Here is a 57671-nt window from a genome sequence, read left to right on the forward strand (position 1 = left end):
CGCTCCAGCAGATCCTCCAGGAAGCGCCTGGCGTCCTGACCCGATTGAATCACCTTGTCCACCGCCGAGAAGGCCTTGGCAGGGTCAATCTCACTAAATGCGTCAATGACCTCGCTCATCAGCTGGTCGTGGGTGAAACCAAGCAGGTTTACTGCGCGCTGATAGGAAATCTCTTTGGAGTCACTGCCTGCAATCAATTGATCCAGCAGGCTCAGCGCATCGCGAACCGAGCCGCCTGAGGCACGAACGACCAAAGGCATCACGCCACCCTCAGCCGAGTAGCCCTCGGTTTCCAGCAGTGAGGTGAGGTATTCGAGGAGTTCGCCCGGCGGAACCAATCGAAACGGGTAGTGATGGGTTCTTGAGCGAATTGTGCCAATCACCTTGTCTGGCTCTGTGGTAGCGAAAATGAACTTAACGTGGGCCGGTGGCTCTTCAACGATCTTTAGCAGAGCGTTGAAGCCTTGGGTGGTAACCATGTGTGCTTCGTCCAGGATGAAGATTTTGTATCGGTCTCGGGCTGGCGCAAAAATAGCCCGCTCTCGCAAGTCACGGGCATCGTCAACACCGTTGTGACTTGCTGCATCAATCTCGACGACATCGAGTGAGCCCGAGCCACCTCGAGCAAGATCAACACACGATGGGCACTTGCCGCACGGGGTGTCGGTTGGCCCCTCGGCACAGTTGAGGCAGCGCGCCAAAATGCGAGCCGAGGTGGTTTTTCCACAACCTCTCGGACCGGAAAAGAGATAGGCGTGGTTTACCCGATCGGCGCGGAGGGCTGACATCAGCGGCTCAACTACCTGGGTTTGACCAATCAGCTCGGAAAAGGATTCCGGGCGATATCTGCGGTAGAGGGCGGTACTCACGCAGTTAGCCTAATTGCTCGCCCAGACTTTATTTACAAGCTGTGGAGGGTTATTTCTTTAGGTTGTATGAGGGCATGGATTTGAGAATCTGCTCCTGCTTTTTCCACTCCGGGAACATCAGTCCGGCAGGACAGTAGTTCATCACCGCTGTCCCAATCATGAACAGTCCCAACGGCAACCAAGCAAGACTCCAGCCCATCCCAACCAAGGCGATTGTGACTAGGAGTGCACCCATACCACCGCGCAGCAGTCGTCCCCAGGGGCCCGACATGAAACTGATCATTTTCCGATTAGCGGGGGTAAGTTTTATTTATTCTCCTCAGTCCAATAAATAGAAACTCAAACCACTGAGACTGCTTCCCGGAAATAAAGGGACCCCCCGTGCACCCGCCAGAGCTCAGGTACCCTTGCTACCTCTCGGTCCTGGGGGATTAGCCAAGATGACGCCACACGGGGAGTCGCACAGAAGTCTATTCGTTCCAGAAATGAAACTAAACCCTGGCGAGAAGCCAATCCAGGAGGTCCGATACCGCTTGATCCCTCACAGTGTCATTTAGCAGCTCGTGGTAGGCGCCCTCATAAAGCTTCAGATCTTTATCAACTGAAGCAATCTCCTCGGCCAACCGGACGCTGGCGCGGTGATCGGTCGAGGTGTCGGCGGTGCCGTGCATGATCAGAGTAGGCACCTTCCAATTTCCAGTGTTTCCCCACACCTCATCTGAAACCTCAATCACACTCTTTGCAACCAGGTTCTTAGCTTTACCTTGGAAAAACATCGGGTCTTTGGCGGCCGCATCGACCACGGCCTGAACGCGACTGAGTGCTTCCAGCCCTGGCCTTGGAAGCGGCATCGGGGCATTTGGCAAGAGCTTGCCCAGAGCTTGGGATAACGCACGCTCCCAACCCTGCGAGGGCAAGTGAAGGGCAGAGCTGCCAATCACAGCAGCCGCAACGTTGGCGGCATTGCGATTTAAACTTCCCGCGGTAATCAAACCTCCCAGGGAGTGACCGTAGAGGACTGTCGGGAGGTTGTTGGCAACTAAGATTTCTCGTGCTTTGAGGTGCAGCCAAACTGCGACCTGCAAATCAATCAGGCCCCGCTCCCCTGCGCTTTTGCCGTGACCGGGAAGGTCAAAGGCATAAACATCGATATCGAGCTCATTGAGTCTTGGGATAAGGCTGCTGTACTGCTCGACGTAGCGCTCGGAATACTCACCAAGCCCATGCTGCAGCAGGAGTTGAGCACGCGGGCTCGCCACGGTCCAAGAGAATGTTGCGATGTCTGGGGCCAGGGAAATCTCAGCCCTGTTGAATTTGCTCATGCCTCAACACTAGAACTAGGAACTGTGGATTCTGGGAAATCTTGGCTGTGGTTTTAGGCCACCTCTGGATACCTCGAACCGTCTCCGAAGTTGCCGTAGAGCGGACCGTCTCCCTCTGTGACAGATTGGACCAAAAGGTCGCCTCCCACAAAAGCGCCCCGCCAGCTAGCTCCTCGCCCGCCAAAGATTTCCGCCTTGTCACCGCGGGAACGGGGCTTGTTGACTCCAAACTTAAAGGCCTGAGACTCCTCTTTAACCCTGGCGGCGAAGGCAGCGTCATCGCTCGCAACTGAGCTAACCAAGTTTCCATTTGAGACGTTCATGGCTGAGATCAACTCAGCTTCAGTGTCCACCAGAACGATTGAATCAAGCGGACCAAATGGCTCAGAGTGGTGGATGGACCAGGCCTTGGGAGGATCCAGTACGGTCATGGGTGCCACATATGCAGATTGGTCTTGGCCCTCCAAGAACCTACCGCTGGAAAGCGAGCTCCTATAGAGAGGTATCCCACCTCGATCGACAGCCTCATCAAATGCCTGTCGCAGCTCAGCCGCTTTCTTGGCAGATATAACCGGTCCAAAGTGCAGATCGGGGTAGTCATCAGTTTCGTTTTCCACCGCAAGCGGATGTCCGAATTTCAAAGAACCCAGGACTGACTGGTACATCTGCAAGAACTCAGGGAAGAGCCTTCGCTGCACCACGTACCGCGGGTATGCGGTGCAGCGCTGTTTGGCATACTCAAACCCCTTGGTCAGGTGGGCCGCAAGCTCATCCCAGTTGCTGTAGTTCCAGACACCCCAGGAGTTCAGCCCCTCCTGCTCCAAAATGTGACGCTTAGCCAGCGACTTCAGTGAGCTGGCTGCGGCTCTTCCATTGTTCCGGCCACCCACGAACGCCAATGCGCCCAGTTCCGGCGAACTCACCAGGGCGGGCGCAAGTTCCGATCCAGAACCTGAGACCAAAGTAACCGGCAACCCCGCCCTGGCCATAAGTGCGTGGGCCAGGGTTAGGGAGTGAAACCCACCCTGGGTTGGGGTCTTGGCTATCACAGCGTTACCAGCCAGCAACTGCACCAACTCCGCATGCACCAGCACACTCAGCGGGTAGTTCCAGCTCGCAATGTTAGAGACCGGACCGGGGAGCGGTGTACGCCCGGTCATCTGGCGGTCGATTTCACCGAGGTACCACTGCACACCTTCAATCGCTCGATCAACATCCGCACAGGCCAGCTTCCAAGGCTTTCCGATTTCCCAAATAATCAACTGAGCCAGCAAATCCCTGTGCTCACTCAGCAGCTCCAAGGCCTTTGAGACTCTAATCTTGCGCTCCTCGAGCGAAGTCTTGGACCACTGGGCATCCTGCTTCACCGACTGATGAACAGCATCCTGCACCTGCTGCAGGTTCAACATGGCCGGGCCAACAATTTGAGAACCGTCAATCGGGCTGAAGTGAGAGATCGATCTTCCAGCCGAAGACCATTCACCGTCAATCAGATTTCTGGGGGAATGTTCCCCGAAGGCCTCGGGGGCAGCAATTCTTGCCTTGGCATAGATTGAGGCGAAGTCAGTGTCTTTTTTCAGGGTCAGCTTCATTGATTAGAAAACACTTCGCGCTCCAAAGCACTTCCTGTCAAAGATTACGGATTGGAAACAGTTGAACTCGCAAATAAGAGCAACACATTCAGGACGTTGCGGTTCCGCAAATTTCCCGTTCGGCACCGAGCGCTCAATTGGGCTAAGCTGTCCCACGGAGAATTCGCCTAGTGGCCTATGGCGCACGCTTGGAAAGCGTGTTGGGTGCAAGCCCTCGGGGGTTCGAATCCCCCATTCTCCGCCAAATCCGGACTCAGTCCCACGACCGTGAATCTATTGGTCACGCAGATCAAGCCCGAATCCCCCAAACAGACATAGCTTTTAGAAAGTGATGTCTGTTTGGGGGATTTAGTTTTAGCCGATCGCTGGGGGCTTAGGCGTGCAGCTTGGCTAACTTGTCGACTCGATGTCCAATCCAGAACTCGTCTTCAGTCACGACTGTCGGGGTGCTCTGCGAACCAAGCCTTGCTAACTCTTCTAGAGCGGATGGAGACTTTGTAATGTCTACATCGGTGAACTCAACGCTATTTCTGGTCAGGTATGCCTTGGTGTCCTCGCAAGCGTGGCAGCCAGGCTGTGAATAGACCTTGATCATTGTTTTCTCCTTTGGTAGTTTGCGGGTTAGAAGTTCAAAATGGTGTAGCCGGCAGATACAAACTTTCTAACCGAAGCTTCGCCTTCAAAGTCGGTTAGTAGCGGATAGCCCGCGTCTACGATGGCGTCCTTGACGCTGTGCGAAGTGGAGCAAAAAGAGCATGCTCCCTCAACGCTTGACTTGATTGCCTGAAGAATTGGGTTGAGCTTGCTGGAAGGGTCGCTTACAGCGGCTAAGGTTTCAACACCCGATCCGTCAAAAACAACTGCAACTTCGTCGCCAGCCTTGACAAATTCCAGGGCGGTTTTTAGACCGCGGTAGGCACGGGACAAGTCTCCGGTAATTGGCTCATAAATGAAGACTGCGACTTTATTGGACAAGAAAACTCCTTAGAATTCAGTAGGTAGACAGATTTGTCTAGTTTTACTATACAGACCTGTCTGGTATTGTCAAGTCATGTCTGCAAGAGAAAAGATCCTAGATACCGCCACTGAGTTGTTCTACAGGCGCGGGGTGAACTCCACCGGAATCGACCTGATCATCGCCGAGGCGGGCATCGCCAAGGCGAGTCTTTATAACAACTTCGCTAGCAAAGAAGAACTCGTTGCGAAGTATCTAGAGCGAATCCGACTTGAGTTTGAATCAAGCCTCGCCCGGGCTATTGAAGATCAGGGAATGATGCTGGCTATCCCATTTGATTTACTAGAGAAGTCAGTAATCAACGGTGAGTTCTTCGGTTGCCCTTTCACTAACGCTCTGACCGAGCTGCCTTCCAGCGAATGGGTTCGAGTGGAAGTGACGAAGTATCGCAAGGCAGTTGAGAGCTACTTTTCCAAAGTGGCTCCTAAAGGAGTTGTTCCGCAGCTAATGCTGGTTTACGACGGTGCCTTCACTAGCTGCAAGCTGAACCCGAGTCGCTCTCAGGTTGCAACTGCAAGAAAGCTCGCTCAACAGCTAGTGGACATTGCCGCCGGCGGAGAATCCCAAACCAATTTTCAACAGAAGGGTAGATCCAATCCATGAACAAAAGCCAATCCAAGTTTCTTACAGTTTTCACACTGGGGCTAACCACTCTGCTACTAGTATCCTGTGCGGCTGCTGGACCTGTTGCTACAAACAACGAGCCTGATAACTCAATGTCTGAGACACCAAGTGCTGCAGAAACAATCAATGAATCAGCTGGGGATTTCATTTCCTACGAAAGCTTTGTCACCTCCGGAGATAAATACTCAGATTCAAAGGTTGTTCTGTTTTTCAATGCGGTCTGGTGCTCAACTTGTCAGCAAGCCAGAGAGAACATAGAGGCAAGCCTTGGCGAGATACCGCAGGATTTGGCAATAGTCGTGGTGGATTTTGATGATTCCATCGAACTCAGAAAGAAGTACGGCGTGACCGTCCAGCACACTTTTATAGAGATAGACAGTTCCGGAGAACCCTTGGGCAAGTGGTCAGGTAGCGTGACTGTTGATCAAATTGTGGCGCAGCTCTCCTGATGCTAATTCTTGGCGCATTGATTGCGGGGGTACTGACAACCCTGGCTCCGTGTGTTTTGCCTCTGCTGCCAATTATTGTCGGGGGATCGCTGGGTAAACCATCCGTCGAGGCGAGAAGGCGCGCCTACCTAATTACGGCATCACTTGGTGCATCAGTCATCTTGTTCACTCTTTTACTTAGGGCAACCACTGCCTTGATGGATATCCCGCCAACCGCTTGGCAGTGGCTCAGTGGAGTAATTCTTATTGCCCTTGGAGCTGTGTCAGTTTTCCCGAAAGTATGGGATAAAGCCTCAGCCAGACTTTCGCTTCAAACCAATAGCAATAAGCAGTTCGTAGCAGCTCGTGAAAGAGGCGGAACCCTTGGGGCTATCCTCACCGGTAGTGCTCTGGGTCCGGTGTTTAGCTCCTGCTCCCCTCTATATCTCTATGTGATTGTCACCGTGCTTCCGGCTTCTTTCGGAGAGGGGATGGTTTTGCTTGTTGCCTACGCGATTGGACTCTGCGGGACACTTCTAGTCATCTCCCTACTCGGACAAAAAGTAATGGGTAAAGCACGCTGGCTAGCGAACCCGGATGGCAACTTCAAGAAAGTTCTCGGGGTAATTTTCATCCTTGTTGGAATCGCAGTGATTCTTGGGCTTGACAAGGATCTACAGTTTTGGTTCATCCAATACTCGCCGATTCGCCTTTGGGAGCTAGACAAGGGATTTGTTCCTGTCGGATAGAGCCCACCCCTACCCTGCCTCTTGAAAATGCGATTATCCGTGAGTCCTGATGGCGTAGAAAGATGGCGTAGAAAGTGATTTGGCACACCCTAACCCAGTATTCAGGCGGGCAAGAGAGCGGTAGTACGAATCCTTCATTCTCCGGCATTTCATCATTTGCCGTGCACGTGCCGCTATCCCGCTATCTCACCAATCAAAATTGAGACACCTAATACAACTAGCCAGAGCGACCACGCGACATAGACGAACGGGGTTATTGCTCCTGCTAGCGACCAACCGTCGGGTTCGTTTTTTCCCACGAATTCAAAGGAACAGAGCACTAGAAGCAGGCCAATAAGAACACCTGCGATGCCGGATGCCAGATACCAACCGAAATGCGTTTCAGAATTCAAAGTAATCAATGCTCCACCCAATGTGGCAGTCCAGATACCCGTGAACAGATAGCCAAGGTGTTCACCCACTGCGACGCCGAGGTATCGATTGAACGACTGGAAGATCAGGTCGATCGTCTGAAGCTTCTGATCGTCTGCATTCTCAGCCTCACGTGCCAGATGAGGCACCATGAACGGCCACCTAACGAGGCCTAAGAACTGAGTGAGAGATGCCAATAGCCCCAAGGAGGCAATCAGTGCGATAAGCCAAGTTTCAATTTCGAGGATGAATGCCACCAACACCGCAACTAATCCAAACAGCAAGGCTGACATCGCGAATAGCCACCAGGTTTTGACTAGGCGAGATCCGCCAGCACGGAATATTGCAAGCACAATTTCAGTCGGCTGTCTAAGAATTTCGGGATACTCAAACTGCTTTGCTAGTGATGCGAAAGTCCAGTTGAAGAGTATTGGGACGAATATTAGAAGGAGACCTACAACCAAGGTCAACATCAGGATTTTTCCTTTCTAGCCAAGAGTCGATTAACAAAAAATGCCATTGCGGAAGTTGCCACGATTGCGCCCGTTGAGCCAAAGATGGCATAGTTCGCATCAGCATCCACAATCACATTTGCACTGATGAACCATGCTCCACCCCAGGCAACACTCACGATTCCAGACCACATGAGATTCACTCGAAGAGGATTGCGTTGACTCGACGATTGGGCAAAACCAACGATCGACCCCGTAATTAGCCCCCAGATGGTTAGGTCTACGATCGTCGTTGAAAAATTGATTAGCGCCCAGGCAATTGGACTGGCAATCATGAGAGCAAGAGCTGTGGTCCAAACCCAATCAAAGGTCAGGCGCAATGGTCTTAGCGCCCACCACTGGGCAACTCCAAGCAAAGCCCCTACGTTTGCCCCAGAGACCGCAGCGGCGAGAGGGTCCCTAATTGGCCCGAATGCAAGTGTGGCTAGCAGACCTCCGAGTGGGAAGGCTAGGAATGTCGGTACCCAGCGAAACAGTAATTGAGTGAAGCTCATGAACAACCTTTTTATAGTGTACAATGTAAACTATGGCATCAACTAAGGAATTGCAAGTGCCAAAACGAAGGGCAAGAAATTCTCTTTCCGAGGAGCTGATTCTCGACACGGCCCTAAGGATTGTGGCGGAAGGTCAAACTCTTTCTATTCGTTTCGTTGCAGATAAATTGAACTGTTCCCCTATGGCTCTTTACAGACACTTTCCAAACAAACAGAGCCTGGTTCTGGCGCTTATTGATCGAGTCATGGAAGAAATGCCACTGAATCCCGTGGGTGAAACCTGGGAAGAACGAGTGTTATCTTGGGCATCTAGCCACCTGCAAACACTTCAGGCGAATCCGTGGGCAATATCCTTGCTAATGGAGAATCCAGACCCGGGACGCAATGTTCGCATGACTGGAGAGACTCTCCTCCGAGAACTGGGTGCAAGCAAACAACCTGAGGAGCGAGTAATAGCGACCTTCAGTGCAATACTTGCGCTCAACTACGGATGGGCTGGCTTCACTTCTAACGCTAGAACTTCAGCTAGAAGAACGAAATCTATAGTGAGCCTCGGCTCGCGCAATCCCAGCGCACAAGAGCTGCCAGTCACCGCACGCTACTGGACACAGATTACAAAAGTTGGTACAAGGGAACAGCACCTGGTTGCCGTTAGCTTGCTAATCTCGGGATTAGTGGTTAATGAATAACCTAAGTAGGTGCCTTCGAATCCCCCATTCTCCGCCAGCAACTCCCTTGATTTAGAGCCTTAGAAAGCCCTTCTGAGAGGGAGTTTTTGTTGGGTTGTGCCAGTGTTTGTGCAATTCGATGGAACTGTAAACCGCAATCGTTTTGGTTCCCAGAATCCAACCCGGGCTAATTCTCTCCAACCCTTACGACCCCAGTCTCATATGCTTCGATTACCAGCTGGTAGCGATCGTGGATATCCAACTTAATCATCAAATTCGATATGTGTGTTTTGACCGTGTGAGGGGAAATGAACAGGGCTTGTGCTATTTCATCATTACTCCTCCCAAGTCCCACCAGTCGCAGTATTTCAACCTCCCGCTGTGTCAAGTCATCAAGCCGATCTCCAACGGCTGAACTGTCCAAGTTTGGAATATTGCTCACGACCATCGAAATGAGTCTTCTGATGGATCCGGGTGAAAGCAGGTTGTCCCCGGCTGCAACCTTACGTATGGCATCCGCGATTTCTTTCCCGTCGCTGGCCTTGCTGAGAAAGCCGCTGGCCCCTGCCTTTAGGGACTTGAAAATGTACTCATCTTCCTCGAAAGTGGTGAGGATCAAGACTTTGGATTCTCCAAGACTCTTTTGAGCAAGCTGCTCGGTTGCCCAAATGCCGTCTCCGTTGGGCATCCTTATGTCCATCAAAATGACGTCTGGCCTAATCCTTTCGGCGACCTCCAGGGCTTTGGCTCCACTCTCGGCTTGCCCTATGACCTGAATGTCTGGCTCGAGGTCAAGAATGGACGCAAGCGCACTTCTCAGCAGTGGCTGGTCGTCAACTATCAGTACCTTAATCAATTTCGAGCCTCCGACCGGGTAGGCAAAACAGCGGAAAGTTCAAAAACTTGCTTTTGATTAGGTTCTGCGCTCAGACTACCGCCAACCAACTGCACCCTCTCTCGGAGGCCGACTAGCCCGAAGCCGGATTGAAGCATCGGGTCGCTCTCCTTCTTGACCACGTTGGTCATTTTGACTCGAAGCTGGTGATCGAGGTTTGTAATTGTCAGGTTAACTCGCCCATCCGCCGAATGCTTAGCGGCATTGGTTAGCCCCTCCTGAACGACCCGAAACGCGACCTTATCAATCTCGACGGGCAAATTATCTAGTCTCCCCAGTTGTTCAAAATTAACCGCCACTTGGGATTTCTCGTATTTACCGATGAGGCTAGAAAGCTCTTTCAGAGACTCAACGAAGTTCGTTTCTCCCCTGTGCCGAAGGGCCTTCATCAGATCAGCAATTTGCTCTAAAACCTGCTTGGCAGCCTGTCGGATAACAGACAGTGACTCGGCTGCTTGACTTGGATTTTGAATTGCTGCTCGCTCTGCCAATTCGGCCTGGAGTCTTATGACTGCAATCTCATGAGCTATCGTGTCGTGCAGGTCTCGTGCGATTTTTAGTCGCTCCTCTGCAACCGTTCGTTCAATCTGAGAAATGCGGTTTTGTTCAATTTGAAGCAAACGCGCTTGGGTTTCCATGAGAAGCTGTTGCCTCGATCGCGTTGCTTTGCCGGCTGCAAACGCAATTGCGGGTAGCGAAATAAATGCGATCGAGTAGGGATCATATAGGTCTACACCGTTGATTAAAGCAAAGGCTGAAAACAACACGACCGCTGCACCAGCAACCAGTGCCCAGCCGGTCTTTGTTTTCAGCTTGAGGGCAATTTGAAAAATAACAATTGAAACAGGCAGACCTAGAACTGGGCCATTGACCCCCAGGTTCATAAGAATCAACGTCTGAACAACCAAGACCGCAAGAACAGCCACTGGAAATCTATTCCGAAAAACCAAAACGACACTGGCTACCAAAGTCGTAACTATCAGCTCTGTTGTGACTTCCCACTGACCTCGACCTCTAAAGGGCGCAACGATTCCGAAAATCAGCAGCGCCAGAATTCCAAGCTCGGTCAAGGTCCGCTTTGAAAGCGAGTTTAGGTTCACGCTCCTATTGTTCACCTTCAAAACCTAAGACGCCTACCTCAGCTGTCTCATTCAAATATCCCCCAGCTGGAGTAGGGAAAATCGCCCGGTGCTCCGAGCCTGGCGCAAGAGGTGCTGCCCAAGAATGTCATTAGGCCACATACGCGAATTTCAGGGAGTAAGTGTGAACGCATTTTTCAAGTTCCAAACCGGTAAATGGACAGCACCGCTAACCGTCTTGATCGGAGCCGCGTTAGCGCTGATTGCGTTTGGCCCCCTTGCAGTTGAAGAGGACAACTCCTTTCCGTCCTCTGGCCTACCCGAGTCTGCCGAGTCCGTTCAGGCCGAAGAGATTCGCCAGCAACTCCCTCAATCCGGTGGCTCCCTAGCCTTAGTTGTCTACAGCTCTGATGAAGAGTTGACCTCTGAGCAGCTCAGCTGGATTCAGGGCACCCCAAACCCTCAAACCAAAACCATGGTTGGAGGGGCAAACGAGAAATTCCTAGCCTTCTCTAATCTAGAAATCCAGGGCCAGGTCGTAGTTCCCCCAGCCGAGATCAGCGAGGACGGTAAGGCGGCCCTGATATCCATCCCGCTGGATGCGGCGGAAGAGTTCCGCGAAACCACGGAGCGCATTGAATCCATGCGAGAACTCGCACCTCAGGGAATGCCGGAGGGATTGGAAGTTCACGTCACAGGACCGGAAGCTTTCAACAAAGACCTCGGCTCCATTTTTGAAGGTGCGAATGACACATTGATTACAACTACTGCGATTGTGGTTGCACTTCTTCTATTGATCACCTACCGCTCCCCGGTCCTTTGGATCATTCCCCTGGTAATTGTGGGAGTTGCGGATGGCGCGGGCGGGAATCTAGCCCGACAAGTAGCCGCAGCATTTGGCTACACTCCGGATGCATCCGTAGTCGGAATTCTGTCCGTCTTAGTTTTCGGTGCCGGAACAAACTATGCCCTACTCCTGATTTCCCGCTACCGCGAGGAGCTTCTTCTCCACGAGGACAGACGTGAAGCAATGAGAGCAGCAGTCCGAGGTGCGGGACCTGCAATTCTGGCCTCTGGCTCTACAGTTGCCGTTGCTGTTGGGCTTTTGATGCTGGCGGAACTTGAGGGTCGCCAAGTTCTCGGCCTAGTTTCCGCCGTGGGGATTGTCGTTGCCATGTTTGCAGGTCTGGTTATACTTCCGGCTGCCCTGGTAATGTTCCCGAGGCAAATTTTCTGGCCACTGATTCCAAAATTTGGCGCCGCCAACCCCTTCGAGAAGTCAATTTGGAGCAAGTTGGGCACCCAGGTATCAAAGCGCCCGGTAGCCATTTCCGCGATCGGAATCATTCTGCTCGGAACCTTGGCTAGCGGAGGCTTAGGAATCAAGACCGGCCTGAGCGCAACCGAAGTCTTCATGGAGAAGCCCGAGGCCGTTGTTGGCCAGGAGGTTCTCGCAGAGTCATTCTCTGCGGGTGCGGCTAACCCTACCCAGGTCATCGTTTCAACCTCGATTGTTGACTCCGCCACAGACGTTATTGCAGGCGTGGAAGGCGTTGACGAGATAACCAATGCGGGAGGTACTGCTGAGTACACCCAGCTGGACGTGGTTATAGATGCAGAACCAGAGTCCAATGCTGCCTACGACATCATTCGAGAACTTAGAGCCGCGCTCGATGGACTTAGTAATGAAGCAACAGCGCTGGTAGGTGGACAAGATGCCACCAGCATGGATAGTTCCGATGCTACGGCGCGCGATCAGGCCCTGCTGGTGCCGTTGATTCTTATGGCGGTGTTCCTGATTTTGATTCTCCTGCTGAGATCCTTGCTAACTCCAGTTCTGCTGCTGCTGGCGGTCGTGGGATCCTTTTTCTCTGCCGTGGGGGCCAGCTGGCTGGTATTCCAATACATCCTCGGGTTCCCCGCGTTGGAGCTCTCGGTATTCGTTATTGCGTTCTTGTTCTTGGTGGCCCTTGGCGTGGACTACAGCATCTTCCTCGTGACCAGGGCACAGGAAGAGGCGGTTGAGTTTGGAACCCGAGAGGGAATGCGTCGGGCATTGGGGGCGACCGGTGGGGTTATCACCTCAGCGGGAATCTTGCTCGCCGCAGTGTTCTCGGTTCTTGGAGTGCTGCCGCTGGTCTCGCTGGCCCAGATTGGAATCATCGTGTGTATCGGTGTGCTGCTTGACACCCTGCTGGTTCGCACGGTGCTTGTCCCAGCGATGGCATTCAAGCTTGGAGCAAAATTCTGGTGGCCAAGGAAGGAATTCGCTGACTAGGCATCGGTCCCAGATTTCTCAGCAATCAACCATAGGAGCGAACCAGAGATGGCTGCACGGATTATCGTCGCACTGGGTGCGCTTATCACCGCCGGTGGGATGCTGTTACCGATCCTCACGATCCCACTTGTGGGCCCGATCACCCTCTTCACCAACGGTCAACTAGCGGGCTACCTAGCTTTGGCCGTTACGTTTGTAACTCTCTTCACAGGAGCCAGTCGCTATGTACGATTCGCCTGGATTCCAGCCGTGCTAAGTGCCATAGTCCTAGGATTCTTCGGTCTGCAGGCAAGCAACCGTGCCAACGAAGCCATGGCGACCTTCAGGGAAAATTTAGAGAATTCTCCCTTTGGAGCGCTTGCGGGGGACTTCGTAGGCACAGTCGAATTTGACGAGGGCTGGGTTGTAATGGCTGTAGGCATAGTCATTTCTGCCGCTGGTTCGCTAGCTGCCAAGCGGCCCGCACCGCAGGACTGAAGGTTCCGCATCCCGAGGTTAAGACTCAACGAACTGTGCGGGCTGAGACTAGATTTCCAGCTGATCTCATAAGACTATTGAACTATGTCCAGTGAAGCCCTGACGACCCAAGAGGCCGTTTTGGCTTTGGGTCGCTTAACGTATGGCCCCACAGTGGAAACGCTAAAGCAGCTCACTGGGAAAAATCTCAGTCTTTGGCTCTCGGGTGAGCTGTCCGAAGTCAAACCTGAACAGCATCCTCTACTCAATGGCAAAACCGCATTTCTTACCCAGCGACTAAATTTGCAGCAAACGTTCCAGCATCCTAATTTCCGCCGCCAAACTCAGAACATCTCTGAGGAAGCAGCCGCCTTCACCACGATCAAGCGCTTTTACTCGACTAATCAGGTTCTGGAAACGTTGGTCGAGTTTATGTCTGACTATGTGCCGGTCCCCCTCTACAGTCCCGCTGACTGGGCAAGAGCTGACTACGACAAAGTGATTCGAAACAATGTCCTGGGCACATACCCGAAACTTTTGGCCCAACTCTCGCTTCACCCGGCGATGCTTTATTTTCTAAACGGACAGACCAACACAGCGGTTCAGCCGAACGAGAATTTCGGTCGAGAGCTGCTCGAGTTATTTTCCATCACACCCGAAGCGGGATACTCCGAAAAAGATGTCCTGAACGTTGCTCGGATGATGTCGGGGATAAGTTTCAGCCTGATTGATTTTCAGACCAGGGCCACGCCGAGCGAGCACTTCTTCGGTCGAATTTCCGTTCAGGGGTTCACTCACGCTAACGCTCGAACCTCAGACTCCAAAGTGATCTTAGGCAGAGCTCAGCAAATGATAAATCATTTGGCGAAACAGCCGGCAACGGCTGAGGCATTCAGCATTCGAATGGCCAGACGTTATCTAAATGATGACCCAAGCCCCGACCTGATTCAGGCAATGAAGTCAACCTACATAAAGACCTCGGGCAGCATTCCCGGGGTCTTAACCACCTTGGTCGCTCACCCTGATTTCCTCGCGACCCCGACTGTGAAGGTAAAGCGACCAGCAGAGCACCTCGCCTCAACTGTTAGAGCGTTGGGGCTCGAGATATCGGAAAACCTCCTTGAGGACAAATTCGAAAATGGTGTTCTGGTCATTGATGCGCTGAAACTGGTGCTGGCAATTCTGAACCAACAGGGGCACCTCCCCTTCGACTGGGACACCCCTGACGGATTCCCAGAACATGCTTCCGCCTGGTCGACTTTTGGAGGTCAGATTCAGCGCTGGAACATGTCCACCAAACTGTCCCAGCACAACCTGAAGAACATCTTCTCTGAGCCAGATTTGGACCGGGAGATCCTCGGGTACAGCACCATGGATGACTTGGTGACCCGCGTATCGCGGCGGCTGCTCTCTTCCCCTCTCAGGGCCTTCGACCAGAAAGAAATAGTTGGCCTGCTAACCAAAAACTTAAATAAGCAATTGCCCGATCAGCAGCTTCGTGAGCGCATGTCCCGGATGGCGTTCGCCCTTGTTATGGCGACGGAAGAATGGAACCTGAGATGACCACCCTTCACGGTTGCGAAGAATTCAGAACCCTTACGAAAGAGCTGGATAGACGAAGTTTCATCAAGAGCGTTATGGCCGTTGGCGGTGGATTGGTAATCACTGCCGACCCTGGTATGACCTATTCATTGGCTGCTCAGGGCGATGCGGCTGGGCTGGTCATAACAGTGACCATGCGTGGCGGGATGGATGGCCTCATGGCTGTTCCGCTTTTGGGTTCCAGCCTCCTGAGCAGCTATCGACCCCAAACATCGCTGAACGACTCAGAGCAACACAGCCTTGACGGCACCTTCGGCCTTCACAAGAACCTGGGCGGCTTCAAGGAGCTCTTTGACGCAAAGGAACTAGCGGTAATCCACGCTGTTGGAACGCCGTTAGGAACCAGATCCCACTTCGATGACCAGCGAGCTGTCGAATTTGCAGCCTACGAATCAGGTCCTACTCAAGAGGGATGGCAAACCAGATTTCTCAAGGCTGCTGGCCACACTGAAATTCTCTCGGGTTTTTCTGGATCGCGAATTCTCCCCACGGCATTTAGCGGCTCACACCAGTCGGTGGCCTTCCAGGCGGTTTCAGACATCCAACTGACAGCAGTGGGGCGGTCTAAGCAGGAATACGTGAATCTGCTGGAAAAACTTCATGAGGGTAGACGTTCGGTTTGGTCCTCGAGTGCAAGAACATCCATCGAAGCATCAACCAGGCTGTCGAACCTAAGTGAGCAAAGTTCGGTTTCCTACCCAAACGACGCCTTTAGCGCCAGACTCAAGTTATTGGCGGCTTTGCTGCGATCTGGGACCCCCATCAAGACAGCAAACATCGAATTCCAGGGTGATCTTGACGTTCATGACGATGCGGGTATTCGAGATGGTGTGATGGCAGACAACTTCAAGCGTCTGAATGATGGAATCATGGCCTTCCGAAAAGACATCGGGGATTTTTGGAGTCGAACAGCGTTGGTAACGGTGACGGAATTTGGCCGCCGGCTGTCTGAAAACGCATCTGCGGGCCTTGACCATGGATGGGCCAGCGCAATGTTTGTGATGGGCGGCAATGTTCGAGGCGGACAAGTGATAGCAAAGTGGCCAGGAATTGAGTCTTCGGACCTTGTAAATGGTGACCTCAGGGTTACCACCGACTACCGAGATGTTCTGGCGAGTGTCCTGCGAGGGGCGGGAGGAATGTCAACGGAAGGCCTCAGGGCAGTGTTCCCGAATTTCTCAGCTAGCGCCCTAAACCTCTTCAAAGGGTAACTTCGGCTTCAGTCAGCTTGGTTAGACAAGCCCATGCGACCAGTTTCGACGGGCAGCGAGCTCTGTGGATAATTCGGTCAAGAGACCCCGAACGTCATCTCCGGTAGTTTCCCAAGAACACATCCAGCGAACCTGGCCGGTCTGCTGATTCCAAACGAAGAAGAATTGGACGTGACATCCCCTGCATTCCGCAGAAGTACAACAGGTAGGGGCTGTTCGAATCCCCCATTCTCCGCCAGTTCGCCACCTAGTGACGAACAGCACTAGCGCTTCAAGCGCTTTTCGGCATTGTTGAGTTTTGAAACAACCGGTTTGAGTTGGAACGCTTTGCCTAAACCAAAATTTGGCATGTCGACATAGATGTTTTCTTGCAATTTTGGACCTGACAAATAGGTCTCATGCCAGATGCCAACAGCCGAGGACTCTTGAATCTTTGTATTGAACTGCTTCCAGGCTGGCAAGTGCTCTGAATTTGAGGCCTTGGCATATTGCATAAGCTTTTCCGGACTCTCCCAATACTGCAAAAGAATCACGGTTCTTGAGAACCACATTTGATATGACAGAAACCCTAGGTCTCGATTGATGTGAAGTTCCCTGAGCATCTTGGGCATCGCATTGAAAACGGGAAGCCACTTATGAATCGCCCAAAGTTTATTGATTCGCATTCCGATCAGAAAAACAACGAATTCCGTATCAGGCTGGGCCGTAAACCTGCCATTGTTGACCTTGGCCATTTCTAACTTCCTTCCAGTTATGTGCCCAGATAAGCATCGTGCATTAGCTTCAAATCGATCTTTCTCATCTTCAGCATCGCCTGAGTAGCTCGCTGAGAACCGGCGAGATCTGGGCCGTTTAGGTAGTTAAGCATCTGGGGTGAGGTGACCTGCCAAGAAACTCCAAACTTGTCCTTGAGCCAGCCGCATTGACTCTCTTGCCCACCGTCTGCGGTCAGCAAGTCCCAGTATTTGTCAATCTCAGCCTGGTCGCTGCAAGGAATTTGGAATGAGGTGGCCTCGGTGTGGGGAAATTGGGGACCACCATTGAGGGCAATGAATGGTTTGCCGAAGATCTTGAAATTCACGACAACTTCTTCACCCTTTTTGTTGCCTGGGGTGTCCAATGGAGCAAGCCAGTTATCCTCGAGCGAACTCTTGGGAAAGATGCTGGTGTAGAAAACTGCGGCCTCCCGAGCATTGCCATTGAACCAAAGACAAGTAATCAGATCCATGCTCTGACTATAGCCTCCGAGGTTCGAATCCCCCATTCTCCGCCACTTCAATCTGAAGCCCAAAGGGCTCGAGTGCAAACCCCATAGTGTTGCACTTAATAGATAGGTGTTACACTCTCACTATGCCAACCACACGACCTCGCCACATGATCACCGAGACCAATCAGGTTGCGGGGGCAATTTCGAATGCTGCGGAGATTTGGCCAGAACTTGCCTCAGATCGAAGCGCGCTGTTGAGGAAGATCATCGAGGTTGGGATTCAAGAGATTGACTCCAAGGTTTCTCGAGCGAGGGCAAAACGCCTGCAGAACATCGGCAGCGTCGCAGGCGGACTTAGCGGAGTCTGGCCAAAGAATTGGCGAGAAGATCTTGGTTCTGAATGGCCGGCATAGCGATCTTTGACGCCTCTGCGCTCATTGCTCTCTTTTCCGAAAGTGACACTCACCACGCCTGGGCCCTTGAGGCCTTCAGGCAGACGGTGGAATACGACTACCAAATATCTGCCTTGACCCTGGCTGAAGTCTTAGTTCACCCAACCAAACTCGGAGTTGAAAAAAGGGTCATGGATAACATCCAAAGTCTTGGGATGGCAGTCATGCCTCTGCCTTCAGAATCGGCCGCTCCGTTGGCGAAGCTCAGAGTGCAATCGGGCCTAAAGATGCCTGATGTTGTGGTTTTGAACCAGGCCCTTGCGGTCGGAGCTTCGATCGTCACGGCGGACCAAACTCTCGCGAGCTGCTCGAAAAGCATGGCAATTGAAGTCTTCGCTCCTATGCCAAACACAAAAGATTGATCAACATAGGTCGGGGAAAGAGACCTATCTAGAGCCCCAGCTCTCCAGCCAGAGCAGCCAACAGGCCCCGAACATCGTCCTCTGTGGTGTCCCAGGAGCACATCCAGCGAACCTGTCCGGTCTGCTGATTCCAAACGTAAAAGCGATATTTCTGCTGGAGCGCCAGGGTGATCTCCTCCGGCAGGGTCGGGAAAACCGCATTTGCCTCCGCAGGGTTATCAACGCTGACCAAATTGCTCTTTTGTGCTAGATCCACTACCCCCTGGTAAAGCAGCTGTGCCATGCGGTTGGCATGCTGACCATTGCTGATGGCTAGCCCTGCACCATTTTCAAAAAGCGCCACCAGCTGTGCAGACATAAAGCGCATCTTCGAGGCAAGCTGCATTGAGGTTTTGCGAAGGTAGGGCATGGCATCGGCGAGCGCCGAGCCAATTTCTGAGGAAGAGTCGGTAACGATGACCGCCTCCGCGGCCATAGCGCCGATCTTGGTTCCGCCTAGGGAGACTAAATCAACCCCGGCATCGGTGGTGAAGGTCCGGAAGGACTCCCCCAACGCCGCCGCGGCATTTGAGATGCGGGCTCCGTCTAGGTGAAGTAGCAACCCGTTCTCGTGGGCGAAGTCAGCCAGCTGGCGAATTTCCTCAACCTGATAGAGGGTTCCCATCTCGGTGGTCTGGGTGATGCTGATTACGCCGGGTTGAGCGCGGTGGACCACACCCATGTCAAATATTTGGCTTTTGGCCTGCTCCACGGTCAGCTTTCCGTCGTCAGATGGCACGGTCCAAAGTTTCAAGCCGGCCATCTTCTCTGGAGCACCCCCCTCATCAACGTGAATGTGAGCACTTGAAGCGCAAATCACACTCTCCCAACGGTTGGTGGCAGCCTGCAGGGCCACAACATTCGCACCGGTGCCGTTGAAGATTGGGAACCCGACGGAGTTTTCTCCGAAAAGCTCCTTCACCACCTCATCAAAGCGAGCGGAAACCGAATCCTCGCCGTAGGCAACCTCGTGACCGTGGTTTACCTTGACTATTGCGTCCATGACTCTGGGGTGAACGCCGGCGTAGTTATCGCTGGCAAAGCCTCTTGGGTTGCTGTCCAATTAGTTCTCCTTGGGGATTTGAGCCTGGCGGCTTTCGAAGGCGGTCGAGAGAATCACACTCGTTCTTGTGGAGACATTCGCCTCGAAGCGAATTCTGGCTAGCAGGTTTTCAAGATCTGCGGGCTCAGAGACGGCCACCTTGATTATGTAGGACTCGGTCCCCGCTACCGACCAGCAGCTCTCTATCTCACCGATTGGACGAATCCGCTCAACCACATCATCTGGCCGAGCTGGGTCAATCGGAGTAAGCGAAACCAGAGCGTGCAGCGACAGCCCTACCGAGCGCTGATCAATTTGAGCCCGGTACCCGGTTATGACGCCTTTGGCCTCTAAGCGCTTGATGCGCTGATGCACAGTTGAGGCGGGAGTTTCTAGGGCAGCTGCAAGCTCACTGATAGGTGCGCTGGAGTCCTCTGAGAGAAGTTCAACTAGGCGCTGATCAAGAGATTCCATGGCCAAAAGTATCCCACCCGCTAGGCGGTGATTCCCCTGGTGGATGCAATCACATCGGAGAGTTTTCGATTTAGGGTCTCATAAAACACGTTTAGCGGAAATTCATCATCCAGCACGAGATTCACCAGTGACTTCAGCTCGGCATCGGCCGGAAGAGCGTCAAACCCCTTAGCCCAGTTCGAACCTGGATGCGGTGGGACCAGCCCGGAGACAAACTCATAGGCTGCGATCCACTGGTTCATACGCGAGCGATTGATTCCCTCGTGGTACAGGTTCTCAACCTGCTCGCAAAGGTTGACGATTTCTTGAGTTACCCTGTCCCAATCAAAAGTCAGTCGGTTGTCAGTCCAGTGCAAAGCTCCGGTTTTGTGCAGGTGAGCGAAGATAATTTGACCACCGAGTCCGTCGTAATTTCTAACCCGATCCCCGGTGATCGGAAAGCGGAAGAGGCGATCGAACAAAATGGCATACTGCATGTATTTCGCCAGCCGGTCACCCTGCTCCTGCAGCACCAGAGATTCCCGGAAGGTCGATAGGTCGCAGCGAAGTTCCTCAAGGGCATACATCCAAAATGGCATGCGCTGTTTGATCATGAACGGGTCAAAAGGCAGGTCTCCCCTTGAGTGGGTTCGATCGTGAATCAAATCCCAGAGCACAAAGGTCTCCTGCGCGAGCAGCTGATCGCTGATCAACCGCTCCGCATCAGCGGGAAGTGGTAGATGCAGCAACTGCTTGGCTGACTGGCAAACTCGGCGGAATCGCGCGGCTTCCCGGTCGCAGAATATTCCTCCCCAGAAGTACGTCGACACTTCGCGCACCGCAACTGTCTCGGGGAAAAACACCGCCGAATTCGTGTCGTACCCCTTGGTGAAAGCCACAAATTCAATCGGTATGAAAGCGGGGTTGTTGTACTTGACTTCCTTTTCTGCCAGCCAATCTGGCCAAAAGGTTCGAGTGATTACCGCCTCGAGATTGCGGTTTGGATTCCCGTTTTGCGTGTACATGGCGAATACCGCAAGGTGCTCAATTTGGTGCTGTCGCCTCAGATCTGGGCGAAAGTGCTCGAGCGATTGGAAAAAGTCTGGGACCGAATAACCGGAGTCGGCCCAGGCCCGCAAATCACGTTCCAGTGCCACGAAGTAGTCTGACTGGTGCGGGAATCTCGGGGCCAAAGCCTTGATAGCTGCCATCAACTCTTCCAGCCGCTGGTCTACCTCAGCCTTGGAGATGAGGCTCAAATCGATTGAACCGTCCTTTTGCTGCACTGGGCGAAATTTCTCCACGGTGATTGCGAGATTTTGCCATGCTGGGTCGCCGCTTGCCCAGTTGGCAGGGCTATCGGCGAGGGCGTTGGCAGCCACTTTTGCATTTGACAACCAACCCGCCAGGTTCAGCCAAAGCTGGGCATTGTCGCAATCCTCAATCGAATCATCCCCAAAAAGATCGGAATCAGCCAGCACCACCACCCGACCAAGTCCGAAGGACACCGCGACACCGAGCGGAGCATTGGCTGGAAGAGCGCTTTCGCTTGAGCGCATGAAAACTTCACCCGCGGCCATTGGTTCGAGAGCTAAGGTTCCGGCTCGGTAAAGGCAAACCGACTCAACGCGAAAACCAAAATCAGAAATGGTGTTTTTAGAGAATTGACCCAGCACCCAGGTCGGAACCTCGGAGTAGCAGTTTTCGGGATCCTGGACGGTAGCGTTTTGGATACTGATGCCAAATCTCATCGCAAGCTCAGCAAGATTGTTGCCGTACTTGGGCTGTTCGGTCTCGGCCAGAATTAGAAGTGAACCGCCAGAGCGAACAAAATCCTCAATGGCCGAAAGTTCCGCCTGGCTGAGCTTCTCTGAACCAGCGCCGATGGTCCTTTCCCACTCCGCTGAGGAGCAGTGGGGAATTACCAAGACATCGGTATGGCTCAAGACTTGCGGGCTGAACTCACCCGATTCAAAAAGTGAAACATCAAACTCTGCCGACTGAGCCAATTGCGCCATTTTGGCGTAGCTGGCGTCAGATGGATTCGCCGGGTTCATGGCCTTGGCTAGTTCGGGATTGACGGCCCAAGCCTGGTTGTGAGCCTGATCGATGAGAATTCTTGATGAGTTCTGCACTGTGTCGTCCAATCCAAAATAAATTTCTTTATTTTGATTAGATTACGAGTTATTTATGAGTAATTGCGTGTTAGCTCATAATTTTTCATAACTTACGACTTTGGTAGCTCGGCCTTGCGCTCCAGCGAGCTCCCCTCAACATCGACGTTCGGCAGGATTTTGTCCAGCCACTTTGGAATCCACCAGGCCTTGTCACCAACCAGAGACATAATTGCCGGCACCAGAATCAACCGAACCAGGAAGGCGTCAACCAAAACGCCGAAGGCCAAGCCAAAACCAATTGGGCGGACCAGCGTCAGGTGGTTGAAGGCAAAGCCCCCAAAGACCGTGATCATGATCAGTGCCGCCGCAATTACGACCGATCTGGAGAGGTGAACGCCGAAGTTGATTGCATCAATCGGTGATTTTCCGTGAACATAGGCTTCGCGGATTCCAGAAGCCAAAAACAGCTGATAGTCCATCGCAAGACCAAACAGGATTCCGATCAGAATCGTAGGCAAGAAGTTCAGGATTGGTCCGGGGCTGTGAACACCGAAGAGTGCTCCTAACCAACCCCACTGATAAACCGCAACCACGGCACCGAAGGTTGCAAAGACAGTCAGCAGGAATCCTGCAGTTGCCAAAAGCGGAACCAGAATTGAGCGGAACACCAGAATCAAAAGCAGCAGTGACAGCAGCAGCACGGTACCCAAGTAGAGCGGCAGCGCTTCCGAGAGTTTGTCCGAGATGTCGATGTTGGTGGCGGTAATGCCGGTAACACCCAGCTCGCCATCAAACTCGGAACGAATCTCCTCCGAGAGGCCTCGAACATCGAAGATCAATTCCTCAGTCTCAAGGGTTGCCGGACCAGTAACCGGAACAATCTGGAATAGGAATGTCTTGCTGTCATCCGATACGGCAGCCGGAAGAACTGCAGAGACATTTTCCAGAGCAAAGAACCTTTCGGCCAAATCTGCCTGCAGCTGGGCCTGATCGTCTTCAGAAACCGCCGAAGGCAAAGTAACAACGGCAGAAACCTGGCCATTGGCGCCAGCACCGAAGTTTTCGCTGACTAGCGTGTAGGCGCGGTAGGTGGTGGAGTCGGTAGGTTCAGAACCACCGTCGGGCAACCCCAAGCGCATCTCACCGGCTGGAATTGCCAGCACTGCCAATAGCGCACCGACACCCAACACAGCCAAGACCGGGTGCTTGGTTGCTAGCACTGGGCGGAGGGCATTCTTCGGTTCCGAAGCAGCCTCACGCTCAGCCTGTGAGGCCAATGACTTCCGCTCCTTGGAGCTCAGCACCCGAAGCCCAACAACTGACAACAGCGCCGGGGTGAAAGTCAGGGCAATCAAAACAGCCAGGGCGATGGCCAGAGCACCCATGGTTCCCATGAGACCCAAGAAACCGATACCGGTCAGGTTCAGAGCCGCCAGGGCAATGATTACGGTGAGACCCGCGAAGGTCACAGCATTGCCGGAGGTGCCGGTGGCAAGACCAATTGACTCACGGATCTCCATACCGGTTCTAAGTTGCTTGCGGTGCCGGTTGATCAAGAACAGGCTGTAGTCGATTCCAACCGCAAGCCCCAGCATCACACCCAGAATTGGAGTGGTAGAGGTCATTTCAATTGTCCCGGAGAGCGCCATCGTGATGGAGGCAGAGATGCCCACTCCGAGAATCGCTGAAAGCACTGGGAGTCCAGCCGCAATCAGCGTCCCGAGCATCACGAACAGCACAATTGCAGCGGTCACCAAACCGATGATTTCGCCCGGACCCAATAGTTCTGAGAACGAAGTGGTCAGCGACTGGGAAAACTCAACAGCTATCTCGTCGCTTCGCAATTCGCTCAAAAGCTCGACAACGCCATCGGTGGTGACATCTGAAACGTCATTCACCGGGACCGAGAACTGCACGGTCGCAACTGCGGTTATGCCGTTTGCTGAGACCGTTCCAAAGTTTTCGGTGACCACCATTAGTCGCTGCCCAACCTCCAACTGCTTTTCACCATCCGCGACTTCAACCCGCGCCTGTTCCAGCTCAGACTGGGCAGTCTCGAGTTCAATTCGACCCTCGGCAATTTGCTGCCTGCCAGCCTCAATTGCCTGTTCGCCTGCTTCAATCTGAGCCAGTCCTCCCAGCACCTGCTGCTGGTTGGCCTCAAGCGGAGCAATCATTGTGACTGGAGCCCCACCAGCCTCAAGCTGCAGCAAGCCAGCTTCGATGGACTCCAGGTTTTGCTCCAGGGCGTTTCGCTGGTCGGCGAGCTGATCGGCCTGCTCCTCTAACTCGGCCAACGAGTCCTCTAGCTTCGCTAAACCATCGTCAATCTGCTTTTGGCCATCTGCCAAATCAAGTTTTGCCTGGGCCAACTCGGCCTCAGCATCGGCCAGCTCCTGGCGCTGGTCAGAAATTTCTCTGGCAACCTCAAATGGGTTCAGCACTTCAGCCACACCTTCGACGGCTGCCGCCTCCTCAAGAGCTTCCGTTATCATCTGCTTCTCGGGTTCGGTGAATTCGCCGCTCGCCTTGTGGAAGACCACCTGACCCTGACCTCTAGCGGCCTCTGGGAAGCTGTCCTGCAATCTGTCGATCACATCCTGAGCTGGTATGCCGTCAATTGACATGGACGAGGAGAGCTTGCCGGCGAAGCTGACCATGAGACCAACCGTGATTGCCAGCAGAATCAGCCAAGCAGAAATTACCGTCCACGCTTTGCGAGCTGAAAAAAGACCGAGTTTGTAGAGAAGATTTGCCAAAGTGAATCCAAATTCGTCGTGAGCACCTGAACGATGCCTCAGGGTTCAACACCAAAACATCGGACAATTCATCCCGAGCCAAGGAAATTCTCAGTATTGAATGGGTGAAGCCTAGAAGCTAGTCGCCCTTGCGCCGCCTGAACAGTTGCTTCAGCTTTGCAACGAGAATCTCTAGGCCCTGCAGGCCCTGCTTGTTGAGCTGTCTCGCCCACTCAATCTCGAGAGCCAGAATTGAAAGCCCAAAGAAAATAAACAGCAGTCCCGGGCCCGGCGTCACCATCATGATCAATCCCATAATTAGCAAAATGAAACCGATGACCATGGTTAGGACCCAGCGCAGCGGGTGGGGCAGCTTGGCAAGAATGTTCTTTAACCTGTCCATAGCTGCTCCTCACAAGGGTCACTCAAGTATGTCACTGGGTTACGAGTTCCCCCTGAAATGCCAATGCTCTCGTTCAAATAACAACAGGGACCCAACCAGTCCCAAATCGAATCCCAGTAAACTGGCGTCTCTGCAGCGGCATGCTAAATGCATTCTCGTGAAAAGTTTTTCCCAGGTTCGAGTAATCAAGGTTGGCGACTTTTTGAAATGATTTGCTAACCTTGCGATGTTCTTGGAGACCTTGTGCTTGACCTTACGACTAATTTGGCACTCGTTAGATAAATTTTGCGACTCGAAATGTTTCCCGCAATCCGCTCCGCCAGGTCCTTAACAGCGGCTTGAGCGAGTTCATCCGCGTCTTGGTGAACCGTCGTGAAATCCAAAAATGGCAAACTGGCGACAGTGTCGTCGTATCCGACTATAGAAACGTCGTCTGGCACTTTGATGCCGGCCTGTTGTAACTTGTATGCAAGTCCAAGCGCCACTTGGTCATTTGAACAAACGATTGCGGTTGGGAGGCCCCCTTGACCTATGAACAGTTTGGCTGCCTCAGCTCCAGCCGACTCGATGTAATCGCCAGACATGGTCACAACCCTGGTCATCAATTTCCTGTCACGAATCGCGTCCAGATACCCCTGGAGCCGAAACTCATGGTCAAGCATTTCCGAAGTGTCCACGTAGGCAATCGTTTGGTGCCCGATGGAAGCTAGGTACTGAACCGCGTCATAGACGCCTCTTTCGCCCTCCGAGGAAACGACGCCACAGTTCACCCCTTCGATTCTTCGACTGAGACTAACGATTGGAAGTGCCTTGGAAATTTGCTTTATGTGGGCAACGGACAACGTGCTAGAAATCAAGATAGCCCCATCACAACGATGCCCAATTATTTCGTTCAAAGCCTCTTGATCCGAGCGCCGGCTTGAAATAGCGCTAAGGATTACCTTGAAACCGTGGGCCTCGGCGGCTTTATAGATAGCTGGGAGTAGCTCCTCTGATGAGCTGTGAGATGTGTGATATGCCACGCCAATGTACTTGGATCCCTCCCGGCGCAGGGCTTGGGCTGCCAGATTCGGTTGATATCCAATTTCCTCGGCCGCAGAGAAGATTTTTGTCGCCGTCTCCGCACTTACGCCAGGAGCATTTCGAAAGGCAAGGCCGACCAACTGCCTAGATACCCCAATGTGCGCGGCAACATCGGCCATCGTTGCATGGCGCTGCTCTCTGTTCATTCGCTTCTTAGGCACCTGGATATCCTAGGTTGCCTAAGGCAAACTTGACCTTTACTGGCCTAGCTCCAGAATTCTTCGGGTCCACTCAACGGCCGCAACATTTGGAAGCGTTCCAGTGTGGGCATCGTGACGTCCGTACTCACCAACCCTCACGGCACCAAGGGCGGTGAGTTTCTTGTCGATGTGCTCGCTACCGCGACTGTAATTTGCGTAACTACTGTCCCCAAGACCAAACATCGCGTACTGAATCCCCTTCATGTCTGGAAGAACTGAATCGAGAGCTTGAAGAAATGGCACTGCTCCGCTTGGGAGGTCACCCTCCCCGTGGGTCGAGCAGATTATCATGTAAAAATTGTGGGCCGAGAAGTCGTTCACGTCGAAGTCGGTCATGTCGATCACCTCCACTTCACAATGTGAAATCTCCAATGCCATGTCTTCAGCTGCAAATTCGGCGTTTCCCGATTCCGTTCCAAACAGGATGACAATTTTTTTGTTCATGGTTTCACATTTCCCTTTTTTCAAATGAGAGGCTAAGGTCTCGAACTACTCGGTCGCTAACTAGTCTGGCATCGGCTCGATTAGCCGGAATTGTGCCGTTGGGGCCCCGTTTGAACCAGCCAACACAATACAGACCGTCAGCTAAGTAACCCTCGGCTGAATCCGGTGCATGGGCTAGCAACTCCGACCTTCGAAAACTGGGGCTTAGATCCTCAACGAATCCAATAGCGCTGTAAACCGTATCGGTTTCGAGCTTGAGCTTGCCCGAACCGTTTGTTTTGGTGAATTCAATAAATTCAACAGAGGTGTCCCCGCCAATGCGGATAGGGGCCCATCCAAAGTGGAACCTGACCTCCCGCGAGGCGCTGGGATCTGAGCTTCGGACGAGGCTAGAAATTGCTTCGATACGTCTATCAGTCTCCGAGCTGTCATTGAAAATTTCGTCAGCATCAGACGAGAAACGAACATCTGGCAATCTCTGCAGCTCATTAATCATTGCAACATCAAACTTGGCTTCTGCCGCTTGAGATCTGCCGACCACATGGATTTCACTCAACTGCTTGCCCGACAAAGTTTCGGCAACATCTTTGGGAACGCCAAATTTAACCAATGCTGCTGCTCCCAAAAGGCTCAATCGAATTAAGTCAACAGCAACATTTCCATGGCCAACAATGACAATTTTTTGGCCAACTTTAATCCCGTCAAGATCCATCTCTGGATGTGAATTGAACAATTTCGTGACTCGGCCAGATCCGAAGACTCCGGGGAGGGCTTCGCCCGGTATGTCCAGTGGACGGTCTTGACTCAATCCAACTGCTAGGACTACGACGTCAAACTGCTGACGAAGTGCGTCCAGTGACAGGTCTTTTCCAATCTCGATGGCACCGACAAAATTCACACGGTCTCGTTCAAACAACTTCTCGAATTGAGAGGCTAAAGCCTTGGTCCCGAGGTGGTCGGGAGCTACCCCATACCTGAGTAATCCAAAAGGTTGGTTGAGACGATCAAACATAGTAATTTGGGAGTCTGGAAATGCCTTCCTTAGGAACTGAGCCGTGTAACAGCCAGAAGGTCCGCTACCAACGATGGCAAACTTAGGGCTCGAAACAATCAAGGGCCAACTTGCTTTCTATCTGATAGTTATTTCGACAAGACTAGCACGTGCTAGTCTTAAATCAATTCCACTTTGAGAGGATGTGCCTTGATGGAGACCGAGTTCCATTCCGCCACAATTGAAGCCCCGACGATCCAGCAACCGGCCGGGGCCAACCTTTTTTATGACCCTCTCTCGTACGCAATCTATGATCACCCTTATGACGTTTACAAGCAGCTTAGGGACAATGCTCCGGTCTATTTCAGCCCTCGTCTAGGTGTTTATGTGCTTTCTCGATACGCCGACGTTCAGGCGGCCTTCAAGAACCACGAGCAAATGATTAGCGCTCTTGGAAATGACATCGATGGCACGCATGACTCATACGGCAAGGGAAATCTTGTGGCGCAGGATCCGCCCCGTCACACGGCACTTCGACAATCCATTCGAAGAGTTTTTGCACTCAAAGAGATTTTGGCTAAAGAGGACGGAATCAGAGGTATAGCAAGAGAACTCATCAGGGACATGAGGAGTGCTGGAGGCGGGGATTTCGCTACCGAATACGCACTGCCTTTCGCATTCGCAATCTCGACTCGTCTAATTGGACTTCCTGGAGCTAAGAATGACATAACTTGGCTAATCGATCACTTGTCTCGCTCCATGGAGAGAACGGTTGGGGAATTCGGGGTTCCCGAAGACGCCGCTAAATCAAATGCTGAGGCCGAGGATCTAATTCATGAAGTTGTGCAAAAGAGATTTGAACAGCTTGCGGCGGGAGCGGACCCGAATGTTTCAGATGTCATAACGCAAGTCTCCACCGCTCTCCAGAGGGGTAAAGTCGATGCAGACGAAGTTGTCGGCCTGACTCACCTTGTCTATTCAGCCTCTACTGATGCTCCTTCAGCTCTGTTGACAAACTGCGTTGCAGTGTTGGATAAGTTTCCTCAACTGCAAGTTTTCTTGCGAGAGCACCCAGAGATGATCACCAATTTCATCGAGGAAGTACTGAGATACGACACCCCTGGTCAAAACGTTTCCAGACAGACAACGGTAGAACTGACTTTCTCGGGAGTTGCTATTCCCGCGAACTCAAGAGTCATGCTTCTGCAGGGATCGGCTAACCGGGATGAGAGAGTGTTTGAGAATCCAGATCTGTTTGATGTGACCAGAGATTTCACTAAAACGCCAAAGATTGCCTCTTTCGGAGACGGGATACATGCCTGCATGGGAGCTCCACTCGCTCGCTTGATGGCGAGAATAACTGTTGAAGTCTTGTTAGAACAACCAGATGAAATTCGAATCGTGGGCTTCCCTGAACGCTGGGTCAAGCAATTAGTTCGAGGTTTCTCCAAACTGCCAATTAAGTTCGTATCCCCAGGTACCAAGTTCTAGCCAAAAACTAGTCTGCCAAGGCCGAACCTACAGAAAGTTCAATAGCCTCGCTCAGTTTCAAAGCTAGTGCGTGTGCTTCAGCAGGTTGGTATTTCCTGGGATCCTCACCAAAAACTCCCCAAAGGACATGAGAAGGGTCATGTCGATGCAACCCATATGAATCCCCGTCCGGGTCGATGGCAGGCACCTTGTCAATGCTTGGGAGTTGAGAGAGGTCTATGGTCAAAGGTTCAAACCGAGACAATACAGTGGTCTCAAAAACGCCAGCGTGATCCGGACTCGGGGTAGAGTCAAGGGGCATATTTATCGCCAGATCAATGACCTTCATGTAATTCGCCCCCTGGCGCCAACGCTCCGCAATAGAGGAGATCATTTCGAGTTGCTCTGGCGCAAAATGGCCCGAAAAAATAACCGCAACCTTGACGCCTAGCTCCTGGAGACGTGTCAGCGTTTGCTCTAACATCCCCCTAATTTCCACTTCGTCGTTCATCATGATCGTCCACGGATAAGATTTATGACTGCCGCCGGTGCCGTAGTAAAGAGGTGGAAGCACCGCCCCACCAAATCTATGGGCCGTGAGGCAGGTTAGACCATGAGCGTTGAGAGCGTCGAGTCCAAATGGGAGATGCTCCTGGTGAAACTCAAAGGCACCAATCGGAATAAATACAACTGACCTTTTGGCCAATGCGTCTCGTAGCTGACCTGGGCGCATTAGTTCCATTTGCACATTGCGAAATTCAGTCATTTTCTCCTCATGCCTAGGCGGGGCTACTGATTTTGTAATAGTTGCGTGGCCAGTTGAACTCAGCAATTTTCTCCAACAATTCTTCGGGAAACTGCTGGCCGTCGGAATACGCAACGTTTCTATCAACGCTCTTAATATTGCTCATGCCAGGAATGGTCGAAGATACGCTTGGAGAGCTAAGCGAGTAACGAATCGCCGCTTCAGCCAAAGACTCGAAGTAAGGCCTCACGACCCCTTTGAGGCGCTCGATTCTCTCAAGGGTCACAGCGAATCTATCCCCACCAAAAAGTTGAGATTGAACAGAATTCTCCATCCAAGTGGAAGGAGTACTCTCAGTCCACATCCCGGACAGCGAGCCGGAATCCATTGGAACTCTAGCAATTGCTGCCGTGTTGGTTTTGGCACAAGCCTCAAAGAGACCCTCGGTTGCTGGTCTTTGTTCAAACAAATTAAAAATGACCTGAACCGAGGAAACTAATCTCAATTCGGCTGCAACAATCCCTTCATTGGGCCGGTAGTCGCGAAGGGATACTCCGACCTGGTCAATTTTCCCTTCCAGCCGAAGTTCATTTATGGTTTCAAGCCAGTCCAGAGAGGTTGCTAAATCTGGTGCCCAGCAGTGAAGCTGAAGGAGATCGAGTCTTTCCACTCCGAGCCTTCGCAGTGAGCCCTCGATGTTCTCGCGAAGATACCACCTTGGGTAACGCCCGCGCATTTCCGGACGATCCTCGTCAGGATCTGGCCATCGGATAGGCCGTACCTTCGTAGCGACGTAAATCTGGCCACCATCCCACTTCCTGAGCGACTGACCAATTACAGACTCACTTCGACCGTCGCCATAGAGTTCTGCAGTGTCAACGAAGTTGATCCCCTGCTCGTATGCGTGCAGTAGAGTCCTAATGGACTCGCTGTCATCCACAGGGCCCCATGTCCCACCAAGTTGCCAACCACCGAAGGCAATTTCGCTAACTTGCCAATCGGTATTGCCAAAATTCCTGTATTTCATTAGACAACTCCCAGAATTTTTACTCCACCTGCCACAAGACTAGCACGTGCTAGTTCTTCAAGATTCGAGTTCACTTAATTTGAGCGCCTATTAGCTGCACGATTTTTTCACACACTTCTAGGTTTGCAATTGAGTCTGCATGAGATTCGAAAGGCGACTCGACTAACCCTTGGTCAATGAACTTTGCCATTGCCGTGGCCTGATAGCACAGCCCGTCATGGCCTTGTACATTCGACTCATCCTGCCAAGTCGATACTTCTCCATAAAATTCTTGAGGACTGAGATCGATTCGACTTGGGATGCAGAATTCTGGGCCGACATTCATCTTCGCTCGAGTTCCGCTCACTTGACCGGTTGCCGGAATTCCGGATCGGCCCGACACTAAAACGTAGGCTCGAGAGCCGTCTGGATACCGCAGTTGCGCGGAAACTTCTTCGTCGATTCCGTCAAGATTTAGGACTGCCTGAGCCGTTATTTCCTCAGGGTTTCCTAAGAAAGTCTGGCAGAAGCTAATGGCATAAATTCCCATGTCGAACAGCGGGTCGCCGCCGTTTTTTGTGAATAGCCGCTTCATGTCCAAGTTGGATTGACACATAGAGACATTGACCATCTCTATTTTTCCAAAAGTTCGGTCTTCAAGGAGCTGGCGAATAATGTCGTACTGGGGCAGATACCTCGTCCACATGGCCTCCATCGCAAGCAGCCCGTTTGACCTAGCGACTTCGAAGATTTCCCGTGCTTCAGAGGGTTCCAAGGCGACGGGTTTCTCAATCAACACGTGCTTACCTGCAGCAATTGAGAGCATTGCGTGTTCGAAGTGTTGACTGGGAAGCGTAGCGACATAGATTATGTCGACATCATCTCGCGATACCAGAGCTTCGTAAGTGTCATGGGATTCAATTCCAAATCTTTGCCCATAATCCCTCGCTCTGCCGTGCGTTCGGGACGCAACGGCAACGATTTTTTGAGTTGTGTGTTTTTGAACCGTTCCGATGAATTGCGCGGCAATACCGCCGGCTCCAATTACACCCCATCGGTAAGAGCCAACGCTGTGGGGGTCAATGATTCGAGGTGAGGGAATACGAATCCTGTCTCCTGGAATTTGCATTGAACTCCTATTCAAAAATTAAATTTTTGTCGGCTGATTTGTGTGCAAAAGAGTGAAAACTTCAGGTCAGTCTCCAGAAAAGACCACTTCCCTCTGCAGTCATGACTCGTGCGTGCGAAAACTCGAAAACAAAGTGCCGTTTTACAAAAAAATCGACTTGGGAGCCTCAATGGCGTCATGACAACTTCCTCATACCGATTTCCAGGACCCAAATAATTGAGGTACGCCAGATCGTCTCAGATCTGCTAGTGAAAGTCTTGGACCTAGTCCAGTACCTGCTTGATGTTTCCAGTCAAGCTGGCCAATTCAGCCTCGAGTTCGGCCATTGCCTCACCACCGGCCATCAGGTCGGTGATTTGCTCCCTGGTCCGCTCGCCCTTCGCGAAGTCATCAGCCTTTTCACCGTGAATCAGAACGGCGAAGTGGTCTCCAACTGTCAGAGCGTGGGAAACGTTGTGAGTGACCAGTACCACAGCAATGCCACGGTGCTTAGCCTGCATAATGATTCGAAGCACGTGGGCAGCTTCTTTGACACCCAGTGCTGCCGTTGGTTCATCCAGAATCAAAATCTTTGCACCGAAGAAGACTGCGCGAGCAATCGCAGATACCTGGCGTTCACCACCGGAAAGGCTTCCAACTAAACGGTCGCCATCTGTAACGCGAGTAATCCCCATCTGCTGCATTTGCTCAACAACGACGCCGTTTGCAAACTTTCGATCGAAGCGCTTGAACGGACCCCAACCTTTTGTTGGCTCAAGACCAACAAAGAAGGAGCGCCCTAGCGACATAAGAGGAAAGGTGCCGCCGAACTGGTGAACAGTTGAGATGCCTCGATCAGATGCGTCACGAGGGCTTTCAAAACTCACCTTGTCACCATCGAATTCAATTTCCCCAGATGTTGGACTGTGGAAACCAGACAACACTTTGATCAAGGTGGACTTTCCCGCTCCGTTGTCGCCAAGTAGGCAAAGTACCTGTCCTGGGTGAATGTCTAGTGAGACATTCTTGAGTGCTGCGTAGCTGCCGAAGATCTTTGAAACGTTCTTTAGGCTCATCAATGGATGCGATTTTGCAGACATTATTTTGTTCCCTTCGGTGCGATCTTGTCCTTGACTTTCTTGACGCTTGACATTGCTAGTTTGCGGTAGGAATTGTTTGCGAGCACAGCCAGCAGGACCAAGATTCCAATGATTAGGTTGGACCAGTCACCACCCCAATCCGTTGAATTAACACCTGTAACCACAATGGCAAAGGTGATAGTTCCGAGAATTACACCAATTGGTGAGCCGTAACCTCCGGTAAGCAGCACGCCACCAATCACAACAGCGATGATTGTGAAGAACACCTTGTCCTGACCTGCAGAAACTTGGGCACTGCCGTACAAGGCAACAGTGGTGACACCGAATACTGCCGCACCAAATCCAGATGCTGTAAAGAGAGCAATCGTGGTCTTCTCCACCGGAACTCCTGCGGCGCGAGCCGATTGCTCATCTCCTCCGATGGCCCAAATCCAGTTTCCGTACTTGGTCCGGTACATAATCCATGAAATTACGAGTGAAAAAATAATTGCGATGTAAATAGCATTTTCAAAAGTCAGAAAAATGCGTCCACCGATGGTGTCCTTCACCCATTGATCGGGCTGGTGAGCCTGTTGGACGTTACTCACGATAAGTTTCGTGACACCAAAGATGAGTCCTCGGATAAAGAACGACATTCCCAGAGTGACGATGAAGGACGAGAGCTTAACCCGAGTGATCAACACACCGTTCAGAAATCCGAAAAAGGTCCCAGTCAGCAAACCTGCTGGCAAAGCGATCCAGTCTGGAAGACCGAAATGCCCTCCCAGCAAAGCGTATGTCATGGCAGAAGCCGCGATGTTGGCACCTACGGATAAATCCAAATGCCCAGCAATCATCACCAGGGCGATGGGGAGCGCCACAATCGCTAGTTCAGCAGCGACGTTGACCCATCCGGCGGTGACAAGCACAGATGGGAAGATCGGCCATCCAAAGTAAAGGAAGAAAAAATAAACAACCACCGCTCCAACAAATGCGGCAAACTCCGGCTTACGCGGAATGGACTTCAACTTATCTAACAAGTCTCTGCTCTCCTGATTGATCAAACTCTACAGCTGTGAAGGAACGGGTGGGTGAACCCGGAGGCGCACCCACCCGTTCATTTGCTTCTTATTGAGTCGACTCGATTTAACGGTAACCCTCAGCAACGCCGGTTAGAACTGCATCGGCATTGTCCGCGGTGATTAGCGATGGGCCGGTCAAAATGACTGGGTTAGCAGGAAGGATTGCGTACTGGTCGTACATCCATGCCTGAGAAACAGCCAACCATCCCTGGTACCAACCCTGCTGGTCTACAGCAAATAGGGTTTCTCCAGACTTGATTCTGTTAATGATGTTCTCCGAAACGTCCCATCCGCCTGTTGCAGCGCTGATGCCCGCAGCCTTGAGGGCAGCATCAACGGCATCGGCGTCGGCAGCTGAACCAGTTGCGAAACCATCAATCGATGGATCCTTTGCTAGCTCTGCCTGAACCGCAGCGGTGATTGCTGCAGCGTCACCGAATGACTCTGGTGGAAGGATGATCTGGTCAGCCTGGATGCCAGCGCCAGTGGCGCCGTCAACTAGACCGCCACAGCGCTGCTGCCAGTTAATTGCACCAGGCTGGGTGTTCACGCAACGAACGTTCTTGTAGCCCTCGGAGGCGAAGTACTCTCCGGCGCGGACGCCAGCCAAGTACTCGTCGGTACCGTAGTAGCCGTATGCCTTGATGCTTCCGTCTTCAAGGGTGGGTAGCCCCGAGTTGTACATGAACACCTTAACGCCAGCTGCGGTGGCTGCCTCTAGGGCAGGACCCTCTGCTGCTGCATCCCAAACTGGAACAGCCAACGAGGTGCACTCCTGAGCAACAGCTTGCTCAATTAGCTTCACCATGTCTGGGCCGATGTTGTCGTAGTTCGGTAGTGAGATCCAGGTGTACTTGCTCCCAGCCTGGGTGACTGCCTGACCAGCTAGATCTGCACCATTCTTCAATACAGCGAAAAATGCATCAGCACCACCAATCGCACATACGTGGCGAGGGTTCGCAGATGATCCGGTGGCAACTGAAGATGCGTCTTCGGTTGATCCGGCGTCGGTGGTGGATGCAGTTTCGGTGGTGGCAGCGGAGCTGCAACCAGAGACCACGAGGGTTGCCGCTGCAAGGGCAGCCCAGAGGCCTTGCTTCTTAAGGGTAACTTTCACTTCGTTGTGTCCTTACTTCGTCGAGTAGTTCGCGAATGGAACTTGCGAACCGGTTGCAGCTGCAACCTGGGAAAGAGCATACATAGTTTGTAAGCACATAAATACATAAATTCATAACGGTCTCGTAACCATGAATTTACGCTCATCACTAAATTTCAAAACGGGAAACAGGCCAGGAAATAACCTGTCTGTCAGGCGAAAGGACATAAAGTTCCTGTTTTGTTTCGTGGATGTAGAAAGTTGAACCCGCAGGGGAAACCACCAAAAATTTGGACAAACCACCTAGGAAGTGTTAACAAATTGTGACCAGCAAACAGCGGATCAGGAAGTGGCTTCAAACACGAAGCCGCTCTTACGTCTTGAGAACGTGGGCGGACCCCACTGTCCCCTATCTAGCTGACCTGATAAAACGCTGGCATTGGCTGATAAGCAGCAGGGACCTTTTTGCCGCTGCGCAGTGCTTCCAGCCCTGCCTCTACGGCAGCGGCGGCTAGGTAGCCATCCCAAGCGGAAGGTCCATCAATTTTGCCTGCTTTGGCAGCGTTCACCCACCGTTGAATCTGACTGTCATATGCGGCGGCAAAACGGGGCTTGAAAGACATGTTTTCGTCCATTGAAATCTTTGCCGAAAAATTGGTTAGCATCCCCGAGGTGCGTCCTATCTCAGCCAAGCCCTCCTCGAATATCGCCTCGGTGCGAACCTGATACCCAAATTGCGCTGAAACGTTCATTTCAACGACCGCCAGGACCCCTGACTCAGTCTCTAGCATCACGAGAATTGGTTCATTGAGGTGGACCGGGGATTTTGAGTTGCGCTTGAAGTGCCTCACCTCAACCGACGCAATTGGTGAATCGGTCAGGAATCGAACGACATCGATCTCGTGCACGACTGAGTCAAATATCAACATGTCGTTGTGGTAGCTTTCGGGCACCGTTGGGTTTCGATGAGCACAGTGCAACCCAAGCAATTCACCTTGGTTTTTACTAACGATTAGCTCACGCAACTGCATGTACCCGGAATCAAACCTTCTCATAAATCCAACTTGAACGAGATTTCGGCCAGTGGCCATTTCAGCTGCTACCACGCGCAGAGCAGAGCTCGAGTCTGGAGTTAGTGGCTTTTCGCAAAGAATAGGCAGATTGGCAGCCAGGGCAGGAATTAGAACTGACTCATGGAACTGGCCAGGGGTTGCAATCAACACCGCATCCATGGCGCTGGCCTGGAGGGCTTCTTCTATGTTTGAAAACCACTTAGCCGAGGGAAGATTGGCCAACGCGGCTTTGGCTCGATTTTCGTCTGGTTCAACGACAGCGCTTACTACGGCACCAACTATTCGAGAAGAAATTCGAATAATGTGGTCGGCGCCCATGAGCCCTGCGCCAACAACGGCAATTCTTAGATCTGGCATGCTTTTTTCCTTTTCTTAAACGAACCTTGCCGCGTGGGTGCAAGAAGCAATGTGGTCACGCGTGCGCTTTGCTATGGGGTATGGGAAGTCAACCGAACAGCCATACATGTCCTGCTCAACTATTGCGAACATCTCTGGGTTAATTTCCAGAGCCTTTTCGATTATCGGGGCGAATTCGGGAACGCCCACTCCGCCCGGCTCTGTCATGACACCGTTGGCCACAGCCTCAACGAACGGCAGGTCATTCTTTAGCGTTTCGGCAAGGATGTCAGGGTGAACCTGCTTCAGGTGAAGGTAGCCAATCCGCTCAGGGTAGGCATTCATAAGCTTCACGTTGTCGCCTAGGTAATAAGCGAAATGCCCAGTATCAAGGCAAAGATTCGTAAATTCCGGGTTCGTCTCAACAAGAAAACGTTCAACTTCGGCGTAGGTGCCAATGTGACTATCCGCGTGGGAATGAAATTGTTGACGAATACCGAATTCTTCCCAAAGAGCCTGCCCAAGTTTGTCATGACCAGCGGCTAGTTTTTTCCACTGCTCGTCGTCAAGCACCCTGGACTCAAGCACCTGCGCGGTCGAGTCAGACCGCCAGAGGTCAGGAATTACTACTAGATGCTCAGCACCTAACTTGGAAACTAGGCCGGCAACGTCCAGCGCCTGATCCCAAGCACGCTTCCATTGGTCATCACCCTTGTGGAACCCTGTGAAGACAGTTCCGGCGGACAAATGCAGGTCATGGGCAGCTAGGGCATCGGCAAGTTGATTAGGGTCAGTGGGCAAGTAGCCGAAGGGGCCGAGCTCGATCCAGTGGTATCCAGCTGCCTGAACCTCCGCTAGGAATCGCTCCCAAGGCACCTGGCCCGTGTCATTAGGGAACCACACGCCCCATGAATCTGGTGCCGTGCCTACCCTAATTCGTCCCGACATTCGCGTACCTCTTCTTCCCTTGCGATGCACTTTTGCTGCAGGCTTTTGAATCTTCCTTTACCTTCATAATTTAGTGGATTGAAGCAATTATTTGTCAGTACAAAATAACATTTATGTAAACGAGATTCTATTTGACAGTCTCCGTTGCTAACTTGGTGCCTATCTCGACGAGAGAGATCTTCAAAAAGTATTGAAGCGGAAGGCACAAAGTGGGGTTTGAGAGGGTCTGTTTTGAAACTAAATTACCTAACCCGAGCCCTTGCTCCGGCAACCCTAGGAAAGACTGATGAAATTTGGTGTTTACAACGCAATTTTGCATGACCGCCCACTGACCGAAGCCCTGAAAGTCATCAAAGATCTTGGTTTAGATGGTCTCGAGATAAACACCGGTGGGTTCCTACCTGCGGTGCACGTGCCCAACATGGAAGAGATCCTCCATTCAGATTCAGCAAGAGATGACTTTTTGGCCATTTTTGATGCTGAGGGACTCGAAATCTTGGGCCTCAACTGTAACGGCAATCCCCTTCATGCAAAATCTGTCATCAGGGCTGCACACTCCCAAGATGTAATTCGCTCCGTCAAGTTGGCAAATCGTCTAGGCCAAAACAGGGTGGTTACAATGTCTGGCCTGCCTGGAAGTGAACCCGGCGCTGCCAATCCGAACTGGATGGTTAACGCCTGGAATTCCGCCCACCTCGACGTTCTTGACTACCAATTCGAAATTGCTAGCAGTTTCTGGCGAGAGGTAGATGCTCTCGCTCGTGACCTTGACGTTGTTGTCGCACTGGAGCTTCACCCGCAAAACCTGGTTTTCAATCCAGCGTCAATGCGCGAATTGGTTAGGCGAACAGACTCGACCAACATTGGAGTCGAACTGGATGCATCGCACTTATTTTGGCAGCAAATGGACCCAATTGCCGTTGTCGACAATTTGGGTGAACTTGTCGCACATGCGGCTGCTAAGGACGTGCGGATAAACCCGCATTCTGCTATCGAGGGAGTCTTGGACAATAGCTTTCGGAGACTCGGCCCAGATGAAGCTCGAACCAACCTCGGCGGTGATGAGTGGGCAAATGAATGGCCTAAGCCATCGGCCTGGGATTTTGTGGCGGTTGGCAAAGGCCACGACTCAGATTATTGGGCTGGGTTCCTAGCTGCACTGCACCGAGTGGATCAGGGAATGATTATCAACATCGAACACGAAGATGTTTCAATGGGACGGGAAGAGGGTTTGAAATTTGCCGCCGAAGTTTTGCTCGATGCCGCAAGAAAATCAGGAGTTAGATAACTTGCAATAATAAATTTGCAGTCTTCAACATTTGTAATAACATTAGGTCAAATAGTCCAAGGAAGGGCGTGTGGAGAACCATGGCTCAAGGTAACGCTCCTTTCGACCTTGTAACGATTGGGCGAATCGGCGTTGACATTTACCCGCTCCAAAACGGCGTTGGTTTGGAAGATGTGACCAGCTTCGGCAAATTTCTAGGCGGCTCACCAACAAACGTGGCCGTAGCAGCTACGAGACATGGACTGAACTCCGCAGTGATCACAAAGGTTGGCCAGGATTCGTTTGGTCGCTACCTCAAACAAGAACTAAGCAGGCTTGGAGTGGACAATAGGTACGTCGGTGATGTCCCAGATCTGATGACTCCGGTTGTCTTCTGCGAAATCTTCCCGCCAGATGATTTCCCCCTTTACTTCTATCGCAAACCAACTGCTCCTGACATGCAGATCACCGCTGGTGAGCTTGATCTAGATGCCATCGGGATTGCTGGAATCTTCTGGTTTACGGTTACTGGACTTAGTGAGGAACCCTCGCGGTCTGCTCATTTAGCGGCCTTGAGGTCTAGGAAGGGAAAGCGACACACCGTCGTAGATCTCGATTATCGACCAACGTTCTGGTCCTCCCCCGAAGCTGCCCGCAGGGAGATCGATCAAATCTGGGGCAATGTGACGGTCGCAGTTGGCAATAAGGAAGAATGCTTTGTTGCCGTCGGCGAGACTGAGCCTGAGCGCGCAGCCGATGCACTTTTGGAGCGCGGTGTCGAGATTGCCATTGTGAAACAAGGCCCGAAGGGTGTTATGGCTAAGACCAAGAATGAAATGGTTGAAGTCCCGCCTTACTTTGTCGACGTAGTCAACGGGTTAGGGGCGGGGGATTCATTTGGTGGCTCCCTTTGCTATGGCCTCAGCCAAGGCTGGGACCTAAAGCGAATCCTGCAATTCGCAAATGTCGCGGGAGCCATAGTGGCGTCGCGTTTGGAATGCTCAACAGCTATGCCAACGACGGCAGAGGTGGTTGAGGTATTGAAAGAGAAGTTCTCATGGAACTAACTAAGTCAGCATCCTTCGAATCCATTAAGGACGTTAGGGCTGAAAACCCTGGCGCCATTCGGACTGCCCTAGAAAATCGTCAACGACGGGAGCTGATTCGTGGCGATGGTCGTCTGCTCATAATCGCCGCCGACCACCCGGCGCGTGGAGCGATAGCGGTCGGTAAAAACCCAACCGCCATGGGATCCAGACGGGAACTGCTCGAGCGCTTTGCGGAGGCGTTATCTCGACCTGGAGTTGATGGAGTGCTTGGCACCCCTGACGTAATTGATGATCTAGCCCTAATGGGACTTCTGGACGACAAAATCGTCGTTGGTTCCATGAATCGAGGAGGGTTACGCGGTTCAACGTTTGAATTCGATGACCGCTTTACTGGGTACTCGATCGAGGCTCTCAAGAACCAGGGATTAGATTTTGCCAAGACGCTCCTCCGAATCAATCTGCAGGACAACACTTCCGTTGCCACCTTGGAAGCCAATGCCAGAGCTGTCGATGAAGCTTGTAAGCACGAAATCCCAATCATGTTGGAGCCCTTTATGGCCGAATGGGTGAATGGGAGAGTGGTGAACGACCTTTCCACCGATGCTGTGGTCTTATCGGTCGCGATAGCCCAAGGTTTGGGTCACTCTTCGGCCTACACCTGGCTGAAACTTCCAGTCGTGTCAGAGATGGAAAGAGTGATGGAGGCCACGACGCTTCCCACCCTCCTTCTCGGTGGCGACGTCGATGGGGACCAGGAGAAAGCTTTTGAATCATGGAATGGTGCCGTCTCTCTCCCGGGTGTTAGAGGCCTGGTGGTAGGGAGAAGCCTGCTATACCCAACTTCAGGAGATGTGTCCCAAGCGGTCGACATTGCCGCCAAGATGGTTCATGGATCAAGTCTGTGAGTAAGGAAAAGAATATGACAGTCGTTCCACACTTTATTTCCGGTAGCGAGTACCCAAGCAGATCGGGTCGCACTGCTCCAGTTTTCGACCCAGCACTGGGTAAGCAAACAAAAGAAGTGGCGCTGGCAAACCAGGATGAAATCAAGGCAGCGATTGCTTCGGCCAAGGCAGCATTCCCAAAGTGGCGTGACATGTCGCTAGCAAGACGTCAGGCCATTATCTTCAACTTCCGCGAACTGCTGAACGCCAGGAAGGGGGAACTCGCTGCAATAATCACCGAGGAGCACGGCAAAGTCCTCTCCGATGCGCTTGGAGAAATCACTCGCGGTCAAGAGGTGGTTGAGTTTGCGTGCGGCATGCCTCACCTTTTGAAAGGCGAGTACTCAGAAAATGCGTCAACCAATGTTGATGTTTACTCCACTAAACAGCCACTAGGTGTCGTGGGCATCATCAGCCCCTTTAACTTTCCTGCAATGGTTCCGATGTGGTTCTTCCCGGTAGCACTAGCGGCCGGCAACACAGTGATATTGAAGCCAAGCGAGAAGGACCCCAGCGCCGCCATCTGGATGGCCAAGCTATGGAGCGAAGCTGGCCTGCCAGATGGCGTCTTTAACGTTCTCAACGGTGACAAAGAAGCCGTTGATGGGCTGCTCACTCACCCGGATGTTGCCTCAATCAGTTTTGTAGGTTCTACCCCAATTGCTCAATACATTTACGAGACGGCTGCCAAGCACGGGAAGCGGGTGCAATCACTCGGTGGAGCAAAAAACCACATGTTGGTGCTACCCGATGCTGATTTGGATCTGGTTGCAGACTCAGCAATCAATGCTGGGTTTGGCTCTGCGGGAGAGCGCTGCATGGCTATTTCGGTTGTCGTAGCCGTTGAGCCCATAGCAGATGCTTTGATTCCAAAGATTGTTGAGCGCATTGGCCAGATCAAGGTTGGAGACGGCCGCAGATCATGCGACATGGGGCCGTTGGTGACAAAAGTTCACCGTGACAAAGTTGCCTCATACATCGACATTGCAAAGACAGATGGCGCAGCCGTTGTGGTGGATGGCCGAGAAATCAATCCGGACGGGGATGCCAATGGATTTTGGCTGGGGCCAACCCTGATTGACAAAGTGCCAACAACTTCAAAAACTTACCTTGAAGAGATTTTTGGGCCCGTGCTGTCGATCGTCCGAGTAAAAAGCTATGAGGAGGGGTTGCAGCTAATCAACTCGGGAGCATTCGGAAACGGGACTGCCATCTTTACCAACGACGGTGGTGCCGCACGACGCTTTCAGAACGAGGTCGAAGTTGGAATGATTGGAATTAACGTTCCAATCCCTGTTCCGGTTGCCTATTACTCCTTTGGGGGCTGGAAGCATTCACTATTTGGGGACTCTCGAGCCCACGGTGAAGAGGGCTTCCGTTTCTTCACTCGCACCAAGGTGATTACCTCTCGCTGGCTGGATCCCAGCCACGGTGGTCTAAACCTTGGTTTCCCGCAAAACTAGGTTCGAAAGTGAAATGGTTCTATCGGCAGGGTCGCCTCCACAACGGTCCATTTGAGACAGTTGTGGACGGTAGCATTCCAGGTTGGCGCCATACCGGCTTGAGGGTTGCGAGCCTAAAGCAGGGCATCGTAGCAACTTTGAATGAAACCCACGTTGAGCGAATCGTTGTTCCGCTGAATGGTTCTTTTGTTGTTGAATACACAGTTTTAGGTAAGACCGAAAAGCAGACTATGAGGGGCAGGCAGTCCCCCTTTCATGGGGCGACAGACACTCTCTACCTTCCGATGGGCTCTACCGCAAACATCACTGGTATTGGTCGAGTGGCTATTGCCGAGGGACCGGCGTCAAGAGTGAAAGATCTTAAGTACTCACCAGCATCCGAAGTTCCCTTAGAGCTGCGCGGTGCTGGAAGGGCCACACGACAGGTGCATAATTTCGGCACCCCTTTTGCTCTTGATGCCGATCGTCTAATTGTGTGCGAAGTCATTACTCCGGCGGATAACTGGTCGAGTTATCCGCCGCATAAGCACGATGAGTACATTCCCGGGGTTGAGTCAAACCTAGAGGAGATTTACTATTTCGAGGTGGCGAACGCCAGGGGCACCAAGGCACCCAGGGGAACTGACCCAATTGGTTTCTTCCGCAATTACGGAACTGAAGCTAGAAAGATTGACACGCTCACCGAAGTGCGAACAGGTGATGTTGCGCTGGTGCCATTCGGCTGGCATGGGCCAGCGATGGCCGCGCCTGGCTATGACCTCTACTATCTAAATGTCATGGCTGGACCAGATCCAGATCGATCTTGGAACATTTCCGACGATCCACACCACAGCTGGGTTCGATCGACCTGGGCTGTGCAACAACCCGACCCACGACTTCCTTACACATCTCAGGAGTAACCATGGCAACGCGCAGAATGACGGTTAGTCAAGCTCTAATTGAGTTCCTCGCTAATCAGTGGACCGTTGACGCAGGCACTAGGGTTCGAACGATAGCGGGAACCTTTGGAATTTTCGGTCACGGCAACGTAGCGGGCGTTGGGCAGGCTTTAAAGCAATTTTCAGTGGATGCGCCAGAGATGATGCCCTACTACCAGGCACGCAATGAGCAGGCCATGGTTCACGAGTCGGTTGCCTACGCTCGAATGAATCGAAGGCTTTCAACCTTTGCGTGTGCGGCCTCTGTGGGTCCAGGCGCTTCTAACATGCTTACTGGTGCGGCGTTAGCTACGATCAACCGGCTCCCAGTTCTGCTCTTGCCATCGGACACGTTTGCGAACCGTGCCCCAGACCCAGTTTTGCAACAACTTGAGGCTTTTCACGACGGCTCAATCTCGGTAAACGATGCCTTCAAGCCACTTTCAAAATACTTTGACAGGGTTCAGCGTCCTGAGCAGCTTTTCTCAGCTTGCCTAAATGCCATGCGGGTTCTAACCGATCCAGTTGAGACCGGTGCCGTCACCATCGCCCTACCTGAGGACGTGCAGGCCGAGATCCTTGACGTGCCCGAGGAGTTTTTGGCGCCTCGTGAGTGGCACATCAGACGTCCACGTCCAGAGGCAAGAGACATTGCTGCGGCGGCCAGGGCGATTAGAACAGCTTCCAACCCAATGATCATTGCTGGCGGAGGTGTTATTTATTCCAACGCCCATGACTCTTTGAAAGCATTTGTTGAAAAAACAGGCATTCCTATTGGTGTAGCCCAGGCTGGTATGGGCTCCCTTCCCTGGGACCACCCCCAAAACCTTGGCGCTGTGGGCGCCACGGGTACCTCAGCCGCTAACCGAGCCGCCGCGAAGGCAGACGTCATTATTGGCATTGGAACCCGCTACTCGGATTTCACCACTGCGTCTAGGACAGCTTTCCAGAATCCTGCCGTGAAGTTTGTAAACATCAATGTCGCCGCATTTGACGCCTACAAACACGGAAGCGCCATACCGATCGTTGCAGACGCACACGCCGCTTTGTTGGAACTGATTGATGCCGTCGGGGATTTCAGGGTGAATGATCACTATCGAAGTGAGTACACCGGTAATAAGGCTCACTGGGAGGCCCTCGTCGATGAGAGCTTTGTAGACAAAAAACTCGCCGAGCCGTCTCAAGCAGAAATAATTGGAGCGGTTCAGCAGACCTCGGACCCTCGGGACGTTGTGATATGCGCAGCCGGTTCACTTCCAGGCGACCTCCACAAGCTGTGGCGGGTCCGAGACTCCCTGGGGTATCACGTGGAATACGGCTACAGCTGCATGGGATACGAGATAGCCGGGGGCCTTGGCGTAGCGCGTGCTGACAAATCCAGGGATGCGATTGTCATGGTTGGTGACGGTTCCTACCTGATGATGCACACCGAAATGGTTTCAGCGGTCGCCGAGGGCATCAAGTTCATAATCGTTCTAATTCAAAACCACGGATATGCGTCCATCGGGCACCTATCCGAAGACCTTGGCTCACAGCGCTTCGGAACCCTTTACCGATTTAGAAATGATGAGGCAAATAATTTCGAAACCGGAGACAAGCTTCCAGTTGACTTAGCGGCAAATGCTGAGTCCCTGGGTGTAAATGTCATTCGTGTGGAGCCGACTACAAATGCGATCCTGGACCTCAAAAATGCACTCAAGGAGGCGAAGGCCTCCAAGACTGCGACCTTGATTCACATTCACTCCAATCCCCTTCTGTATGCACCTGATGGAGAGGGCTGGTGGGATGTGCCAGTGGCTGCCGTTTCGACGCTGGACAGCACGATTAGAGCACGAGAGAGTTACGAAAAAGCATTAGCCAACCAAAAACCACTCTTAGGAAAAGGCGCCGTCGAGCGCGCGTAGGTCGAGGAGGACCAAATGGTAAAAATCGCACTGGATCCAACCCCGTTTCACCACACCCACAAGCTCCTTGAATTCCCAAAACTCGCTGCGGATTTGGGATACAAGTACTTGCAAATGACTCCACACGCGGACTTTATTCCTTTTTTCAATCACGCCCGGGCTGACGATGCCCTGGTGAAGGAGCTGAAAAAGGCGTGCAAGGATGTCGGGGTAGAGATCGCTTCTACCCTCCCAGTTTTGCGCATTTCATCTCCCGATCCTGACGCTCGCGAGGCTGCAGTTCGAAACTTCAAGAGAGTTATTCAGATCACCCGGGAACTTGGCGTGAACACAATCGGCACAGAGTTTTCTGGCCGGCCTGAAAAAGCCGAGGAATCAGAACGGGCTTTTTACCGGTCGATGGAGGAACTTCTTCCAATTATCGAGAAGGAAGGAATCAACCTTTTCATTGATCCACATCCAGATGATTTTGTCGAAGACGGGATGCAGGCGTGGCGAGTGATAAGGGGCCTGAACTCCAAGCACGTTGGAATGGTTTACGTGGCTTCACACACCTTCCACATGGGGAACAATGCGCTAGAAATCATGCGGACCGTCGGGTCGAGAATCGGCATCACCCACATCTCAGACACCATGGATCACAAACGGAGCCACGGTTTGAGGTACATCACTAATCCCCCAGGAAACGCGATTCGAGTCCACCAGCACCTAAAACTGGGTGACGGTGACGTGAACTGGGACGAGTTCTTTGGTGGCCTGAAAGAGATCGGCTATCTAGACAACCCGAATGCCATCATGTGCTCGTCAGTGTTTGCTGAGAATGAGAAAAACGTTGAGACGGCTGTTTTCCAGCGTGAGGCAATCGAGAAATACATTGCAAAATTTGGTTGATTCTTTAGCGATCAATTGGTGAGGCTATGAGGAGGAATTATGCCGCTCGTAAGAATTGACCTTGTCAAGGGTCGAGCCACTTCAGACGTGCAGAAGATAGCCGATGCCATTCACGAAGCCCTTGTTGAAGTAATGGAGATTCCGGTTCGTGATCGGTTCCAAGTTGTAACTCAGCACGATGCGTTCGAGGTAGTTGCGGAAGATGCGGGCCTGGGCTTCGAACGAGATGATTCAAAAGTAATGATTCAAATCATTACCCAACGTGGCCGCACTCAAAACCTGAAGCAACGGCTCTATCAGCGGATAACTTCGAAGCTCACGATCACAGGCGTTACTCCAAATAATGTGTTCATCAGCTACACGGAAAATACCCCCGCGGACTGGTCGTTTGGGTTCGGAAAAGCGCAGTTTTTGCTCGGCGAGCTAAAAAGCTACGCGAGTTAACTATTTTTGAACCAGCGTTGCCTGGAAAGAATAAAGTTCGGGAGAATAGCAGTGGTGGCCGTATTCAATGGCCCGGCCCTCATCGTCATAAGCCGTGCGGTCCATTGTCAGCAGGGCAGCGCCATTTTCAAGTTCAAGAAGGTCAGTCTCTTTGTTCGAGGCTTTTCTGGCGGATATTTTTTGCTTAGCTACCCGGATTGTAATCCCTTGAAGCCTGAGCCACTGGTACAAACCTAGTTCCTCCAGGTCTGACACGCTTATCCCCCTGAATTGACCAGGTAGGTAGTTAACCATCACCGAAACAGGAATCGAATCGGCATACCGCAAACGCTCAATCCTGATGATTTCTGTACCCGGGGCTACGGCCAACTCCTCTGCGACTTGAGAATCGGCCTTCAATACCTCAAGGGACAAAAGTTTCGTGGAAGGCTTTTTACCCGAGCGGATAAGGTCATCATGTAGCGAGGTCAACTCAACTCCTCGAGTAACTTGACCGTGCACAACCTGTGTTCCGACTCCGCGTCTTCTTACCAAAAGCCCTTTATCGACCAGTTCTTGTATGGCTTTTCTTATGGTCGGACGCGACAAACCTAATCGATCGCCGAGGGCGATTTCATTTTCCAAACGCGAGCCCGGGGGGAGCTGCCCACCCAAAATTGCCTGCTGAATCCTTTGAGAGACCTGGTAGTAGAGGGGAACAGGTCCAGTGCGATCTAGGTCGGCAAAAGTGGACAGCGGGAGAAGAACCTCAGTTTTTCGCATCTAAACCTCACTTAAGCCTGAGTTTGAAAAGTTGTAATAACAATACAACAAGTGACTCCCCCGACCGAGCACTATTTGTTCTGGGGCTTTAGGATCACCATGTCCACCAAAAACTCGCTGTGAAACACTTCGGCGTTCAAGCTTGCCGAGAACCTGATCTGGTGGCTTCCGGGGGCAATTGCGGTCGTGCCAATGAGAATCTCCTGCCAACCTGAGGTGTTTGGGAAGACTGTTCCTCGCTTCACATACTGGTCATAGGACTGATTTTGATTTCCGTCATAGAACAGGTGGTTTCCAAGTAGCACCCGGCCGTGAAAATCTGGCCCAGAGTTTTGATACCGAACCCAAAGCTCCCAGACCTGCTCCCTGCCAAAGTCAGCTTTGACACTGAAGCCACGCTCCTGCTGAGAAAAGCCGACCACGCAACCGTGTCCAGTGGAGCCGGGAACTGAGCTCTCAACCCTGGTTTCCCAGAGCTTGCCCGCTGCCGCATCGAGCTGAATTTCGACAGTGTTTGCCTCGGGGATCGCTCCTTGAGAAGAAGGAGTGATCGGCAGAATCCGCCCGTCTTGGTCATACTCAAGCCGATCGATCATCAGGGAGCGAGATGTGGGTCGATTCGAAACCCAAGCGGAGTGGTAGAGGGCGTACCACTGACCCTTGAACTCAACGCATGAACCATGAATCGTGCCGGAGTTGCCCGGGTACTCGGGGATGAATACTCCTTGGTTTTTGTAGGGTCCGAGTGGATGATCGGCAATCCCGTAGCACATCCGCTGCGGCCAACGCTCTTGATCGAGGGCTGGAAAGGTTAGGTAGTAGCGGTCCTTGTAGCGGTGCAAAAATGGGCCTTCGTAGCCCCCGAGATCATTGCTCAGGTTGGTTATGGTCTCGCTCTTTACCGAGAGTAAGTCATCTTCTAGTTCAGCTATGAAAATCTCTCCGCGGCCGCCCCAAACCAGATAGGGAATATCCTCATCGATGAAGAATCCGGGGTCTTGACCCCACTCGACATTTGCAATTTTCCCAAGGTCTTTGAAAGGACCCTCCGGCCTGTCGCTGACAGCAAGGCCGGTTTTGAAAAAACTGGTCTCTCTGTCAATTGCGCAGTAGGTGAGGTAGTAGCGACCCCTGAAGTAATTTGCGTCGATGGCCCACATCTGACTGATTGCCCAGGAGACCTCGTCGAGGTGGAGGATTTGGCCGTGGTCAACCCAGTGTTTCAAATCAGCAGTTGAAAGGCAGTGGTAGGACACCATCGAGTCATGGGTGTTGGTGTCGGGCTGGTCGTAAGAGACATAGACGTAGAGCCGATCCCCGAAAACGTGGGCGGAAGGGTCGGCGAAATAAGCGTGATCGACGGCAGGGTTTGACATCTATTTACCCAGCAATTCCGCTGCCTGCTTGGCAGCACCCAACGCAACGTATTCAGCGGGTTCGGGAACAAAGACCTCCGCGCTAAAAACCTCTTTTGCTATCTGCTGGACAGCTGGATTGGCAGCTGCTCCACCAATTAGCGAAATGCTCTTGATCTCCAGACCCTGTTTCTCAATGACCTCGCCGCCAAAGGCAAGCCCTCGGAGCATGCCCTCAATGCAAGCCCTGGCAAAGTTTTCCCTTGTTCCATTGGCCAGGGTGATTCCAGTTACGCTCGCGGTTGCATCTGGGAGGTTTGGTGTTCTTTCACCCTCCAGGTATGGCGTAACCCTTACTCCCCCGGCACCTAAGTCAGCTTTGAGGGCGAGCTCACCAAATTCAGTCAGCCCAACACCCAGCAGCTGCGCGCCCCACTCGATAACCCGGGCGGCATTTATGGTGCAGACCAGCGGCAGAAAGTATCCCTGAGCATCGGCAAAGCCAGCTACGCATCCGGAGGCGTCACTGGTGGCGCTTGCCGTCGCCCCAAATACAGTTCCACTGGTCCCAAGCGAAACAGCAAACATTCCCGGTGAAAGCTCGAGACCCTTGGCCGCTCCGGCGTTGTCGCCCATGCCCGCACCGATCCTAATTTCGTGCGAGGCGAGATCAGATCGTACTTTTGCAGTGCTCTCCCGGGGCCCTAGAACGCGAGGGAGAAGAACTTGGTGCCCCAGGCAGAATGCAATTACCTCACTGAGGTACTCGTTGGTACTGGGGTTGAAATACCCGGTACCGGAGGCATCCGACCGATCGGTAAACAGGCCCGATAGGTTGGGGTAGTTTTCCGAGAGCCGCCAGCTGAGGTAATCGTGCGGCAGGCACACTGCCGCCACCTGTTTTGCAATCTCCGGTTCGTTGTTCAATACCCAGCGCAGCTTGGTTGCCGTAAAGGATGCAACCGGCAAACTGCCAGTTTGTTTTGCAAGCCAGTCAGCGCCAAAGTGCTCAATAAGCTCACCCGCCTCGCCCGAGCTCCTGGTGTCGTTCCAGAGCAGGGCTGGCCTGAGTACATTGCCGTCCTGGTCCAGCAGCACCATGCCGTGCTGCTGTCCTGCGATGGAAATGGCCGATACATCGCTGAGTCCTCCAGCCGACTCGATAGCTTCGAGCAGCGCATCCCACCAGTGCTGCGGATCAACCTCGGTTCCTGATGGATGTTTGGCTCTGCCCTCTCGAACTATTTGCCTAGAGTTTGGATCCCAAATCAATACCTTGCAGCTCTGGGTCGAGGAATCAACACCCGCGACCAGCGCCACGTCTACCTGGCTCCCATAAGGTGCTCGAGAGCAATTTGGTTTAGCTGAACGAAGCCGGCACCTCGCCCATTGAAATACTCATCTGGTTCAAAGGAAGACCACTCGGAGGAGTTGCGCAAGTCTGAAGCACTCTCGCCAGAGTTGATGGTTGGCAACGCTAGCTGGTCCAACTTTGCACGCTGCTTCAGGGCCTTCACCTCGGGGTCATTCTCGAAACGCTCTGCGCGCTCAAGCAGCAGGTTATACATCCGGATATTTGCTCTCGCCGACTCCCAAACTCCAGTCCAGTCCTCGGTCCTCGAAGGCTTGTAGTCAAAATGACGTGGTCCGTCATAGGCGCTCTTACCCTCCTTACCAAACTCCAGAAGGTGAACCAGGGCGAACGCGTTCGCCAGGTCGCCGTGACCAAAGACCAGATCCTGGTCGTATTTGATGCCCTTTTGACCGTTGAGGTCGATGTGGAAAAGCTTTCCAGCATCAAGAGCCTGAGCGATGCCCGCAGTGAAGTTAAGTCCTGCCATCTGCTCGTGACCAACCTCGGGGTTAAGCCCAACCAGCTCTGGGCGATCCAGGGTCTGGATGAAGCCCAAGGCGTGACCAACGGTCGGTAGCAAGATGTCGCCGCGCGGTTCGTTTGGCTTGGGCTCCAGCGCAAAGCGGATCTTGTAGCCCTGATCTACAACATAGTCTCCGAGGAAGTTAATGGCCTCGCGGTAGCGAGCTAGCGCATCAACCACGTTCTTGGCACTGTCGTACTCGGCGCCCTCTCGACCACCCCACATCACAAAAGTCTCAGCACCCAGCTCATTGGCCAAGTCAAGGTTGCGCAGCACCTTGCGAATTGCAAATCTCCTGACCTCCCTGTCGTTGGAAGTGAAAGCACCGTCTTTGAATATCGGGTGGCTGAACAGGTTGGTGGTGAGCATTGGCATCTTTAGGTGGGTGGCTTCAAGCGCCAATTTCAAACGATCGATCGCTTCGCGTCGCTCAGTTTCGGATGCGTCAAACGGGAAAATGTCATCGTCGTGGGCAGTGATGCCATAGGCACCTGCCGCTTTGAGCTGCTCGAGAGTTTCCTCGACGGAAATAGTTGCCCTGGTTGCAGAACCAAAAGGGTCGGCTCCAAGCCAGCCCACGGTCCAGAGCCCAAAAGTAAATTTGGTTTGCTTAGCCATTTCGATACCTCATTCTGTTGTTTTGTAAAAAAGTTGCAGACCGGAAGGGTTTTGCCTCGAGTAAACCCAGACCGAGTCATTGACCGACACCGGTCCAAATTCCTTCAGGGTCGCGGTCTTGGTGAAATCAGCCTCGAAATCGGCCGGTCCTTCATTCAGCGGCAGAAGCGAACCTGCTCGAACGAACATGGGGAGGCTGAAGTAATCGTGAGTTTCACTCAGCCAGACACCACCTGAGACCTGCTCGCCGGTTTCAAATCTGACCCACTCTCCCTTGGGGAGGTAGAACTGAACTGTTCCGTCAGCTCGCATGACCGGGGCAATCAACACTTTTGAACCAAGCATGTATTGGCGATCCAGATACCAGCTGGTTGGGTCTTCTGGGTGTTCCATAAAAATCGGGCGCAACAGTGGCAGTCCCAGTTTTGAACACTCCACACTCTCCGAGTAGAGGTAGGGCATGAGCTTCGCTTTAATCTCCACAAAACGCTTTGTCACCGCAACGGATTCTTCATCGACCGACCAAGGAACTCTCACCGACTCGTTTCCGTGCAGCCGGCTGTGGGAGCTCATCAACCCAAATGCCAGCCAGCGCTTGAAGACGTCTGGGTTTGGAGTTCCCTCAAACCCGCCAATGTCGTGCGACCAAAAACCGAATCCCGAAACTCCAAGACTCAACCCGCCACGAAGCGTCTCAGCCATTGAGTCAAAGTTTGAACTGTTGTCTCCGCCCCAGTGGACCGGCATCTTCTGACTTCCCGCCGTTGCACTGCGGGCAAAGACCACCGCATCCTGACCACGCTTGCGCTCTAGTAATTCAAAGACCGTTTGGTTGTACCAGTAGGTGTAGAGGTTGTGGGCCTGCATCGGATCTGAACCATCGTGGTAAACGCAATCGGTCGGGATGCGCTCACCAAAGTCGGTCTTGAAGCAGTCCACTCCCATGTCAATTAGTGGCTCCAGCTTGGACTGATACCAGGCTCTGGCCGCGGGGTTGGTGAAGTCAACAATGGCATTACCGGCCTGCCACAGATCCCACTGCCAAACAGTTCCGTCAGGGCGAGTGAGGAAGTAGCCGTTCTGTTTAGCCTCCTCAAATAGCGGTGAAGCTTGGCCGATGTAGGGGTTGATCCAAAGACTGATCCTCAAGCCCTTGGCCTTAAGCCGCTGCAGCATGCCCGAAGGGTCCGGGAAGACCCTCGGGTCCCACTCGAAATCACACCACTGGTACTCCCGCATCCAGAAACAATCGAAGTGGAAAACCGACAGGGGTATTTGGCGCTGCTGCATTTCATCAATGAACTTGGTGACCGAGGCCTCGTCGTAGTCCGTGACGAAAGAGGTTGACAGCCAAAGCCCAAAGGTCCAGGGCGCCGGAAGGGCAGGTTTCCCGGTTAGGTCTGTGTATCGGGAGAGAACCTGCTTGGTATCCGAACCCGGAATAAAGAAGTATTCAAGTTCTTGACCTGCAACTGAAAACTGCACTTGATTTACAGTTTCTGAACCAACCTCGAAAGAAACCTTCCCGGAGTGATTCACGAAAATTCCATAGCAGCGATTGGTTAGGTAAAAAGGAACGTTTTTATAGGCCTGCTCGCTCTGCGTTCCACCATCCTCGTTGAAGCACTCAACCGATTGGCCATTCTTTATAAATGCCCCGAATCGCTCACCGAGGCCATAAACCAACTCACCTACCCCCAGCCCAACTCGGGCTGCGATCTGAGATCCCTCCGGAGTCTCGGCGTAAAACAACCCTCTGGCTGACTGCTCGGTTTTTAGTTCTCCCCCGTAGTACCAGCGCATGGCAAAGTTCTGCGAATCTATTTCCAGGGTGGTATCCCCCGAGTGAATCCGAAGCAGGGATTCCGTCTCAACAACCTGTAGCGGTTCAGGATCGCGCGTTAGATCAAAGCCCGATACCGGTTTCCCGCCGCTGTGATGGAGCAAACGAATACCGATTACCGACTCTGCCGGCGAGGATACCTCGACCGTCACTAAGCCGCTATTTAGAGTTTGCCCGCGGTGCTCAACTTTTCTGGTTGAAAAAAGTAGTTTGACCAGGTGCTCAGAGGTTTCGAGCTTTTGCAACTGAACAGCAGGGAAAAGCGAAACGCCAGGACGGAGCAACCAGAATCCATTTGTGAATTTCATGGTTGCCCGCCCTGACGCTGTTTGGCTTAGCTAAATTCGCATGCCCGGGGCTCGCCTGCGAGCCAGGGCATCGATGGTGGCAGCCAGAGCTAGCACAGCTCCGGTGACAATAAAGCTCACACCGGCTGGGAAGCCCAGCAGACCCAGGCCATTGTCGATAATGGAAATTACCACCGCACCGATAGCAGCGTTGAAAAGCTTTCCGCGACCACCGAAGAGGCTCACGCCACCCACCACTGCGGCAGCAACGGCGGAGAGCACGATGGTCTTTCCAGCGGCGGCCTCAACGGCACCGATTCGGCTGATGTGCATAAGACCGCCCAGGGTGGCCAGTGTTGAGGTAATCATGAATGCGTAGATGCGAATGCGTGCAACGTTGATGCCGGCGCGACGAGCAGCCTCAGGATTGCCACCTACCGCGTAGATGTAGCGTCCGAACTTGGTCCTGGCAAGCACAAAAGTTCCGATGAACATGACAACCACAACCATGGGCACCACGATTGGCACACCTTGAATTGGGTTAGCAGCAACCAAGCTTCTAGGAAGATTCAGCACGTAAACCGCTGCACCGCCAAAGACCAGGTATGCGGCAACCTTGGCGACCAGGAACACGGCCGGTCTAGTAGGCAAGCCTTCCTTGACTCGGCGTCCACGATCCCAAAGTGACATAGCGAGCGTAACAACCACAGATAGCGCAAGAAATGCCCAGCCTCCCCAAACCGGAAGGTTGGCGTTCATGATGGCCTTGATTGGCTCAACCTCGAGGCGCAAAATTCCACCGGCGCCAAGGATGATCAACATCACACCCGGAAACCCTAGGAAGAATGCCAGAGAAATAACGAACGAGGGGACACCGATTTTTGCTACGAAGTAACCAAGCACCCAGCCGGTTAGAAGTCCGACGCCGAAACCAAGGGCCAGCGCAACGGGCCAGTCCCAACCAGAGTTACTCAGCTTGACGAACAAAGCCATTCCGGTGGCAGCGGTTACACCTGCCGAAAGGTCAATTTCGGCAAGCAGGATAACAAAGACCAGTGCCATGGCAGTGACCATCAAAACGGCAGACTGAACAAACAGGTTAGAGATGTTCAACTCTGTGAAGAAAAACGGGGAGAGGTTTGAAAACAAAACCATCAGGGCGATCACTGCAGCGACCGCTGGAAGCGCACCCATGTCACCGGCTTTGACCCTGGAAAAGTAGGCCGATACCTGCTCTGAGATGCCGCCTTCGTGACCGGTGTTAATTGTGACTTTCTCGCTCATGATTAGTCCTCCTTCACGTTCGCAGTGGCACCGGTGATGTACCCGATGACTTCATTGGTGTTGGTCTGAGAAGTCTGCAGCTGAGCGACCATGTTGCCCAGGTAAAGAACTGCAATGTTGTCCGCCACCTGGAAGATGTCTTGCAGGTTGTGGCTGATCATCAAAACACCGTAGCCCTTTTCGGCTAGCCGGCGAACCAGGTTCAAAACCTGCTCGGTCTGAGCCACACCGAGAGCCGCGGTTGGTTCGTCCAAAATAACCAGCTTGGCCTCGCGAAGCACGGTCCTTGCAATCGCAACGGTTTGACGCTGCCCACCGGACAGAGATGACACGGTTTGCCTTACGGACTTCACGGTCTTTACAGAGAGTGACTGCAGGGCACGGGCGGCGGCGGCTTCCATCTCCGCTTCGCTCAAGGTGCCTGATTTCAAGGTCTCTCTGCCCAAGAACATGTTTTGAACAATGTCTAGGTTTTCGCACAGGGCGAGGTCTTGATAAACCACCTCGATGCCTAGCTCTGAAGCCTGCTTGGGGGAGTTTAGGTCAACGGGATTACCTTCAAAAAGGACCGTTCCCTCGTCATAGGGCTGAACTCCTGCCAGGCCCTTGATCAACGTGGACTTACCGGCTCCGTTGTCACCAACCAGTGCGGTGACCTTTCCGGCGAAAACTTGCAAATCGACACCCTTGAGAACATCAACGGGGCCAAAGCTCTTTTTAACGTTCGTGAGCTGAACGAGCGGCTGCGACATTGCCTACCTCTTTCTGAGAGTGATTCCCGGGTGGCGAGCCACCCGGGAATCATCTTTGTTTCAGTTGTTTTTACTCAACGCCGTAGGTTGCACATGCGTCAGCTACCTCTGCGGTGCAGAGGTCAGCGGCGCTTGCGTCACCGTTAGCAACAACGTCCTTGACCTTGTCAGCGGTAACGATGATTGGGTCAACGGCGATGTAAGGAGTTCCATCCTCAAGGGTCTTGTTTGCCTCAACGGTGCCACCGGTTAGTAGCGCGTTGATAACGGTCAGTGCAGCGTCAACCTCAACCGAGAATGGCTTGTAGACGGTTCCGTACTGCTTGCCCAGAAGAACGTTCTGCAGACCTGCGGTCGATGCGTCCTGGCCAGAAACTGGAACGGTTAGACCGTTCTTGTCCAGGATTGCAATGATCGAAGCTGCGTTGTTGTCGTTTGGCGCTAGAACTGCGTCAACCTTGCCACCAACAGCGGTGAATGCCTGCTCGAACAAAGTTCCAGCCTTGGCACCATCCCAGGTTCCCTCCATGGTGAAGGCAGCCTTGGCACCAGCAGCGTCAAGAACGCTCAGTGCGCCGTCTAGGAACATAGCTGCGTTGCCGTCAGCTGGGTCTCCAGAGGAGTAGATGATGCTTGCGGTGGTGATGTCCTTGCCAGCAGCAGCTAGACCATCAACGATCATCTGGCCCTGTAGGGCACCAACGGTGAAGTTGTCGAATGATACGTAGTAGTCAGCGCCAGCAATTGGGCGGTCGTAAGCGATAACTGGAACGCCAGCTGCCTTTGCCTTCTCAGCAACAGCAACACCAGCACCCTGGTAGTCAACTAGAACCATAACTCCACAGCCCTGTGCGAGCTGAGCGTCTGCGATGGTTGCGAACTTAGCGGTGTCAGCTAGAGCGTTCTGGATGTCAGCCTCGAAGCCAGCAGCGGTTAGGCCTGCCTCTAGAGCTGGACGGTCACCAGTCTCCCAGCGAGTACCGGCATCTGCGTCAGGCAGAATTACACAGGCGCGAGGAGCAGCTGCGCTGGTCTCCTCGGTTGCTGCGCTGGTTTCCTCGGTGGTAGCGGTGGTTGAAGCACAGCCTGCGAGCAGCAACGATGCTGCTGCGATGGCTGATAGTGAAGCGACGTGAATCTTCTTCATGTTTCCCCTATCGAGATTGGATTAGTGGCCGGAGCCACCTGGCTCGTTCGAGCTAGTGATTATGTTTCCACAGAAAACAAAAGAATTAGGCACAAATTGATAAGGATTCAATAACGAATCTATTTCAGCTGGGAATCTGCTCGTCAAAAGTAATTTGTTGTCCCTAATGTTGTTTCACACAAGCATAATTTGTTGCTCATCGAAACAAATTAGGAATAAGACATGGTGACTCAACCCCCGTCGGCGCTCGAAGCTAAGCCCACAGCTAGGGGCAGCCTCTCGCAGGTGCTAGATCTGGTGCACCAGCACCGCTTCCTAACAAGGTCGGAAATTTGTCGGTTAACGGGCCTGACCCGCTCCACCGTGGCAAAAATAGTGGCTCAACTCTGCGAATTAGGGCTGGCCAACGAGGGAAAAGTTGGCTCGCTGGACCGTGTCGGGCGCCCAAGCCTAGGAGTAAGTGCGGCAGATAACGTGCTGGCAATTAGCGTTCACCCCGAGGTCGACTACCTCGAAGTGAAGGCGGTGGCCTTCAACGGCCAAATTGTTCAAAGCACCAAGCGGCTCTATCCCAAACCCCGAGACCCTGCTCAAGCGGTAGAAGACATGGTCTTTGAAATTCGAGCCCTGGTTGCCAGTCTCGAACGAGCCGATCACAGCTATCGAGTCATGGGGGCCGGCGTAATTGTCCCGGGTCAAATTGACTCTGGTTCTGGCGTGGTGCGACAGGCTCCCCACCTGCAGTGGTTTGAAGTCCCCATCAAGCAGCAGCTTTCTGAGCGACTACCCATGCGAGTGCTGTTAGGCAACGATGCCTCGCTGGGCTGCAAGGCTGAGATCACCTACGGCGCAGCCAAGGGCTCTAGCGAGGTCGTTTACTTGCACGGCTCATCGGGAATTGGCGGCGGTATCTACATGCGGGGCATGGAGCTGAAAGGTCACGGTGGTTACGCCAGTGAACTTGGTCACGTTCGGATCAGCTCAAGTTCGGACAATGATTACAGCGGAATCCCGGGGACTTTGGAAGCACTGGTTCGCCGCGAGGACCTCGAGAAGGTGCTGGGACTAAATCAGGTGTCGGATGATGTATTGGAAAATGCTCTGCTGGAGGCACGGACTCCGCATTCAACCGCACTGGCCAAGCGTCAAATTGAAGCCCTGGGCATCGGGGTGGCCAATCTGGTCAAC

At 52.7% G+C, this 57671-nt stretch carries 55 protein-coding genes, 1 tRNA gene, 1 other RNA gene and 1 pseudogene (2 of these 58 running past the window's edge); 21 read left to right on the forward strand and 37 right to left on the reverse strand.

Annotated elements, in window-relative coordinates; all coding sequences use genetic code 11:
- The 5 genes and pseudogenes from dnaX to HRU87_RS05625 all read right to left on the reverse strand — a co-directional run.
- Positions 1-869, reverse strand: a pseudogene (dnaX, locus tag HRU87_RS05605) (DNA polymerase III subunit gamma/tau); its annotated part reaches 544 nt to the left of the window's first position; the annotation flags it as partial.
- A 49-nt stretch (positions 870-918) separates the two neighbouring features.
- A complete protein-coding gene (locus HRU87_RS05610; protein ID WP_173493941.1) occupies positions 919-1152 on the reverse strand; it encodes a YgaP family membrane protein in 234 nt (77 codons plus the stop codon).
- 84 nt (positions 1153-1236) lie between these two features.
- Positions 1237-1332: signal recognition particle sRNA small type (gene ffs, locus HRU87_RS05615), an RNA gene on the reverse strand.
- Between the two features lie 28 nt (positions 1333-1360).
- Positions 1361-2191: an alpha/beta fold hydrolase gene (locus HRU87_RS05620; RefSeq protein WP_173493942.1), complete on the reverse strand. Its 831-nt coding sequence runs from the start codon at positions 2189-2191 to the stop codon at positions 1361-1363.
- Between the two features lie 53 nt (positions 2192-2244).
- Positions 2245-3783 (reverse strand): aldehyde dehydrogenase family protein, encoded by a 1539-nt coding sequence (locus HRU87_RS05625; RefSeq protein WP_173493943.1) that lies wholly within the window; start codon positions 3781-3783, stop codon positions 2245-2247.
- Positions 3784-3939: 156 nt separating this feature from the next.
- Between HRU87_RS05625 and HRU87_RS05630 the strand changes: the two genes are divergently transcribed.
- A tRNA-Ser gene (locus tag HRU87_RS05630) sits at positions 3940-4027 on the forward strand.
- 129 nt (positions 4028-4156) lie between these two features.
- Here HRU87_RS05630 and HRU87_RS05635 read toward each other — a convergent pair.
- Together HRU87_RS05635 and HRU87_RS05640 are read right to left on the reverse strand one after the other, a co-directional pair.
- Complete coding sequence (locus HRU87_RS05635; protein WP_173493944.1) at positions 4157-4378, reverse strand: glutaredoxin family protein; 222 nt, start codon at positions 4376-4378, stop codon at positions 4157-4159.
- A gap of 26 nt (positions 4379-4404) precedes the next feature.
- Entirely contained in the window at positions 4405-4758 is a 354-nt protein-coding gene (locus HRU87_RS05640; RefSeq protein ID WP_173493945.1) for a sulfur reduction protein DsrE, read from the reverse strand.
- 76 nt (positions 4759-4834) lie between these two features.
- Here HRU87_RS05640 and HRU87_RS05645 point away from each other — a divergent pair, with 76 nt between their 5' ends.
- The 3 genes from HRU87_RS05645 (at position 4835) to HRU87_RS05655 (ending at position 6599) form a co-directional block, all read left to right on the forward strand.
- The gene (locus tag HRU87_RS05645) at positions 4835-5401 is read left to right on the forward strand and encodes a TetR/AcrR family transcriptional regulator (RefSeq protein ID WP_173493946.1); all 567 of its coding nucleotides are present in this window, start codon (positions 4835-4837) and stop codon (positions 5399-5401) included.
- Positions 5402-5514: 113 nt separating this feature from the next.
- Positions 5515-5871 carry a thioredoxin family protein gene (locus tag HRU87_RS05650; protein ID WP_173493947.1) on the forward strand — a complete coding sequence of 119 codons (357 nt, stop codon included), beginning with the start codon at positions 5515-5517 and terminating at the stop codon, positions 5869-5871.
- Positions 5871-6599, forward strand: coding sequence for a cytochrome c biogenesis CcdA family protein (locus tag HRU87_RS05655; protein ID WP_246247229.1), 729 nt, complete (start codon positions 5871-5873; stop codon positions 6597-6599). Before HRU87_RS05650 ends, HRU87_RS05655 begins: the two co-directional genes overlap by 1 nt.
- A 173-nt stretch (positions 6600-6772) precedes the next feature.
- Here HRU87_RS05655 and HRU87_RS05660 read toward each other — a convergent pair whose 3' ends face one another.
- Complete coding sequence (locus HRU87_RS05660) at positions 6773-7483, reverse strand: DUF4386 family protein (protein WP_173493948.1); 711 nt, start codon at positions 7481-7483, stop codon at positions 6773-6775.
- Entirely contained in the window at positions 7483-8016 is a 534-nt protein-coding gene (locus tag HRU87_RS05665; RefSeq protein ID WP_173493949.1) for a hypothetical protein, read from the reverse strand. The genes HRU87_RS05660 and HRU87_RS05665 overlap by 1 nt, the downstream gene beginning before the upstream one ends.
- 32 nt (positions 8017-8048) lie before the next feature.
- On the opposite strand from HRU87_RS05665, the gene HRU87_RS05670 reads away from it, so the two are divergent.
- Positions 8049-8705: a TetR/AcrR family transcriptional regulator gene (locus HRU87_RS05670; protein WP_173493950.1), complete on the forward strand. Its 657-nt coding sequence runs from the start codon at positions 8049-8051 to the stop codon at positions 8703-8705.
- Between the two features lie 166 nt (positions 8706-8871).
- On the opposite strand, the gene HRU87_RS05675 is transcribed toward HRU87_RS05670, so the two are convergent.
- Positions 8872-9540, reverse strand: a complete 669-nt coding sequence (locus tag HRU87_RS05675) for a response regulator transcription factor (protein ID WP_173493951.1) — start codon at positions 9538-9540, stop codon at positions 8872-8874.
- Complete coding sequence (locus HRU87_RS05680; RefSeq protein WP_173493952.1) at positions 9537-10679, reverse strand: sensor histidine kinase; 1143 nt, start codon at positions 10677-10679, stop codon at positions 9537-9539. The genes HRU87_RS05675 and HRU87_RS05680 overlap by 4 nt, the downstream gene beginning before the upstream one ends.
- Before the next feature lie 163 nt (positions 10680-10842).
- Between HRU87_RS05680 and HRU87_RS05685 the strand changes: the two genes are divergently transcribed.
- The 4 genes from HRU87_RS05685 to HRU87_RS05700 all read left to right on the forward strand — a co-directional run bounded on the left by HRU87_RS05685 (position 10843) and on the right by HRU87_RS05700 (position 16205).
- Positions 10843-12936 (forward strand): MMPL family transporter, encoded by a 2094-nt coding sequence (locus tag HRU87_RS05685; RefSeq protein WP_173493953.1) that lies wholly within the window; start codon positions 10843-10845, stop codon positions 12934-12936.
- Between the two features lie 48 nt (positions 12937-12984).
- Positions 12985-13413 carry a hypothetical protein gene (locus HRU87_RS05690; RefSeq protein WP_173493954.1) on the forward strand — a complete coding sequence of 143 codons (429 nt, stop codon included), beginning with the start codon at positions 12985-12987 and terminating at the stop codon, positions 13411-13413.
- A gap of 84 nt (positions 13414-13497) precedes the next feature.
- Positions 13498-14955, forward strand: a complete 1458-nt coding sequence (locus HRU87_RS05695) for a DUF1800 family protein (protein ID WP_281359125.1) — start codon at positions 13498-13500, stop codon at positions 14953-14955.
- Positions 14952-16205 carry a DUF1501 domain-containing protein gene (locus HRU87_RS05700; protein WP_173493956.1) on the forward strand — a complete coding sequence of 418 codons (1254 nt, stop codon included), beginning with the start codon at positions 14952-14954 and terminating at the stop codon, positions 16203-16205. Before HRU87_RS05695 ends, HRU87_RS05700 begins: the two co-directional genes overlap by 4 nt.
- A gap of 263 nt (positions 16206-16468) precedes the next feature.
- Here HRU87_RS05700 and HRU87_RS05705 read toward each other — a convergent pair whose 3' ends face one another.
- A complete protein-coding gene (locus HRU87_RS05705) occupies positions 16469-16939 on the reverse strand; it encodes a DUF4188 domain-containing protein (RefSeq protein WP_173493957.1) in 471 nt (156 codons plus the stop codon).
- A gap of 17 nt (positions 16940-16956) precedes the next feature.
- A complete protein-coding gene (locus HRU87_RS05710) occupies positions 16957-17433 on the reverse strand; it encodes a VOC family protein (RefSeq protein WP_173493958.1) in 477 nt (158 codons plus the stop codon).
- A 122-nt stretch (positions 17434-17555) separates the two neighbouring features.
- On the opposite strand from HRU87_RS05710, the gene HRU87_RS05715 reads away from it, so the two are divergent.
- Together HRU87_RS05715 and HRU87_RS05720 are read left to right on the forward strand one after the other, a co-directional pair.
- Positions 17556-17825, forward strand: coding sequence for a hypothetical protein (locus tag HRU87_RS05715; protein ID WP_173493959.1), 270 nt, complete (start codon positions 17556-17558; stop codon positions 17823-17825).
- Positions 17813-18226 (forward strand): type II toxin-antitoxin system VapC family toxin, encoded by a 414-nt coding sequence (locus tag HRU87_RS05720; protein ID WP_173493960.1) that lies wholly within the window; start codon positions 17813-17815, stop codon positions 18224-18226. Before HRU87_RS05715 ends, HRU87_RS05720 begins: the two co-directional genes overlap by 13 nt.
- Positions 18227-18254: 28 nt before the next feature.
- On the opposite strand, the gene HRU87_RS05725 is transcribed toward HRU87_RS05720, so the two are convergent.
- From HRU87_RS05725 to HRU87_RS05760, 8 genes are all read right to left on the reverse strand, one after another.
- Positions 18255-19328 (reverse strand): threonine aldolase family protein, encoded by a 1074-nt coding sequence (locus HRU87_RS05725; protein ID WP_281359126.1) that lies wholly within the window; start codon positions 19326-19328, stop codon positions 18255-18257.
- Positions 19329-19781, reverse strand: coding sequence for an Lrp/AsnC family transcriptional regulator (locus HRU87_RS05730; protein WP_173493961.1), 453 nt, complete (start codon positions 19779-19781; stop codon positions 19329-19331).
- A 20-nt stretch (positions 19782-19801) separates the two neighbouring features.
- Positions 19802-21895, reverse strand: a complete 2094-nt coding sequence (locus HRU87_RS05735) for a DUF6421 family protein (RefSeq protein ID WP_173493962.1) — start codon at positions 21893-21895, stop codon at positions 19802-19804.
- Between the two features lie 92 nt (positions 21896-21987).
- Positions 21988-24636, reverse strand: a complete 2649-nt coding sequence (locus HRU87_RS05740) for an MMPL family transporter (RefSeq protein WP_173493963.1) — start codon at positions 24634-24636, stop codon at positions 21988-21990.
- A 118-nt stretch (positions 24637-24754) separates the two neighbouring features.
- Positions 24755-25018 (reverse strand): PGPGW domain-containing protein, encoded by a 264-nt coding sequence (locus HRU87_RS05745; RefSeq protein ID WP_173493964.1) that lies wholly within the window; start codon positions 25016-25018, stop codon positions 24755-24757.
- Positions 25019-25233: 215 nt separating this feature from the next.
- Complete coding sequence (locus HRU87_RS05750) at positions 25234-26262, reverse strand: LacI family DNA-binding transcriptional regulator (protein WP_173493965.1); 1029 nt, start codon at positions 26260-26262, stop codon at positions 25234-25236.
- Positions 26263-26298: 36 nt separating this feature from the next.
- Positions 26299-26745, reverse strand: coding sequence for a flavodoxin domain-containing protein (locus tag HRU87_RS05755; protein WP_173493966.1), 447 nt, complete (start codon positions 26743-26745; stop codon positions 26299-26301).
- 4 nt (positions 26746-26749) lie between these two features.
- On the reverse strand, positions 26750-27859 hold the full coding sequence (locus tag HRU87_RS05760; protein WP_173493967.1) for an FAD-dependent oxidoreductase: 1110 nt from the start codon (positions 27857-27859) through the stop codon (positions 26750-26752).
- A 90-nt stretch (positions 27860-27949) separates the two neighbouring features.
- Here HRU87_RS05760 and HRU87_RS05765 point away from each other — a divergent pair, with 90 nt between their 5' ends.
- Entirely contained in the window at positions 27950-29227 is a 1278-nt protein-coding gene (locus HRU87_RS05765; protein WP_173493968.1) for a cytochrome P450, read from the forward strand.
- Between the two features lie 7 nt (positions 29228-29234).
- Here HRU87_RS05765 and HRU87_RS05770 read toward each other — a convergent pair whose 3' ends face one another.
- The 8 genes from HRU87_RS05770 to HRU87_RS05805 all read right to left on the reverse strand — a co-directional run bounded on the left by HRU87_RS05770 (position 29235) and on the right by HRU87_RS05805 (position 37679).
- Positions 29235-29972 carry a creatininase family protein gene (locus tag HRU87_RS05770; RefSeq protein ID WP_213086383.1) on the reverse strand — a complete coding sequence of 246 codons (738 nt, stop codon included), beginning with the start codon at positions 29970-29972 and terminating at the stop codon, positions 29235-29237.
- 13 nt (positions 29973-29985) lie between these two features.
- Entirely contained in the window at positions 29986-30978 is a 993-nt protein-coding gene (locus tag HRU87_RS05775) for an aldo/keto reductase (RefSeq protein ID WP_173493969.1), read from the reverse strand.
- A gap of 70 nt (positions 30979-31048) precedes the next feature.
- Positions 31049-32086 (reverse strand): Gfo/Idh/MocA family protein, encoded by a 1038-nt coding sequence (locus HRU87_RS05780; protein WP_173493970.1) that lies wholly within the window; start codon positions 32084-32086, stop codon positions 31049-31051.
- A gap of 263 nt (positions 32087-32349) precedes the next feature.
- Positions 32350-33141, reverse strand: a complete 792-nt coding sequence (locus HRU87_RS05785; RefSeq protein ID WP_213086384.1) for an ATP-binding cassette domain-containing protein — start codon at positions 33139-33141, stop codon at positions 32350-32352.
- Between the two features lie 23 nt (positions 33142-33164).
- Positions 33165-34184, reverse strand: a complete 1020-nt coding sequence (locus HRU87_RS05790; RefSeq protein ID WP_173493972.1) for an ABC transporter permease — start codon at positions 34182-34184, stop codon at positions 33165-33167.
- Between the two features lie 106 nt (positions 34185-34290).
- On the reverse strand, positions 34291-35343 hold the full coding sequence (locus HRU87_RS05795; RefSeq protein WP_173493973.1) for a substrate-binding domain-containing protein: 1053 nt from the start codon (positions 35341-35343) through the stop codon (positions 34291-34293).
- Positions 35344-35735: 392 nt separating this feature from the next.
- The gene (locus tag HRU87_RS05800; protein WP_173493974.1) at positions 35736-36752 is read right to left on the reverse strand and encodes a Gfo/Idh/MocA family protein; all 1017 of its coding nucleotides are present in this window, start codon (positions 36750-36752) and stop codon (positions 35736-35738) included.
- Positions 36753-36767: 15 nt separating this feature from the next.
- A complete protein-coding gene (locus HRU87_RS05805) occupies positions 36768-37679 on the reverse strand; it encodes a sugar phosphate isomerase/epimerase family protein (RefSeq protein WP_173493975.1) in 912 nt (303 codons plus the stop codon).
- Between the two features lie 286 nt (positions 37680-37965).
- Here HRU87_RS05805 and HRU87_RS05810 point away from each other — a divergent pair, with 286 nt between their 5' ends.
- The 8 genes from HRU87_RS05810 to HRU87_RS05845 all read left to right on the forward strand — a co-directional run bounded on the left by HRU87_RS05810 (position 37966) and on the right by HRU87_RS05845 (position 46558).
- A complete protein-coding gene (locus tag HRU87_RS05810; RefSeq protein ID WP_173493976.1) occupies positions 37966-38967 on the forward strand; it encodes a sugar phosphate isomerase/epimerase family protein in 1002 nt (333 codons plus the stop codon).
- Positions 38968-39047: 80 nt separating this feature from the next.
- Positions 39048-40013 (forward strand): 5-dehydro-2-deoxygluconokinase, encoded by a 966-nt coding sequence (gene iolC / locus HRU87_RS05815; RefSeq protein WP_173493977.1) that lies wholly within the window; start codon positions 39048-39050, stop codon positions 40011-40013.
- The gene (locus tag HRU87_RS05820; RefSeq protein ID WP_173493978.1) at positions 40004-40900 is read left to right on the forward strand and encodes a class I fructose-bisphosphate aldolase; all 897 of its coding nucleotides are present in this window, start codon (positions 40004-40006) and stop codon (positions 40898-40900) included. The genes iolC and HRU87_RS05820 overlap by 10 nt, the downstream gene beginning before the upstream one ends.
- A gap of 14 nt (positions 40901-40914) precedes the next feature.
- Positions 40915-42402 (forward strand): CoA-acylating methylmalonate-semialdehyde dehydrogenase, encoded by a 1488-nt coding sequence (locus HRU87_RS05825; protein WP_173494275.1) that lies wholly within the window; start codon positions 40915-40917, stop codon positions 42400-42402.
- 8 nt (positions 42403-42410) lie between these two features.
- Positions 42411-43301 carry a 5-deoxy-glucuronate isomerase gene (gene iolB / locus HRU87_RS05830; protein WP_173493979.1) on the forward strand — a complete coding sequence of 297 codons (891 nt, stop codon included), beginning with the start codon at positions 42411-42413 and terminating at the stop codon, positions 43299-43301.
- Positions 43302-43303: 2 nt separating this feature from the next.
- Positions 43304-45223: a 3D-(3,5/4)-trihydroxycyclohexane-1,2-dione acylhydrolase (decyclizing) gene (iolD, locus tag HRU87_RS05835; protein WP_173493980.1), complete on the forward strand. Its 1920-nt coding sequence runs from the start codon at positions 43304-43306 to the stop codon at positions 45221-45223.
- Positions 45224-45238: 15 nt separating this feature from the next.
- Entirely contained in the window at positions 45239-46114 is an 876-nt protein-coding gene (locus HRU87_RS05840; RefSeq protein WP_173493981.1) for a sugar phosphate isomerase/epimerase family protein, read from the forward strand.
- Positions 46115-46153: 39 nt separating this feature from the next.
- A complete protein-coding gene (locus HRU87_RS05845) occupies positions 46154-46558 on the forward strand; it encodes a tautomerase family protein (RefSeq protein ID WP_173493982.1) in 405 nt (134 codons plus the stop codon).
- On the opposite strand, the gene HRU87_RS05850 is transcribed toward HRU87_RS05845, so the two are convergent.
- The 8 genes from HRU87_RS05850 to HRU87_RS05885 form a co-directional block, all read right to left on the reverse strand.
- On the reverse strand, positions 46559-47320 hold the full coding sequence (locus HRU87_RS05850; RefSeq protein WP_173493983.1) for a GntR family transcriptional regulator: 762 nt from the start codon (positions 47318-47320) through the stop codon (positions 46559-46561).
- Between the two features lie 71 nt (positions 47321-47391).
- Entirely contained in the window at positions 47392-48696 is a 1305-nt protein-coding gene (locus HRU87_RS05855; protein WP_173493984.1) for a family 43 glycosylhydrolase, read from the reverse strand.
- On the reverse strand, positions 48697-49995 hold the full coding sequence (gene xylB / locus HRU87_RS05860; protein ID WP_173493985.1) for a xylulokinase: 1299 nt from the start codon (positions 49993-49995) through the stop codon (positions 48697-48699).
- A 2-nt stretch (positions 49996-49997) separates the two neighbouring features.
- Positions 49998-51170, reverse strand: a complete 1173-nt coding sequence (xylA, locus tag HRU87_RS05865) for a xylose isomerase (protein ID WP_173493986.1) — start codon at positions 51168-51170, stop codon at positions 49998-50000.
- Positions 51171-51179: 9 nt separating this feature from the next.
- Positions 51180-53321: an alpha-xylosidase gene (gene yicI / locus HRU87_RS05870; RefSeq protein WP_173493987.1), complete on the reverse strand. Its 2142-nt coding sequence runs from the start codon at positions 53319-53321 to the stop codon at positions 51180-51182.
- A 30-nt stretch (positions 53322-53351) separates the two neighbouring features.
- Positions 53352-54584: a sugar ABC transporter permease gene (locus HRU87_RS05875; RefSeq protein WP_173493988.1), complete on the reverse strand. Its 1233-nt coding sequence runs from the start codon at positions 54582-54584 to the stop codon at positions 53352-53354.
- Between the two features lie 2 nt (positions 54585-54586).
- The gene (locus HRU87_RS05880; protein ID WP_173493989.1) at positions 54587-55336 is read right to left on the reverse strand and encodes an ATP-binding cassette domain-containing protein; all 750 of its coding nucleotides are present in this window, start codon (positions 55334-55336) and stop codon (positions 54587-54589) included.
- A gap of 70 nt (positions 55337-55406) precedes the next feature.
- Complete coding sequence (locus tag HRU87_RS05885) at positions 55407-56483, reverse strand: sugar ABC transporter substrate-binding protein (protein WP_173493990.1); 1077 nt, start codon at positions 56481-56483, stop codon at positions 55407-55409.
- 222 nt (positions 56484-56705) lie between these two features.
- Here HRU87_RS05885 and HRU87_RS05890 point away from each other — a divergent pair, with 222 nt between their 5' ends.
- Positions 56706-57671 carry the 5' portion of an ROK family transcriptional regulator gene (locus HRU87_RS05890; protein ID WP_173493991.1) on the forward strand. 225 nt of this gene lie beyond the right edge of the window, so only the first 966 of its 1191 coding nucleotides appear in the window; it begins with the start codon at positions 56706-56708; its stop codon lies beyond the right edge, outside the window.

This window comes from Aquiluna borgnonia (assembly GCF_013283855.1).
Classification (GTDB): domain Bacteria; phylum Actinomycetota; class Actinomycetes; order Actinomycetales; family Microbacteriaceae; genus Aquiluna; species Aquiluna borgnonia.

Excerpts from the sequence above, each read along its gene's own strand:
- HRU87_RS05610 (WP_173493941.1), bottom strand. The coding sequence starts at position 1,152 with ATGATCAGTTTCATGTCGGGCCCCTGGGGACGACTGCTGCGCGGTGGT.
- HRU87_RS05620 (WP_173493942.1), bottom strand. The coding sequence starts at position 2,191 with ATGAGCAAATTCAACAGGGCTGAGATTTCCCTGGCCCCAGACATCGCA.
- HRU87_RS05625 (WP_173493943.1), bottom strand. The coding sequence starts at position 3,783 with ATGAAGCTGACCCTGAAAAAAGACACTGACTTCGCCTCAATCTATGCC.
- HRU87_RS05635 (WP_173493944.1), bottom strand. The coding sequence starts at position 4,378 with ATGATCAAGGTCTATTCACAGCCTGGCTGCCACGCTTGCGAGGACACC.
- HRU87_RS05645 (WP_173493946.1), top strand. The coding sequence starts at position 4,835 with ATGTCTGCAAGAGAAAAGATCCTAGATACCGCCACTGAGTTGTTCTAC.
- HRU87_RS05650 (WP_173493947.1), top strand. The coding sequence starts at position 5,515 with ATGTCTGAGACACCAAGTGCTGCAGAAACAATCAATGAATCAGCTGGG.
- HRU87_RS05655 (WP_246247229.1), top strand. The coding sequence starts at position 5,871 with ATGCTAATTCTTGGCGCATTGATTGCGGGGGTACTGACAACCCTGGCT.
- HRU87_RS05660 (WP_173493948.1), bottom strand. The coding sequence starts at position 7,483 with ATGTTGACCTTGGTTGTAGGTCTCCTTCTAATATTCGTCCCAATACTC.
- HRU87_RS05665 (WP_173493949.1), bottom strand. The coding sequence starts at position 8,016 with ATGAGCTTCACTCAATTACTGTTTCGCTGGGTACCGACATTCCTAGCC.
- HRU87_RS05670 (WP_173493950.1), top strand. The coding sequence starts at position 8,049 with ATGGCATCAACTAAGGAATTGCAAGTGCCAAAACGAAGGGCAAGAAAT.
- HRU87_RS05690 (WP_173493954.1), top strand. The coding sequence starts at position 12,985 with ATGGCTGCACGGATTATCGTCGCACTGGGTGCGCTTATCACCGCCGGT.
- HRU87_RS05695 (WP_281359125.1), top strand. The coding sequence starts at position 13,498 with ATGTCCAGTGAAGCCCTGACGACCCAAGAGGCCGTTTTGGCTTTGGGT.
- HRU87_RS05700 (WP_173493956.1), top strand. The coding sequence starts at position 14,952 with ATGACCACCCTTCACGGTTGCGAAGAATTCAGAACCCTTACGAAAGAG.
- HRU87_RS05705 (WP_173493957.1), bottom strand. The coding sequence starts at position 16,939 with ATGGCCAAGGTCAACAATGGCAGGTTTACGGCCCAGCCTGATACGGAA.
- HRU87_RS05710 (WP_173493958.1), bottom strand. The coding sequence starts at position 17,433 with ATGGATCTGATTACTTGTCTTTGGTTCAATGGCAATGCTCGGGAGGCC.
- HRU87_RS05715 (WP_173493959.1), top strand. The coding sequence starts at position 17,556 with ATGCCAACCACACGACCTCGCCACATGATCACCGAGACCAATCAGGTT.
- HRU87_RS05720 (WP_173493960.1), top strand. The coding sequence starts at position 17,813 with ATGGCCGGCATAGCGATCTTTGACGCCTCTGCGCTCATTGCTCTCTTT.
- HRU87_RS05730 (WP_173493961.1), bottom strand. The coding sequence starts at position 19,781 with ATGGAATCTCTTGATCAGCGCCTAGTTGAACTTCTCTCAGAGGACTCC.
- HRU87_RS05745 (WP_173493964.1), bottom strand. The coding sequence starts at position 25,018 with ATGGACAGGTTAAAGAACATTCTTGCCAAGCTGCCCCACCCGCTGCGC.
- HRU87_RS05755 (WP_173493966.1), bottom strand. The coding sequence starts at position 26,745 with ATGAACAAAAAAATTGTCATCCTGTTTGGAACGGAATCGGGAAACGCC.
- HRU87_RS05765 (WP_173493968.1), top strand. The coding sequence starts at position 27,950 with ATGGAGACCGAGTTCCATTCCGCCACAATTGAAGCCCCGACGATCCAG.
- HRU87_RS05770 (WP_213086383.1), bottom strand. The coding sequence starts at position 29,972 with ATGACTGAATTTCGCAATGTGCAAATGGAACTAATGCGCCCAGGTCAG.
- HRU87_RS05775 (WP_173493969.1), bottom strand. The coding sequence starts at position 30,978 with ATGAAATACAGGAATTTTGGCAATACCGATTGGCAAGTTAGCGAAATT.
- HRU87_RS05780 (WP_173493970.1), bottom strand. The coding sequence starts at position 32,086 with ATGCAAATTCCAGGAGACAGGATTCGTATTCCCTCACCTCGAATCATT.
- HRU87_RS05785 (WP_213086384.1), bottom strand. The coding sequence starts at position 33,141 with ATGAGCCTAAAGAACGTTTCAAAGATCTTCGGCAGCTACGCAGCACTC.
- HRU87_RS05800 (WP_173493974.1), bottom strand. The coding sequence starts at position 36,752 with ATGCCAGATCTAAGAATTGCCGTTGTTGGCGCAGGGCTCATGGGCGCC.
- HRU87_RS05805 (WP_173493975.1), bottom strand. The coding sequence starts at position 37,679 with ATGTCGGGACGAATTAGGGTAGGCACGGCACCAGATTCATGGGGCGTG.
- HRU87_RS05810 (WP_173493976.1), top strand. The coding sequence starts at position 37,966 with ATGAAATTTGGTGTTTACAACGCAATTTTGCATGACCGCCCACTGACC.
- iolC (WP_173493977.1), top strand. The coding sequence starts at position 39,048 with ATGGCTCAAGGTAACGCTCCTTTCGACCTTGTAACGATTGGGCGAATC.
- HRU87_RS05820 (WP_173493978.1), top strand. The coding sequence starts at position 40,004 with ATGGAACTAACTAAGTCAGCATCCTTCGAATCCATTAAGGACGTTAGG.
- HRU87_RS05825 (WP_173494275.1), top strand. The coding sequence starts at position 40,915 with ATGACAGTCGTTCCACACTTTATTTCCGGTAGCGAGTACCCAAGCAGA.
- iolD (WP_173493980.1), top strand. The coding sequence starts at position 43,304 with ATGGCAACGCGCAGAATGACGGTTAGTCAAGCTCTAATTGAGTTCCTC.
- HRU87_RS05840 (WP_173493981.1), top strand. The coding sequence starts at position 45,239 with ATGGTAAAAATCGCACTGGATCCAACCCCGTTTCACCACACCCACAAG.
- HRU87_RS05845 (WP_173493982.1), top strand. The coding sequence starts at position 46,154 with ATGCCGCTCGTAAGAATTGACCTTGTCAAGGGTCGAGCCACTTCAGAC.
- HRU87_RS05850 (WP_173493983.1), bottom strand. The coding sequence starts at position 47,320 with ATGCGAAAAACTGAGGTTCTTCTCCCGCTGTCCACTTTTGCCGACCTA.
- HRU87_RS05855 (WP_173493984.1), bottom strand. The coding sequence starts at position 48,696 with ATGTCAAACCCTGCCGTCGATCACGCTTATTTCGCCGACCCTTCCGCC.
- xylA (WP_173493986.1), bottom strand. The coding sequence starts at position 51,170 with ATGGCTAAGCAAACCAAATTTACTTTTGGGCTCTGGACCGTGGGCTGG.
- yicI (WP_173493987.1), bottom strand. The coding sequence starts at position 53,321 with ATGAAATTCACAAATGGATTCTGGTTGCTCCGTCCTGGCGTTTCGCTT.
- HRU87_RS05875 (WP_173493988.1), bottom strand. The coding sequence starts at position 54,584 with ATGAGCGAGAAAGTCACAATTAACACCGGTCACGAAGGCGGCATCTCA.
- HRU87_RS05880 (WP_173493989.1), bottom strand. The coding sequence starts at position 55,336 with ATGTCGCAGCCGCTCGTTCAGCTCACGAACGTTAAAAAGAGCTTTGGC.
- HRU87_RS05885 (WP_173493990.1), bottom strand. The coding sequence starts at position 56,483 with ATGAAGAAGATTCACGTCGCTTCACTATCAGCCATCGCAGCAGCATCG.